The 57,671-nt window shown below is 35.9% G+C and carries 56 protein-coding genes, 2 pseudogenes and 1 riboswitch (1 of these 59 running past the window's edge); of the genes and pseudogenes, 17 read left to right on the forward strand and 41 right to left on the reverse strand.

What is annotated here, in order from left to right; translation table 11 throughout:
* Both G9F74_RS17805 and G9F74_RS17810 read right to left on the reverse strand, forming a co-directional pair.
* Positions 1 to 3,085 (reverse strand): MSCRAMM family protein (locus G9F74_RS17805; protein ID WP_165406235.1); only part of this gene is annotated, 3,085 nt, incomplete at its 3' end.
* Positions 3,086 to 3,442: 357 nt separating this feature from the next.
* Positions 3,443 to 4,315, reverse strand: a complete 873-nt coding sequence (locus G9F74_RS17810) for a Cof-type HAD-IIB family hydrolase (protein ID WP_000640432.1) — start codon at positions 4,313 to 4,315, stop codon at positions 3,443 to 3,445.
* 134 nt (positions 4,316 to 4,449) lie between these two features.
* Between G9F74_RS17810 and G9F74_RS17815 the strand changes: the two genes are divergently transcribed.
* Complete coding sequence (locus G9F74_RS17815; RefSeq protein WP_001148791.1) at positions 4,450 to 5,067, forward strand: DNA-3-methyladenine glycosylase; 618 nt, start codon at positions 4,450 to 4,452, stop codon at positions 5,065 to 5,067.
* A 138-nt stretch (positions 5,068 to 5,205) separates the two neighbouring features.
* Here the strand turns inward: G9F74_RS17815 and alsD are convergent, their stop codons facing one another.
* From alsD to G9F74_RS17835, 4 genes are all read right to left on the reverse strand, one after another.
* Positions 5,206 to 5,964, reverse strand: coding sequence for an alpha-acetolactate decarboxylase (alsD, locus tag G9F74_RS17820; protein ID WP_016107902.1), 759 nt, complete (start codon positions 5,962 to 5,964; stop codon positions 5,206 to 5,208).
* A 16-nt stretch (positions 5,965 to 5,980) separates the two neighbouring features.
* On the reverse strand, positions 5,981 to 7,669 hold the full coding sequence (gene alsS / locus G9F74_RS17825; protein ID WP_016107901.1) for an acetolactate synthase AlsS: 1,689 nt from the start codon (positions 7,667 to 7,669) through the stop codon (positions 5,981 to 5,983).
* A 251-nt stretch (positions 7,670 to 7,920) separates the two neighbouring features.
* Positions 7,921 to 8,274, reverse strand: a complete 354-nt coding sequence (locus G9F74_RS17830) for a YlbF/YmcA family competence regulator (RefSeq protein WP_000164615.1) — start codon at positions 8,272 to 8,274, stop codon at positions 7,921 to 7,923.
* Between the two features lie 143 nt (positions 8,275 to 8,417).
* Positions 8,418 to 9,554 (reverse strand): DUF445 domain-containing protein, encoded by a 1,137-nt coding sequence (locus G9F74_RS17835; RefSeq protein WP_023441161.1) that lies wholly within the window; start codon positions 9,552 to 9,554, stop codon positions 8,418 to 8,420.
* Between the two features lie 134 nt (positions 9,555 to 9,688).
* Between G9F74_RS17835 and G9F74_RS17840 the strand changes: the two genes are divergently transcribed.
* Both G9F74_RS17840 and G9F74_RS17845 read left to right on the forward strand, forming a co-directional pair.
* Entirely contained in the window at positions 9,689 to 10,741 is a 1,053-nt protein-coding gene (locus G9F74_RS17840) for a YheC/YheD family endospore coat-associated protein (protein ID WP_000242732.1), read from the forward strand.
* Between the two features lie 20 nt (positions 10,742 to 10,761).
* Positions 10,762 to 12,222, forward strand: a complete 1,461-nt coding sequence (locus tag G9F74_RS17845) for a YheC/YheD family endospore coat-associated protein (protein WP_016107900.1) — start codon at positions 10,762 to 10,764, stop codon at positions 12,220 to 12,222.
* A 16-nt stretch (positions 12,223 to 12,238) separates the two neighbouring features.
* Here the strand turns inward: G9F74_RS17845 and G9F74_RS17850 are convergent, their stop codons facing one another.
* Positions 12,239 to 12,484 (reverse strand): hypothetical protein, encoded by a 246-nt coding sequence (locus tag G9F74_RS17850; RefSeq protein ID WP_000510465.1) that lies wholly within the window; start codon positions 12,482 to 12,484, stop codon positions 12,239 to 12,241.
* A gap of 515 nt (positions 12,485 to 12,999) precedes the next feature.
* On the opposite strand from G9F74_RS17850, the gene sasP reads away from it, so the two are divergent.
* Complete coding sequence (gene sasP, locus G9F74_RS17855; RefSeq protein ID WP_000013339.1) at positions 13,000 to 13,203, forward strand: small acid-soluble spore protein, SasP family; 204 nt, start codon at positions 13,000 to 13,002, stop codon at positions 13,201 to 13,203.
* 50 nt (positions 13,204 to 13,253) lie between these two features.
* Here sasP and G9F74_RS17860 read toward each other — a convergent pair whose 3' ends face one another.
* From G9F74_RS17860 to G9F74_RS17880, 5 genes are all read right to left on the reverse strand, one after another.
* On the reverse strand, positions 13,254 to 13,988 hold the full coding sequence (locus G9F74_RS17860) for an amino acid ABC transporter ATP-binding protein (protein ID WP_016107899.1): 735 nt from the start codon (positions 13,986 to 13,988) through the stop codon (positions 13,254 to 13,256).
* 28 nt (positions 13,989 to 14,016) lie between these two features.
* A complete protein-coding gene (locus tag G9F74_RS17865; protein WP_000281495.1) occupies positions 14,017 to 14,715 on the reverse strand; it encodes an amino acid ABC transporter permease in 699 nt (232 codons plus the stop codon).
* On the reverse strand, positions 14,702 to 15,499 hold the full coding sequence (locus tag G9F74_RS17870; protein WP_000732848.1) for an amino acid ABC transporter substrate-binding protein: 798 nt from the start codon (positions 15,497 to 15,499) through the stop codon (positions 14,702 to 14,704). The genes G9F74_RS17865 and G9F74_RS17870 overlap by 14 nt, the downstream gene beginning before the upstream one ends.
* Before the next feature lie 279 nt (positions 15,500 to 15,778).
* Positions 15,779 to 17,779 carry an ABC transporter ATP-binding protein gene (locus G9F74_RS17875; RefSeq protein ID WP_016107898.1) on the reverse strand — a complete coding sequence of 667 codons (2,001 nt, stop codon included), beginning with the start codon at positions 17,777 to 17,779 and terminating at the stop codon, positions 15,779 to 15,781.
* Positions 17,776 to 19,536 carry an ABC transporter ATP-binding protein gene (locus tag G9F74_RS17880; RefSeq protein ID WP_000493208.1) on the reverse strand — a complete coding sequence of 587 codons (1,761 nt, stop codon included), beginning with the start codon at positions 19,534 to 19,536 and terminating at the stop codon, positions 17,776 to 17,778. Before G9F74_RS17880 ends, G9F74_RS17875 begins: the two co-directional genes overlap by 4 nt.
* A 645-nt stretch (positions 19,537 to 20,181) precedes the next feature.
* Here G9F74_RS17880 and gapN point away from each other — a divergent pair.
* A complete protein-coding gene (gene gapN / locus G9F74_RS17885) occupies positions 20,182 to 21,621 on the forward strand; it encodes an NADP-dependent glyceraldehyde-3-phosphate dehydrogenase (RefSeq protein ID WP_016107897.1) in 1,440 nt (479 codons plus the stop codon).
* A gap of 40 nt (positions 21,622 to 21,661) precedes the next feature.
* Here the strand turns inward: gapN and racE are convergent, their stop codons facing one another.
* Entirely contained in the window at positions 21,662 to 22,489 is an 828-nt protein-coding gene (gene racE, locus G9F74_RS17890; RefSeq protein WP_016107896.1) for a glutamate racemase, read from the reverse strand.
* 200 nt (positions 22,490 to 22,689) lie between these two features.
* A riboswitch (Lysine riboswitch) is annotated at positions 22,690 to 22,871 on the forward strand.
* Between the two features lie 146 nt (positions 22,872 to 23,017).
* Here racE and G9F74_RS17895 point away from each other — a divergent pair.
* The 4 genes and pseudogenes from G9F74_RS17895 (at position 23,018) to G9F74_RS17910 (ending at position 26,954) form a co-directional block, all read left to right on the forward strand.
* Positions 23,018 to 24,442 carry an amino acid permease gene (locus G9F74_RS17895; RefSeq protein WP_001186294.1) on the forward strand — a complete coding sequence of 475 codons (1,425 nt, stop codon included), beginning with the start codon at positions 23,018 to 23,020 and terminating at the stop codon, positions 24,440 to 24,442.
* Positions 24,443 to 24,502: 60 nt separating this feature from the next.
* The gene (locus G9F74_RS17900; protein WP_016107895.1) at positions 24,503 to 25,702 is read left to right on the forward strand and encodes an ABC transporter permease; all 1,200 of its coding nucleotides are present in this window, start codon (positions 24,503 to 24,505) and stop codon (positions 25,700 to 25,702) included.
* Between the two features lie 267 nt (positions 25,703 to 25,969).
* Positions 25,970 to 26,484: pseudogene (locus G9F74_RS17905) on the forward strand (type 1 glutamine amidotransferase domain-containing protein).
* Positions 26,485 to 26,750: 266 nt separating this feature from the next.
* Positions 26,751 to 26,954: a hypothetical protein gene (locus G9F74_RS17910; RefSeq protein ID WP_001066489.1), complete on the forward strand. Its 204-nt coding sequence runs from the start codon at positions 26,751 to 26,753 to the stop codon at positions 26,952 to 26,954.
* Positions 26,955 to 27,011: 57 nt separating this feature from the next.
* Here the strand turns inward: G9F74_RS17910 and G9F74_RS17915 are convergent, their stop codons facing one another.
* The gene (locus tag G9F74_RS17915) at positions 27,012 to 28,274 is read right to left on the reverse strand and encodes an MDR family MFS transporter (protein WP_016107893.1); all 1,263 of its coding nucleotides are present in this window, start codon (positions 28,272 to 28,274) and stop codon (positions 27,012 to 27,014) included.
* Between the two features lie 84 nt (positions 28,275 to 28,358).
* Between G9F74_RS17915 and G9F74_RS17920 the strand changes: the two genes are divergently transcribed.
* A complete protein-coding gene (locus G9F74_RS17920) occupies positions 28,359 to 30,119 on the forward strand; it encodes an SgrR family transcriptional regulator (protein WP_131202411.1) in 1,761 nt (586 codons plus the stop codon).
* Between the two features lie 30 nt (positions 30,120 to 30,149).
* Positions 30,150 to 30,668 (forward strand): hypothetical protein, encoded by a 519-nt coding sequence (locus G9F74_RS17925; RefSeq protein WP_000827931.1) that lies wholly within the window; start codon positions 30,150 to 30,152, stop codon positions 30,666 to 30,668.
* Between the two features lie 54 nt (positions 30,669 to 30,722).
* Here G9F74_RS17925 and G9F74_RS17930 read toward each other — a convergent pair whose 3' ends face one another.
* Together G9F74_RS17930 and G9F74_RS17935 are read right to left on the reverse strand one after the other, a co-directional pair.
* Entirely contained in the window at positions 30,723 to 31,271 is a 549-nt protein-coding gene (locus tag G9F74_RS17930; protein ID WP_016107891.1) for an NAD(P)H-dependent oxidoreductase, read from the reverse strand.
* A 23-nt stretch (positions 31,272 to 31,294) separates the two neighbouring features.
* Positions 31,295 to 31,834 (reverse strand): ester cyclase, encoded by a 540-nt coding sequence (locus G9F74_RS17935; RefSeq protein ID WP_016107890.1) that lies wholly within the window; start codon positions 31,832 to 31,834, stop codon positions 31,295 to 31,297.
* A gap of 169 nt (positions 31,835 to 32,003) precedes the next feature.
* Here G9F74_RS17935 and G9F74_RS17940 point away from each other — a divergent pair, with 169 nt between their 5' ends.
* Positions 32,004 to 32,342: a winged helix-turn-helix transcriptional regulator gene (locus G9F74_RS17940; protein ID WP_001059478.1), complete on the forward strand. Its 339-nt coding sequence runs from the start codon at positions 32,004 to 32,006 to the stop codon at positions 32,340 to 32,342.
* Positions 32,343 to 32,395: 53 nt separating this feature from the next.
* Here G9F74_RS17940 and G9F74_RS17945 read toward each other — a convergent pair whose 3' ends face one another.
* The 6 genes from G9F74_RS17945 to G9F74_RS17970 all read right to left on the reverse strand — a co-directional run bounded on the left by G9F74_RS17945 (position 32,396) and on the right by G9F74_RS17970 (position 37,666).
* Positions 32,396 to 33,598, reverse strand: coding sequence for an MFS transporter (locus tag G9F74_RS17945; protein WP_016107889.1), 1,203 nt, complete (start codon positions 33,596 to 33,598; stop codon positions 32,396 to 32,398).
* 278 nt (positions 33,599 to 33,876) lie between these two features.
* Positions 33,877 to 34,455 (reverse strand): TetR/AcrR family transcriptional regulator, encoded by a 579-nt coding sequence (locus G9F74_RS17950; protein ID WP_002038002.1) that lies wholly within the window; start codon positions 34,453 to 34,455, stop codon positions 33,877 to 33,879.
* A gap of 137 nt (positions 34,456 to 34,592) precedes the next feature.
* Entirely contained in the window at positions 34,593 to 34,907 is a 315-nt protein-coding gene (locus G9F74_RS17955) for a DMT family transporter (protein ID WP_016107888.1), read from the reverse strand.
* 2 nt (positions 34,908 to 34,909) lie between these two features.
* Complete coding sequence (locus G9F74_RS17960) at positions 34,910 to 35,266, reverse strand: DMT family transporter (RefSeq protein WP_000790623.1); 357 nt, start codon at positions 35,264 to 35,266, stop codon at positions 34,910 to 34,912.
* Positions 35,267 to 35,729: 463 nt separating this feature from the next.
* On the reverse strand, positions 35,730 to 36,788 hold the full coding sequence (locus G9F74_RS17965) for a glucan-binding protein (protein WP_000755815.1): 1,059 nt from the start codon (positions 36,786 to 36,788) through the stop codon (positions 35,730 to 35,732).
* Between the two features lie 518 nt (positions 36,789 to 37,306).
* Positions 37,307 to 37,666, reverse strand: coding sequence for a MerR family transcriptional regulator (locus tag G9F74_RS17970; protein ID WP_016107887.1), 360 nt, complete (start codon positions 37,664 to 37,666; stop codon positions 37,307 to 37,309).
* A gap of 137 nt (positions 37,667 to 37,803) precedes the next feature.
* Between G9F74_RS17970 and G9F74_RS17975 the strand changes: the two genes are divergently transcribed.
* The gene (locus G9F74_RS17975; protein WP_000878091.1) at positions 37,804 to 38,574 is read left to right on the forward strand and encodes an SDR family NAD(P)-dependent oxidoreductase; all 771 of its coding nucleotides are present in this window, start codon (positions 37,804 to 37,806) and stop codon (positions 38,572 to 38,574) included.
* A 77-nt stretch (positions 38,575 to 38,651) separates the two neighbouring features.
* Here G9F74_RS17975 and G9F74_RS17980 read toward each other — a convergent pair whose 3' ends face one another.
* Positions 38,652 to 39,107, reverse strand: a complete 456-nt coding sequence (locus G9F74_RS17980) for an N-acetyltransferase (protein WP_016107886.1) — start codon at positions 39,105 to 39,107, stop codon at positions 38,652 to 38,654.
* Between the two features lie 128 nt (positions 39,108 to 39,235).
* Complete coding sequence (locus G9F74_RS17985; RefSeq protein ID WP_000446110.1) at positions 39,236 to 39,730, reverse strand: Lrp/AsnC family transcriptional regulator; 495 nt, start codon at positions 39,728 to 39,730, stop codon at positions 39,236 to 39,238.
* A gap of 205 nt (positions 39,731 to 39,935) precedes the next feature.
* Between G9F74_RS17985 and G9F74_RS17990 the strand changes: the two genes are divergently transcribed.
* The gene (locus tag G9F74_RS17990) at positions 39,936 to 40,847 is read left to right on the forward strand and encodes a DMT family transporter (protein ID WP_001146262.1); all 912 of its coding nucleotides are present in this window, start codon (positions 39,936 to 39,938) and stop codon (positions 40,845 to 40,847) included.
* 34 nt (positions 40,848 to 40,881) lie between these two features.
* On the opposite strand, the gene G9F74_RS17995 is transcribed toward G9F74_RS17990, so the two are convergent.
* The 9 genes and pseudogenes from G9F74_RS17995 to G9F74_RS18035 form a co-directional block, all read right to left on the reverse strand.
* A complete protein-coding gene (locus G9F74_RS17995) occupies positions 40,882 to 41,364 on the reverse strand; it encodes a PRK06770 family protein (RefSeq protein WP_016107885.1) in 483 nt (160 codons plus the stop codon).
* Between the two features lie 87 nt (positions 41,365 to 41,451).
* Positions 41,452 to 41,853, reverse strand: a complete 402-nt coding sequence (locus tag G9F74_RS18000) for a nuclear transport factor 2 family protein (protein WP_016107884.1) — start codon at positions 41,851 to 41,853, stop codon at positions 41,452 to 41,454.
* Between the two features lie 158 nt (positions 41,854 to 42,011).
* Positions 42,012 to 42,416: a DoxX family protein gene (locus G9F74_RS18005; protein ID WP_016107883.1), complete on the reverse strand. Its 405-nt coding sequence runs from the start codon at positions 42,414 to 42,416 to the stop codon at positions 42,012 to 42,014.
* Between the two features lie 153 nt (positions 42,417 to 42,569).
* Positions 42,570 to 43,643 carry a DUF871 domain-containing protein gene (locus G9F74_RS18010; RefSeq protein ID WP_016107882.1) on the reverse strand — a complete coding sequence of 358 codons (1,074 nt, stop codon included), beginning with the start codon at positions 43,641 to 43,643 and terminating at the stop codon, positions 42,570 to 42,572.
* 48 nt (positions 43,644 to 43,691) lie between these two features.
* Entirely contained in the window at positions 43,692 to 45,056 is a 1,365-nt protein-coding gene (locus tag G9F74_RS18015) for a PTS transporter subunit EIIC (RefSeq protein WP_000711285.1), read from the reverse strand.
* 35 nt (positions 45,057 to 45,091) lie between these two features.
* Positions 45,092 to 45,976, reverse strand: a complete 885-nt coding sequence (gene murQ, locus G9F74_RS18020; RefSeq protein WP_000892376.1) for an N-acetylmuramic acid 6-phosphate etherase — start codon at positions 45,974 to 45,976, stop codon at positions 45,092 to 45,094.
* Positions 45,977 to 46,181: 205 nt separating this feature from the next.
* Positions 46,182 to 47,045 (reverse strand): MurR/RpiR family transcriptional regulator, encoded by an 864-nt coding sequence (locus G9F74_RS18025; protein ID WP_016107881.1) that lies wholly within the window; start codon positions 47,043 to 47,045, stop codon positions 46,182 to 46,184.
* Positions 47,046 to 47,062: 17 nt separating this feature from the next.
* Positions 47,063 to 47,391, reverse strand: a pseudogene (locus G9F74_RS18030) (outer surface protein).
* 125 nt (positions 47,392 to 47,516) lie between these two features.
* Positions 47,517 to 48,644 carry a cation:proton antiporter gene (locus G9F74_RS18035; protein WP_000899812.1) on the reverse strand — a complete coding sequence of 376 codons (1,128 nt, stop codon included), beginning with the start codon at positions 48,642 to 48,644 and terminating at the stop codon, positions 47,517 to 47,519.
* 376 nt (positions 48,645 to 49,020) lie between these two features.
* On the opposite strand from G9F74_RS18035, the gene bcaP reads away from it, so the two are divergent.
* Entirely contained in the window at positions 49,021 to 50,424 is a 1,404-nt protein-coding gene (bcaP, locus tag G9F74_RS18040; protein ID WP_000838706.1) for a branched-chain amino acid transporter BcaP, read from the forward strand.
* Positions 50,425 to 50,452: 28 nt separating this feature from the next.
* On the opposite strand, the gene G9F74_RS18045 is transcribed toward bcaP, so the two are convergent.
* The 3 genes from G9F74_RS18045 to G9F74_RS18055 form a co-directional block, all read right to left on the reverse strand.
* A complete protein-coding gene (locus tag G9F74_RS18045; protein ID WP_033668466.1) occupies positions 50,453 to 50,596 on the reverse strand; it encodes a hypothetical protein in 144 nt (47 codons plus the stop codon).
* 38 nt (positions 50,597 to 50,634) lie between these two features.
* The gene (locus G9F74_RS18050) at positions 50,635 to 50,838 is read right to left on the reverse strand and encodes a hypothetical protein (protein ID WP_000435799.1); all 204 of its coding nucleotides are present in this window, start codon (positions 50,836 to 50,838) and stop codon (positions 50,635 to 50,637) included.
* An 80-nt stretch (positions 50,839 to 50,918) separates the two neighbouring features.
* Positions 50,919 to 53,381, reverse strand: a complete 2,463-nt coding sequence (locus G9F74_RS18055) for a LamG-like jellyroll fold domain-containing protein (protein ID WP_016107880.1) — start codon at positions 53,379 to 53,381, stop codon at positions 50,919 to 50,921.
* Between the two features lie 353 nt (positions 53,382 to 53,734).
* Between G9F74_RS18055 and G9F74_RS18060 the strand changes: the two genes are divergently transcribed.
* Positions 53,735 to 54,160 (forward strand): S-Ena type endospore appendage, encoded by a 426-nt coding sequence (locus G9F74_RS18060; protein ID WP_016107879.1) that lies wholly within the window; start codon positions 53,735 to 53,737, stop codon positions 54,158 to 54,160.
* 57 nt (positions 54,161 to 54,217) lie between these two features.
* On the opposite strand, the gene G9F74_RS18065 is transcribed toward G9F74_RS18060, so the two are convergent.
* The 4 genes from G9F74_RS18065 to G9F74_RS18080 form a co-directional block, all read right to left on the reverse strand.
* A complete protein-coding gene (locus tag G9F74_RS18065; RefSeq protein ID WP_000525818.1) occupies positions 54,218 to 54,562 on the reverse strand; it encodes a DUF3992 domain-containing protein in 345 nt (114 codons plus the stop codon).
* A 20-nt stretch (positions 54,563 to 54,582) separates the two neighbouring features.
* A complete protein-coding gene (locus tag G9F74_RS18070; protein WP_016107878.1) occupies positions 54,583 to 54,951 on the reverse strand; it encodes a DUF3992 domain-containing protein in 369 nt (122 codons plus the stop codon).
* Positions 54,952 to 55,061: 110 nt separating this feature from the next.
* On the reverse strand, positions 55,062 to 55,667 hold the full coding sequence (locus G9F74_RS18075; protein WP_000435006.1) for a DedA family protein: 606 nt from the start codon (positions 55,665 to 55,667) through the stop codon (positions 55,062 to 55,064).
* A gap of 11 nt (positions 55,668 to 55,678) precedes the next feature.
* The gene (locus tag G9F74_RS18080; protein WP_016107877.1) at positions 55,679 to 55,960 is read right to left on the reverse strand and encodes a YkvA family protein; all 282 of its coding nucleotides are present in this window, start codon (positions 55,958 to 55,960) and stop codon (positions 55,679 to 55,681) included.
* Positions 55,961 to 56,312: 352 nt separating this feature from the next.
* Between G9F74_RS18080 and ku the strand changes: the two genes are divergently transcribed.
* Positions 56,313 to 57,125: a non-homologous end joining protein Ku gene (gene ku, locus G9F74_RS18085; protein WP_000557729.1), complete on the forward strand. Its 813-nt coding sequence runs from the start codon at positions 56,313 to 56,315 to the stop codon at positions 57,123 to 57,125.
* 17 nt (positions 57,126 to 57,142) lie between these two features.
* On the opposite strand, the gene G9F74_RS18090 is transcribed toward ku, so the two are convergent.
* A protein-coding gene (locus G9F74_RS18090; RefSeq protein ID WP_016107876.1) for a DUF2935 domain-containing protein crosses the window boundary here: on the reverse strand, positions 57,143 to 57,671 show its 3' portion. 251 nt of this gene lie beyond the right edge of the window; 529 of the gene's 780 nt are visible here — the last part of the coding sequence; its start codon lies off the right edge, out of view — the gene reads right to left on this strand; the stop codon is at positions 57,143 to 57,145.

Genomic DNA, 57,671 nt, shown 5'->3' on the forward strand with positions numbered 1-57,671 from the left:
TTTCTCCAACTACTTGACCACTTTCGTTTTTCAGTATAAATTCTGCGCCTGCTAGAACTTTTCCACTCTCTGCATCCTTTTTGATTACTTGTAAGCTTCCTAGTTCTTTCGCATTTTCTACTTGTACTTGTACTACTTTGTTTGCTTCTACAACGACTTCAATTTCTTCTTTTAACAACTTATATCCTTGTGGTGCTTTCGTCTCTTTTAATGTGTACTTCCCTGGTTCTAATTTCTGAGAGATTACTTTACCTGTTTTATCTGTTCGTAATGTCTCTACTTTTTTACCGTCTTTATACACTTCGAATTCTGCGTCTGATAATAGTTTCTCTTTATCATTTGCATCCACTTTTACAATTTCAAATTGACCAAGGCTCTTACTATTCGTTACTTTTACATCAATAACTTTTTCACCGTCAACTGTTACATGAATTACTTGTTTTGTTAACTCATAACCTTCTGGCGCTTTTGTTTCTTCTAACGTATATTCCCCCGGCACTAGTCCGTCTACTTTTACAATTCCAGACTCATCTGTTGTAATTCCTTCTTTTACAACATTTCCTTTCACATCTTTCAATGTAAATTGTGCGCCTGCTAAACGTTTCGTTTGATCTTTATCATCCATTTTAATAATTTGTAGAGAACCTAAGATTTTTTCGTTTTCTGCCTCTATTTTTACTACTTCTTTCTCGTTTTGAATTGTTACTTTCCATTCTTTATTAGAAAGTTTATAGCCCGTTGGTGCTTTCGTCTCTTTCACTGTGTATTCACCTAATGGTAATTTCGGTGACATCACTTTTCCACTCTCATCTGTTTTCAGTTCCGCTACCTTTTCACCATCTTTATACACTTCGAATTCTGCACCTGATAATACTTTCGTTTTATCATTCGCATCTACTTTCACAATTTCGAATTGACCTGTTACTTTTTCATTCGTAACTTCTTGTTTTACTACTTCATTTGCTACGATGTTGACTTCTACTGTCACTTCCAGCGCTTTATAACTTTCTGGCGCTTTCGTTTCTTCTAACGTGTATTTTCCTGGCACTACGTTTTCGAACTTCACTACGCCATCTTTATCTGTTGTTTTCGTTTCTCCAACTACTTGACCACTTTCGTTTTTCAGTATAAATTCTGCGCCTGCTAGAACTTTTCCACTCTCTGCATCCTTTTTGATTATTTGTAAGCTTCCCAGTTCTTTCGCGTTTTCCACTTGTACTTGTACTACTTTATTTGCTTCCACAACGACTTCAATTTCTTCTTTTAACAACTTATATCCTTGTGGTGCTTTCGTTTCTTTTAATGTGTACTTCCCTGGTTCTAATTTCTGAGAAATCACTTTACCTGTTTTATCTGTTCGTAACGTATCTACTTTCTTGCCATCTTTATACACTTCAAATTCTGCGCCTGATAATAGTTTCTCTTTATCATTTGCATCTACTTTCACGATTTCGAATTGACCTGTTACTTTTTCAGGGATTTTTTTATTCAACACATCTACAGTAATTACTTTATTAGCCTCTACATTTACAGGAACTGAACTAGATGATAGTTCATATCCTTTCGGGGCTTCTACCTCTTTTAATGTATATGTTCCAACTGGAAGTTGTTTTGATAAAGCTTCACCTTTACTGTCTGTAATAATTGTTTCGACAACTTTCCCATCTTTATCGATAACATCAAATTTTGCACCTGATAGAAGTTGACCAGATTCATTATCTTTTTTCAACAATTTAAATTGGCCATTTTCAACTTTTTTCGTATTCTTCATAACAAGTTCAATTACGTTTGTACTATCAATTGTTACTTTTACTGGTGTATCAACTTTTATATATCCTTCTGGTGCACTAATTTCTTTTACAAAATAATCACCAAGTGGTAAATCTTTTACTTCCGCAATACCCTTTTCGTTTGTTGTAACAGTAGCCACAACAGTATTATCTTTGTCTATAACATCAAATTTTGCGTCTTTTAAAACAATGTTTTCATCGTTTTCATCAACTTTTTTAATTTGTAAATTTCCTTTTTCAGCTGCTGGCTTATTCCACTTTGGCCAGTTAAATTTAAAGTTATGAACCTCAAATCCATCTCTTTGGTGTAATCCTCCAACATAGGCTTGTCCATTAATAGAACCACCTTTTGTCTCTACAACTGCATTAGGTGCAAACACACTACCTACTACACCATAACCTTTAGTTGTTATCTTTGTAGCATTAGGAAACACCCAAATTACCTTACTAGCTAACTCAGTAAAAGATGAATTAGGGTCGTATGCTTGAGATGTATTAATTAAGTCTGTTGCCATCCCAGTATTTCTTGTATCATACAAAATTGCACCGCCACCAAAACTCACTTCTTCTGCATCTGAATAAATAACAATGAAGTCTTTATTCTCTACATTTGGAAGATAAACGTCTTTTACATCAAATGTTTTCTTTCCCGTTTGGCCTGAAGAGACATAAATATTAGGGTTGTTTACATCTTCACCGATTCCAAAGCTCATATTAAGTGTTGGCTTATCAGTGTGTAATTGGCCCGCATCCCCGATTACACCATCAACGTCTTTTCTAAATTCTTTAAACTTAGCATCAATCTCCGCTTGCTCTTTATAAGAGATACGGTCATATGACGTTTTCATTGCGCCATCTGGGTCACCGTCTTTTGTCATGGCCACTGTTCCATCTTGAATAATTACTTGTCCTGCTCCCGCTTTCGTAAATTGACCGCCTAGTAATAATGATGGATATCCTTCATCTACCCAAGTTGCTCCAGCTAAGTTATTTGCTCCAGTTGCAGCCGCTACGACTGTATAACTTGATGCGTTCATATTTTTCTGAACAGCCATCGCACCTTCAATATCCGCACTCGTTGCACTATGATCTCCAAAAATGATGGCGTTGTAATAAGATACATCACCTAAACCTTTTAATTCTGTTGTAGCTGCCTCTGCTTTAAATGGTAAATGGATTAAAAAATTCATACATATTAGTAATACAACTATTAAACTACTACTTAACTTTTTAATTTTTTGATTAAATGATTTCCTCAAGAAATTCATTCCCCCTTTTAAACTTCCTAAAATCATAAAAAGAAACACATTTCATATGTGCCAGATCTTACTCACATTAACTTAAAATAATCCATTTAAATAAAACAAAGAAACGCTACAACTAATTAATAAAATTACTACAATTCATTTTTGAAATAATACGTGAACTACACTATCATGCGGAAATGTTTTACATACGGGAGCCCAATAAAATTTATCTGAAGAATATTTCATGTGGTGTAACTATTTTGGGAACATCATCCACTTTACATTAGTTTTCTAAAGGATTCAAGTGAATTGTATAGATTTCATACACAATTCACAACCTAAAACGCTTTCATTCCTTTTAGTAAGTTCAACAAAAAAACGTAGCCACAAAGCTACGTTTTTCTTTCATCGTTTCGGTGTATTTTTATGGTTTTTCAAAAACGGAAGTGGGAATTGCTTACGGAAATGCTCTTTAATCATATACTCTACACCGTTCTCACTATTTGAACGTGTAATCCAATCTGCCGCTTGCTTTAACTCTACAGGCGCATTCCCCATCGCTACCCCGAGTCCAACGTTTTCAATGACCTCTAAATCTTCCATGCTATCCCCAATCGCAACCATTTCATTTAGCGAAATATTTAAATGCTCTCCAAGCAACTGTAATCCGCGTAACTTTGATACATTTTGCGGCAAAATTTCTATTCGTTTTGCGTCACATTCAACATACTCTATATCTTGGAATGCTTTTCTTAGCGTAATTAGCCCTCTTTCCTTTTCACCTTTACTATGGAAAACAACATCAATTTTTGGTGCCGCTACCGGATGATCACGAAGCGCATCGCCTAACGAATCTACAAATTGAACTGGATAAAATAACGGATCTGCGCTTGATAATACAGTACGCGCAATTAAGTTTGGTGTATTTCTCTCCCGGTTTCCGATTGAAAACCGCTCATGAGAAATGCGTACATTACAATCAAAGTGCTCTAACACTTGCACAATGTTAAAAGTCTTCTCTTCAGATAATCTTCTTTGAACGTAAGGCTTATCTAACGTTGCTGAAACGAAAGCACCACCGTGTGTCACTAATATAGAATCTAATTTTAACGCCTTTGCTACTTTATGAGCGGATTGAAAATTACGGCTCGTAAATAATGTAACGTATACATCTTTTCTTTTCACAAATTCAATTGTTTCTCGTAATCCTTTTGCGATTTTTCCGTTATTGTATAGTAGTGTCCCATCTATATTAAGAGCTAGTAAGCGATAAATCATGTCGCACTCCCCCTCTTCGCTGTTGTACTCTATCCATAATTTATGAAATAAATGTAGCAAATAGAACGAGTTAGAATTACTACTGAAAATTTGGTTTACTATATACATATACACTCAGTAAAGGAGATAGTACAATGCAGGCACCACCTTCTTTTTACGAAGGCGACACGTTAGAAGTCGCAAAGAAATTACTCGGCCAAAAACTCGTTCATATTGTAGACGGAATAAAACGAAGCGGCATCATTGTAGAAGTAGAAGCATATAAAGGCCCAGATGATAAGGCCGCACATAGTTATGGCGGCAGACGAACGGATCGTACAGAAGTCATGTTTGGCGCACCGGGGCATGCTTACGTATATTTAATTTACGGTATGTATCATTGTTTTAACGTCATTACAGCGCCAGTTGGCACCCCGCAAGGCGTTCTCATTCGAGCGCTTGAGCCTGTAGATGGGATTGAGGAAATAAAACTAGCGCGCTACAACAAAACCGACATTACGAAAGCACAGTACAAAAATTTAACAAACGGTCCTGGCAAACTATGCCGTGCACTTGGAATCACTTTAGAAGAACGCGGCGTATCATTACAAAGTGATACGTTATATATTGAACTCGTTCCAGAAGAAGAACATATGTCATCACAATATAAAATAACAGCAGGACCTCGTATTAATATCGACTATGCAGAAGAAGCTGTGCATTATCCGTGGCGGTTTTATTATGAGGGGCATCGGTTTGTTTCAAAGAAATAAGCGATATCAACGATTTTTCAAATATATCTATCGTAACTTACAATATATCAACGGTTCGACAAGAAATATCGATTTATCGACAAATAATAACATTACGAATAAAAGAAGACTGTTCCAAAATGGAACAGTCTTTCCCTCTTACTCTGCACCTTCCGCAGTCGCAATATCATTTTCTAAGTTTTCTCTTGATAATTCAGCCGCCATAAAGTCAGCTGTTTCTGGAAGTGCTAAATGCATATGAGCTTTTTGACAAATTTGGATCGTACAGTTTTCAACAACATAGTCGAAAACATGTCCGCCCCCGCGAATTTCATCATCAATATAATGTAAGTGGAACCCAGCTACACCAATGCCTTGCGCGTAATCTGGTGTCCAAAATCCAGCTAGCGTACCTTCTGTATGTTTAAATGAAAAGATCGGCTGTGATTTCGTCACTTCAACGAGCGGTGTATACGGTTTTTCTTGTCTCGGAACGGTTCTCGTTCTTACTTCACGGAATGTACCGTCCATTCGAATAGCGTAGAATAAGTTTTTACTCGGCATTAATTCATGTAATAACGCTTCAACTTCTTCACGATTCATCGGACGCTCTACCGTATAACTCATTTCTTTTTCAAAAAACGTTACAGTCGCAAATGGCGTTGTTTCTTCTGGCTCTACTTTTTCTGCTGAACCGTCTGAACGTAAATGATAAAATCCATTATCAAATGCAATCATTTCACCATCTAATTGATCAAATGTGCCGATGCCAAAATCACCATGTTCTTTTAGTTCCTCAAAGCTAATCACACCATCATATATACCATCTAATAGCGCAAGCATTGTAGATGTTTGATATACTTCATTACTCGTTTTCGTTTTTTTTGCATCAATATCAATTAATTGCGCAACAGTCATCTCAACCATGCCTCCATTAGTTTAATTGGTTTGGTAATAGTTTTTCACTTAGTTTAATGTTGTCACGGTAGTCAATTGGAATATCAATAATGACAGGACCTTCTGCTTCTAATGCTTCTCTCAATACACCTTCTAATTCGTCTGGTGTATTGACACGAAGACCTATGGCTCCGAAACTTTCTGCATATTTCACAAGATCAACATCGCCAAACTCTGTAGCTGATGTTCTACCGTATTTCATCATTTGTTGGAACGCAACCATATCATATGTACCGTCTCTCCAAACGAGATGTACAACCGGTGCATTTAAACGTACCGCTGTTTCTAACTCCATCGAAGAGAATAAGAAACCACCATCACCTGACACGGAAACAACTTTTTTTCCCGGTTCAACTAAAGTAGCGGCAATTGCCCAAGGTAGTGCAACACCTAACGTTTGCATACCGTTACTAAATAATAGTCTACGTGGTTCATAAGAACGGAAACATCTCGCCATCCAAATAGAATGGGAACCGATGTCACACGTAACAGTTGTATCGTCACTAATTAAAGAACGAAGTGTGCGAATGACTTGAAGCGGATGCGTAACACCTTCAGAAGCGCGGTTTGGAACTTCTGCTTGCTCTGATAACTTCGCGCGTAATCGTTCTAACACTGCTTCTGATTCCGTGCTTAATACAAGTTTCGGTAATTTTTCTGCAATGCTATTTACAGTTAAAGCGATATCGCCAATTAATTCACGCTCTGGTTGGTAATCATGATCGATATCTGCTTGATGGTCATCAAGATGAATGATCGTTCTGTCCCCAAGTTTATTCCAAAATTTCGGATCGTACTCAATTGGATCATAACCGATAGAAATAACGAGATCCGCTTCTTCTAGTAAAATATCACCTGGTTGATTACGGAATAATCCAACGCGGCCGAAGAAATGATCTTCTAACTCACGTGAAATTGCACCAGCTGCTTGATACGTTTCAACGACAGGAAGTTCTGTATCAGCAATTAATTCACGAACAGCTTTCGTCACTTCATTTGTGCTCGCTCTCATACCGAGTAAAATAACTGGTAATTTCGCTGATTTTATTTTTTCTACTACATATGTAATATCATGTGTGGGAGCGATTCCAAGCTGTGGCTTAGAAAGCGCACCGATAGACTCTACAATCGTTTCCGCAGTCATAACATCTTGCGGAAGACTTACTAAAGTTGCTCCCGGATTTGTGGAGGTAGCACTTCGAAATGCATTTGATAGTGCTTCTGGTACGTTATCCGGATGCTCTACTTCTACGCTATATTTTGTGATTGGTTCGAATAGTGCAGCATTATCCATAGATTGATGGGTACGTTTTAATCGATCCGTACGTGGAACTGCACCAGCTAAAGCAACAACGGGATCACTCTCCGCATTCGCAGTAACAAGACCTGTCGCTAAATTTGATGTCCCTGGTCCTGAAGTCACAAGACACACACCCGGTTTCCCTGTTAATCTACCAATAGCAGCTGCCATAAATGCTGCGTTTTGTTCATGACGACAAACGATTAACTCTGGTCCTCTTTCTTGCAATACATCAAATACAGAGTCAATCTTCGCTCCTGGAATACCGAAAACATGTGTAACACCTTGTTTAATTAAACAATCAACAACAAGATCTGCTCCTTTTGTTTTTGTCTTCACGTCGTTTGCTTTTACACCTGTACTCATCAAACTAATCATCCCTTTATTTCATAATGTGTGTAATAAATATTTTAATTTCACCTAGTTAATTAACGTGGTGAAGTATCATGTATCATTATATTACAAATGCATTATTTTTCCAACAATATGAATTTGACAGTATTTTGACAACCCTTAAAGAATACGCTTACAATTAATTTGTTTTTTAAAATAACATTTACTTTTAAACTTAATTCCCTAAACAAAAAAGACGCCCCATAAAGGAGCGTCTTCCACTATTACGCTTGTTGCGCGCTATATAATTCTTCAAGTGGCTTCATGATAATTTTGTTAACGTCACCGATTACAACGTTTAGGCGTTGCTCAGTTTCCATTAATTTTGTAATTTTAGCATCTTGTTGAATGCGAGCTACAACTTCTTGTGCTTGTTGGTTGTCTTCTTCAGTGATTTCTTGGCCTTGCATCATTTTTTGTTGTAGGCTAAGTTGCATCGTACGGAACTCTTCAAATAAGTTCTTTGAAGCTGCATCTCCTTGTACTGCCGCATAGCTCTCTTTTAAAGTTTTGAAGTCTTCGTTTTCAGCGATTGCTTTTTGTAATTCATATGCTACATCATGAATGTTTTTTGTCATTTTATTTTTCCTCCTTTAGAAGGCTAGCGCTTTTCGCTCACACTGCCTTTTAAGTGCATTTACATACGCACCTCTTCTTACCATATCAAACTATGCAAGAGATGTGAAGAAATTTCACTCTTATTTCTATGTACTTATCTTTACTACCTAAGGAACAACAGTAACAACCCTTGCACGAGTCCAATCATTCCGCCTAATAAGGCACCTAAATACGTAATCATTTTCAGCTCATTTTTTGTAATGGACAGAACTAAATCTTCTAGTCTCTCTGTTGAAAACGTAGACACTTCTTGCTGGACAATTTCCGCAAGATGTAGATTATTTAGTATGGTCTCTACATTTTCTGTCCCCCACTTCAAGCCTTTCGTTACTGCACTTGGAACCACTTTTTCAATGATTGTTTCTCGAACTGGCGCACACACTTGCTGTACAGATTGGTTTAAAAACTTACTCACTGTTTCCTCAACTTTAACTGCAGACAATATGGAGCTTACAATCATTTCTTTTTCTACAAACGTTTCTAATTCTTTTACATCTCTTCCCTTTAACTTTTCCCACTCTTTTTGCAGTACATTAGTTAAAAGCTTTTCCGTACCATCTTGACCTAAAAATTTAATTACTTCTGGCTGCACACGATCCACTACACTTACATTCCCTAGAAACATCCCGACTAAGTTAAGTAATGTTCCACGAGAAGCAAAGAAATCATCAATCATTTTTGAAAGGCGCGCTTTCCCTTCTTCACTTTCAAAAAATTCAATTCCTCGCTCTAAAATAAAAGCCGAGACATTTGGAATGGCATTCTCTATTTTTTCATGTACAGAATGAGGTAAAGCTTGTTCCCATGTATATGTATAGTACTCCGCTAAAAATTCCTGAACTTTTTTTGTAATCACATGCTCGATTTTCCCGGTCGCCTCTTCTTCTACATGTGCTACATTCCATTTTTCTAACATATGTCGCAGTGATTGTTCATTCGTAATGACTTTATCCACTTCCACTTGCACCCAGTGAATTAAACTTTTTTGAAACTCTTCATTTGTTAGCTTTTTTCCGATTCCTTCTGGCGTTAACAAATGCTCGACTACCATTTTCCCTAATTGAACAGCAAGCTCATCACGTCGCTTCGGAATTAATCCAGGTGTAAATGGCAATTGAAACTTTCCAATATAAATAGGACGATGGGGACGAAATAACATTTTTATCGCTAAGTGGTTCGTATATCCTCCAATAATCGCTCCGAGCCCTGTCGTCGTTAACATATTCAACCATATATTCATTACAATCAACCTTTCGCTTCTCCAAAACTATAGCATATCATCATACGGACAAAAGTATAATGGTATAAAAAAGTATTTGCAATATATAGCTTCGCCTATTATGCCAACACTTTGTTAGTAAAGGAGTGATTTCGTTGGTTCTCGGTATTTTAACTTCCCGGCCTCATTATGAGCAAACTTATTACACCGAAATCGCCAAACGCGCTCGGCTTTATCATAATGTCGTTGCCCAGTTTACACCATTTTGTATTGATCCTAAAACAGACCTTGTTTCTGGTCTTATTTATGATACAGATACAGGAAAATGGAAAGAGCAAACATTCCCTATTCCTTCTTATATATACGATCGTTCTTCTTTTAACGAGGATACAGACTTTGAAAAAGCTAAATCAATTATTCATTCATTACACAACCGTCCTTCCACTACCTTTTTAAATAACACACTTATTGACTTAAGCGAACTACATGATTTATTTCTTACTAATAAAAAATTATCTCCTTATATACCAAAATTTGAAATAGCAACGATACAAAACATTTTCAAACTTTTATTAAAAACAAAAGATATTATTATACGTCCTACTCATACACATTCCAATGAAAGTCTGTACCGGATCGCTTATAAAAATAAAACGTTTCATATCGATACAATACATGACGCATATCATAATTCTACTCCAATCAAACGGACAGATGAGTTTATATCTTGGTACACATCTAACATACAATCAACACGTTATATCACCCATACGATGCTACAACCACCGAATCAACTAACGTATCCACTCCACATTCGAACCATTTTGCAAAAAAATAAAGAACAAAAATGGAACGTTATCGGTCAATTTATACAAAAAAGCTCATTTCCGAACCAATTTTTACTTTCCGTAACGGATGATTCCTCGCTGCATTCATTATCAAAAATTAAATATGTACTATCTAATACCGGTGTGCAACTATTACAAGACGCTTTACACGACATTATAAATGAAGTGTTTCAAACATTAGATCAATCTTATTCTTCTTTATTCGAACTAGAACTTTCCACAATTATGGATCAAAAAGGGGCGATTTGGCTTATGTATGTCAACACGATTCCCCCTTACGAACGTTACATTCATCATAATGATTCGTTAGCTGAAAAGATCTTTCACGGACCACTAAAATTTAGCCGCTTTACACCATAACGAAAGGAGGGAATCCCATTTTGAAAGAGCACATATATACATTAAACATTTCAGATGAGCATCCAAATAGTATTACTTTACCTTACATTTTTTCTATTACACCACCTATTACATCCCTTTCCTTCGGCAGACGCCATGTTGCAAGTGAAGAGGTAAAAATTCATTATTCCTTTACTCGTGAAATTATGATTGGAAAACGAATTGCAGAAAAACTTTTACTCCCTCATTCCACTACCATTCATGCCTTTACACAAAATGAAACAATTATTTTCGGACCATTAGTCGGTATTTTCACAACTGGTTTTAACGATGACTCACCTATTCCTTTAGGAAACCGTTCCACATCTCTCAGTGAGTTACTAACACCACCATTTACATTACGACCGTTCGTATTCGTTTTTGGCGTTCAACATATAAACTGGGAAGAAGAAACGATTGATGGGTATTTCTTTCAAGAAGGAAAATGGCTAAAGAAAAAAGTTCCTTTGCCAAATGTCATTTACGATCGACTACCAAATCGTAAAGCAGAAAATTATAAACCAATCGTTAGAGCAAAAAGGAAATTAGAACATGACTATAACATTCCATGGTTTAACCCAGGATTTTTTAATAAATGGGACGTTCATCAACTTCTCATGAAGGACGATTCAATTGTGCCTTTATTACCAAACACAGAGACATTTCAGCACTTCGAACAAGTAGAACGGTTTCTTGGCACATATAAATCAATTTACATGAAACCGATACACGGTAGCTTCGGAAGAAATATTCATCAACTATTTTATTCTCAAACAGAGAATTGCTACTACTGTCGTTATCGCGAAAATGAAGAGAATAAACTAAGAAAGTATCAATCATTAGAAACACTTCTGAACCACGTATTAAAAGGACATGATTTAAAGAAGTTTATCGTACAGCAAGGTATTTCTTTACTTCGCTTCGACGGGCAACCTGTTGATTTTCGCATTCATACAAATAAAAACCATTTCGGTAATTGGGTCGTCAGTGCCATCGTCGCCAAAATTGCTGGCAAAGGTAGCTTAACTACACATGTAAATAGCGGTGGTGATACAAAATTACTACAAGAACTTTTTCCAGATTCAACGAAACAAGTTCAAATTGAAAATAAATTAAAACAAACAGCCTTGCAAATAAGTTACGCGCTCGATGGGCAAGTAACTGGGAACATTGGAGAAATCGGTTTTGATATTGGTTTAGACATGCAGGAAAATCCGTGGCTATTTGAAGCAAACTCAAAACCTGGGCGAACTGTATTCCAAGATGAAAAGTTAAAAGAACAAAGTGAACTGACGCGCCAATTATTTTACGAATATGCTATCTACTTAACTGAACATTCTTTGCGCGATGCAAAAGAAAAAATGTCCCAAATGAAATTAGGGACTTCATCAAACACCGAAAATATCCCTTCTCCCATGATTCACTCACAAATACGAAAACAAAAACTTCCACCTCATTCATAAGGTGGAAGTTTTCTATTTACACAAGTTTTACTACAACCTCCGTTTCCACGTTACATACTCCGCAATAAAAAATATGATTGCAATATTCTTGTGAATGATTATGTGTTAATCCATCTACCTCACTTAATAATTCCTGATCCATATACGCACTATAATCGTCTATGTAATCAACAGTTTTCCCATAATCTTGGAGTATACCTTGGCAATTTTGACAAGAATATGTTTGTGATTCTAATGCGTTACAAAGCGGGCAAATCCCCATCATGATTCCTCCATACATTATCGTTTAACATCATTTAAAGACTTTCTTTTTAGGTTGAAGAAAGCATCTAGCCATGAGTAGATACGGTCAGTTCCTTCCCTTTCCATGCCCCATCCTTAGTTAAACTAGAAATGAGAAGTTAATGCCTTTTTAGTTTTTATATTACTAAGCTGCAATTGTAATGTATCTCACTTTCATAAACGATTAATAAAAAGCTAATTATTAGCCCTAACATAGCCGGATTCAAAGAGAACACCATATTTAATATCGTTCTTAGTTTAGCCTTCTTTCTTAAAAATACAACGATTACTCTTATTTCATAATTTACGAAATCACTACATTTTTTTGACAAAATTTACAAATTATTATTTTGTATATCTTTCTAGGTAACATCCATACTATGAGTACAAACTTAATTACCGATGGATTAGCGCCAAACGGGGCGATAATATCTGGTTCAAATCCAGCTAGTCCAACCAAAAAAATTTTTATAACTCTAAGGAGGATATATTCCTATGGCAAACCAAAATTCTTCAAATCAATTAGTAGTACCAGGAGCAACAGCTGCAATCGATCAAATGAAGTACGAAATCGCTCAAGAATTTGGTGTACAATTAGGAGCAGATTCTACGGCTCGTGCTAACGGTTCTGTTGGTGGAGAAATCACAAAACGCCTAGTTGCAATGGCTGAGCAAAGCCTTGGCGGATTCCAAAAATAAATATATATGGCAAAAAGGTCTCAAGGCATATGCCTTGAGACCTTTCTTAATTATTGAAGCATTTGTAAAAACTTCTTCGTGCGTTCTTCTTTTGGATTTGTAAATACATCTTCTGGTGTACCTTGTTCGACAACGACACCGCCATCCATAAAAATAACGCGATTCGCAATTTGATGAGCAAAACGCATCTCATGCGTTACAATAACCATCGTCATGCCTTCTTTAGCAAGTTCTTTCATTACCTTTAGAACTTCTTGAACGAGTTCAGGATCAAGTGCTGACGTCGGTTCATCAAATAGTAACACTTCCGGCTCCATCGCAAGCGCGCGAGCAATTCCAACGCGCTGTTGTTGTCCGCCTGATAATTGGAACGGATATAAATCCACTTTATCTGCTAAACCAACTTTTTCAAGGAAGTAGTTTGCTTTTTTCTTCGCTTCTTCTTTCCCCATCTTTTTCACTGTAACGAGCCCTTCCATTACATTTTGAATGGCTGTTAAATGCGGGAATAAGTTATGATGTTGGAACACCATTCCTGTTTGTGTACGAAGATTTACAATATCTTTCTTCGATACTTTTCGAGCGAAATCAAGCTCTTTATTGCCGATACGAATGCTACCAGCGTTCGGTGTTTCTAGAACGTTTAGGCAACGTAGAAACGTCGTTTTACCAGATCCAGAAGGTCCGATAATAACAACAACTTCACCCTTCTCAACTGATAGATCTATATGCTTTAGTACGGTATTATCTCCGAAACTTTTTTGTAAGTGCTGAATTGAAATCATAAAAACAAAAACTCCTTTTGTAAAAGGATTATTTTAATGTGTAGCGTTCTGAACGCTTTTCTAACATCTGTTGTACGATTGATAATAAGAAACAAATAACCCAATAAATAAGACCTGCTTCAAAATAAACAATTAAAAACTCATAGTTCATTGCCGCAATTTCCTGCGCTTTTCGGAACATTTCTGTTACTAAAATTAACGATGCTAATGAAGTATCCTTCACTAAGCTAATAAATGTATTCGAAAGCGGCGGAATTGATACGCGCGTTGCTTGCGGTAAAATAACACGTTTTAATGCTTGTGGATATGTCATCCCAATTGTATAAGCTGCTTCCCACTGTCCTTTCGGAATTGAAAGGATAGAAGCACGAATAATTTCAGATGCATACGCACCAACATTTAATGAAAATCCAATAACTGCTGCTGTATATGGCTCAACTTCAATATTAAGAGTTGGAAGACCATAGAAAATAATAAATAACTGTACAAGAAGTGGCGTTCCGCGAATGATAGATACATAGATACGAGCAATCCATTGTAAAATACGACTACCTGAAATACGCGCGAGCGCTGTTAACGTCGCCAGTATAATTCCGATAATGAATGTAATAAGCGTTAATGGAATTGTCGTAAAGACAGCTTCCTTCAGCATAGGCATGAAGGAAGACTGCATAATATCTATCCAAGTAGACAATCGATCTGAAACCAATGCACTACTTAGATACATTTTCACCGAACCATTTTTTCGCTATTTTGTCGTACGTACCATCTTTTTTCATATCTTCTAACGCTTTATCAACTTCTTGTACAAGCTTATCGCTACCTTTACGGAATAAGAATCCACTTTGTGAAGCTTCTTTTTCTGTATCTACAATTTTAATTTTTGCATCTTTTTTCGTTTCTAAGTAGTTTAATACTGATAACTTATCATTAATTGTGAAATCAACACGGCCAGTGTTTAACAATTCTGCCGCTTGGCTAAAGCCTTCTACGTTAGTAATTTCCGCACCATTTTTCTTAGCAATATCTGCATAGTTACTTGTTAAAGATTGCGCTGCTTTTAACCCTTTTACATCAGCAAATGTAGCAGGTTTATCTTTATCTTTTGCAATAACTAATACTGCTGAAGATGAAACGTATGGTTTAGAGAAATCATATTTCTTTTGACGATCTTCACGAATACCAACTTCGTTCGCAACCATATCGAAACGCTTCGCATCTAAACCAGCAAGTAAGCTATCCCATTGTGTTTCTTTAAATACAGGTTTTACACCTAAACGTTTTGCAACTTCTTCTGCTAATTCAACGTCAAATCCAGTTAATTTATTGCTTGAATCGTGGAACGTAAATGGTGGGTATGTACCTTCTGTACCAATTACAAGTTCACCGCTTTGTTTAATCTTTTGTAATGCGTCTTGACTAGCTGTATCTTTTTTCTCTTCTTTACCGCAGCCGGCTACAATCCCGATCGCTAATGTAGTTACTGCAAGCACTGAAAATAATTTTTTCATGATGGTAATCCTCCAAGTATTCTGATAGGAATTTAAAAACTATATTGATTGTATGCAATCTTGAACAATTTTTCAATGAAAATGTTCTTATTTAGTTTATCCTTTTTCTTCATAATCAAACAAAATGGAAAAATAACGCTACATACAAAAAATAAGTAACATTTTTTAATATAGCATTAATTGTAGGAAAGGTAAAATAATACTTCTTATTATGTACCTTTATCGCCGACATTTTGCCAACAAAAAAGAACTTGCGACAATCGCAAGTTCTTCCCCGCATTAAGCGCTCTGGTTTCCTTCCATTTGCGTTTTGTACATATCGTAATAACGCCCACGCTTTTTCATCAATTCATCATGAGAGCCTTTTTCTAAGATTGTTCCTCTATCGAGTACAATAATTTGATCCGCACTTTTAATTGTTGAAAGACGGTGAGCAATAATAAACGTCGTTCTCCCTTTTTTCACAACTTCTAGCGCTTGTTGAATCATTGCCTCTGTCTCTGTATCAATACTAGATGTTGCTTCATCTAAAATTAAAATGGCTGGATCAAAAGCGAGTGCCCTAGCAAACGATATAAGCTGGCGTTCTCCGGTTGAAAGTGTACTTCCTTTCTCCGTAATTTCTTCGTTTATATTGTTCGCAAACCTTTCCGCACCCACATCACGTAATGCTTTTACGATGCGATCTTTTGAAATTTTTTCGTTCTCTAAGCTTACATTGGAAGCGACCGTCCCGCTAAATAAAAACGGATCTTGTAATACGATTCCCATATGCTCACGAGTTGCTTGTTTCGGCATTTCTTTTACATCGTGACCGTCAATCGTAAGCTTCCCTTTTTCAAACTCATAAAATTGAAAGAGTACATTCATAATGGAACTTTTTCCTGATCCAGTATGACCGACAAGTGCTACTGTCTCGCCTTGTTTCGCTTCAAAAGAAATATTTTTTAGCACTTCATCTTTTCCATTATAAGAAAACGAAACATTATCAAACTTCACATTTCCTTGTAAGCGAGGCATGCGCTCTTCTTCCACTGCCTCTCCCTTTTCCTCTAGCAATTCGAAGACACGCTCTGATGCAACGCGCGATTGTTCTAAGTTAGCAAGCTGATTTACCATATTTGTAATTGGTGAGAACAATCTCGTTAAATAATCGACGAACGCATACAGTATCCCTAGAGAAATGATGCCTGAAGCACTTAATGAAGCTCCCCCGAAATACCAAATCACACCTGTGAAAGCGATATTTCGTAATACAGACACTAAGTTATGCGAAGTTGCTGCATTTAAATTTAAAATTTTATTTTGATACTTAAAATAATCGCCATTTAATTCTTCAAACTCTTTTTTCGTTTCACGCTCTTGACGGAACGTTTGAATAATTGGCATCCCTTGAATCGATTCATTCACTGTACCGTTAATATCGGATAAACGTGAACGCATTTTATGATTGTATACAGATGCATACTTTCTATATAAAATCGCCCAAACAATTAAAATCGGGATAATTAATAAACAGAACGACGCAAGTTTCACATCGAGTAAAAATAGCGCTGCAAATATCCCGATAATATAAATGAAACTAGAGACGAATGTCGCAAGCACTGTTACGTATAAATCTCGAATCGCCTCTGTATCATTCGTTACACGCGAAACGATTTTCCCTGCTGGTAAATGATCAAAATATCTAATCGGTAACGTTTGAATATGAGAGAAGACGTCTTCCCTCATAATTTGAATAATTTTGTTTGCTGCCTTCTGTAAGAAAAACTGCTTTCCATATGCAAATAATGACACAATTACTAATAGAGCAAAATAGCCTCCACCAAGTAACAGTAGGGGGTTTATTTCTGGCTTATAAAACGCAAACACTTCTTCCTTCGTTAATGCTTTCGCTTTATACACTTGCACCGCCTTACCATTTTGAATGGTAATCATATCCCCTTTCACAGAACGTGTTCCTTCAATATTCACTTTATTTGGTACAAAGTAATATTGAAAACCGACTTGCATCACGCGTACTTCTTTTCCTTTTTTCTCACCTTGTTCAAAGCGATCACTTCGCTTATAATAGGCGCCATTATATGCAACAGCATCTTCACTCTTTTCTATCTCATACCAAGATTTTTCTATCGCGACGATATGATCGTCAATCATCGTTTTAGCGACGAACGGACCGGCAAGCTCAGCGATAACAAAAATAAATAACATCGCCATCGCTGCAAAAATCGTCCCTTTTACTTTCATCGCATATTGAAACAATCGTTTTGAAACACTCATATTTTCACCCCACTATCCGCACTCTCATTTTCACCTTGTTGTCTTTCAAACTGCTCAGCATACCAGCCTCCGTTTCGAAGTAACTGGTCATGCGTGCCTTCTTCCATTACTTCGCCGTCATCCATAACGAGAATCCAATCTGCATGTTGTACGGCAGATAAACGGTGCGTCGTAATAATCGTCGTCTTTCCGCTTCTTTCCGTTCTTATATTTTCAATGATCGCCGCTTCCGTACGAGCATCGACAGCTGATAACGAATCGTCCAAAATTAATATTTCTGGATTTTGAATAACCGCTCTCGCAATCGAAATCCTTTGCTTTTGCCCTCCTGATAACGAAACACCTTTCTCTCCAACGAGCGTTTCTAATCCTTCTGGTAAAAACTCTAAGTCTTTTGTAAACGCAGCAATTTCAATGGCTTTCTCGAGCTCTTCTTCAGTCGCTTCCCTGTTTCCGAATAAAATATTTTCCCTCGCTGTTTTTGAGAATAAAATGTGCTCCTGAGGTACATATCCAATCCACCCGAGTACATTATCACTCGTCATTTTATCTAATGTCACATCAGAAACTGCAATATCCCCTTCTCCAAGCGGATATTGACGAAGAAGCTGACGTACAAGCGTCGTTTTTCCGCTTCCTGTTTTTCCGACAACCCCTAGCGTTTCTCCTTGTTTTAATGTAAAAGAAACCTTTTTTAAATTTTCTTCAGATGATGAAGGATAGGAAAAAGAAACTTCATCAAACTGAATATAATCAGGCTCGTGTACAAGCTTTGGATTTTTCGGATTCTTTACATCTGGTTCATATGCTAACGTTTCATTCACACGATCTAACGAAGCATTTCCTCTTTGCATAACATTAATTAATTCGCCAATTGCAAACATCGGCCAAATCATCATCCCTAAATACACGTTAAAGGAAACGAGTTCGCCAAGTGTCACCTTTGATTGAAATACAAGGTATGCACCGTACACTAAACCAATTAAATAACTAAGACCGACAAGCATTTTCACAGTTGGTTGGAATAACGCATCGATTCTTGCTACCTTCATATTCTTTTCGTAGACGTCATCTCCTAAATGATGAAATCTTTCCTGATCTGCGTTCTCTTGTACGTATGCACGAATCACGCGCACGCCAGCAATTGATTCAAGTACTTTATCATTCATATCACCGAACGCATCTTGCGCAACTGTAAACCTTTCATGCAATTTCTTTCCATATATATTCATCGCATATGCCATAATTGGCAGCGGTATAAGGGCCGCTAATGTAAGCTCCCAACTTATTGTAAATCCCATCATAAAAACGATTGTAAGCATATATAAACTAGAATCTACAAGCGTTAATATACCAAAACCAGCTGTCATAGCGATTGCTTTTAAATCGTTTGTTGCTCTCGCCATTAAATCGCCAGTACGATTTTTTTGATAAAACGTCGGTGTCATCTTGAGTAAATGCCCCATAAATTTCGAGCGCATCGTCTTCTCAAGTACGAACGCACCTCCAAACAATTGATGCTGCCAAACAAAAGTAAGGCCATATCCAACTATCGTAACTCCTATTAAAATAAGAATAGACTCCATAATTGCTGCATTCGTTAACGTTCCTGTTTTTATATTATCAATCGTAACCCCTAGTACTTTTGGGGGAATGACTTCAACTATATTTACAATTAAAAGCGCACCAATTGCGATACTATATCTCTTCCAATGCTCTTTAAAAAACCATCTTAACTTTAGTAATACTGAAAACAATGTAACCTCTCCCTTCTCGTTTTCGTTCCACTCTCATTTCTTTATCCGCTATCCAAACCAATCACATTTACATTTCGTAACCCATACAATCTCATCACATTTTTCCACCTTCCAAATTTCAGTTTTATAGTAACCATACAAAGTATGGAAACAAGCAAATTGGACAAAAAAAAGCATACCGTCGCTTGACGATATGCACAAAAATGCATAAAAGCGTACGTTACGATATACGCAACGTACGCTTTTTATAAGACAAAAATGCCCTATATATCCGTACGGGTTGCGTAATGATATGAATGTTTTCCGTTATTTAACAGAGCTAAGCCCATTACATTTACGATTACAATCATTACGCACACCCCTTTCATTTATTTTCCATTTATAATCTTATAACTTCTTTGAGTATTCTGTCAATTATTTTTTTTGCAAATTGAAGAAAATAGATACCAATCACGATAAAATGAAGAGGATTTATGACGAGATAAAACAGTTTGAAATAAGGGAATCTTCTGTAAGAAAGGGCATACAAAATAAAAAAAGAATAAGAAATCGTTTTCACAAACATTTCATTTGAAAAATATTATCAAACCCCCTACAATCACCTTATACTCACTCTTACAAGTTGCTATTTTAGGAGGACTAATCATGACAACTAGCAATACGTACAAATTTTATTTAAACGGAGAATGGAGAGAAAGCTCTTCAGGACAAACAATCGACATTCCATCTCCATACTTACACGAAGTAATTGGTCAAGTACAAGCAATTACTCGCGGAGAAGTAGATGAAGCAATTGCATCTGCAAAAGAAGCTCAAAAATCATGGGCTGAAGCTTCTCTACAAGATCGCGCAAAATATTTATATAAATGGGCTGATGAGCTCGTAAATATGCAAGATGAAATTGCCGATATTATTATGAAAGAAGTCGGTAAAGGATATAAAGATGCGAAGAAAGAAGTTGTTCGTACAGCTGATTTCATTCGTTACACAATTGAAGAAGCTCTACATATGCACGGAGAAAGCATGATGGGCGATAGCTTCCCTGGCGGAACAAAATCAAAACTTGCGATTATCCAACGTGCACCACTTGGTGTTGTATTAGCAATCGCACCGTTTAACTACCCAGTAAACTTATCTGCTGCAAAACTTGCACCAGCATTAATTATGGGTAACGCTGTTATTTTCAAACCAGCAACTCAAGGTGCAATTAGTGGTATTAAAATGGTTGAAGCACTTCATAAAGCTGGCCTTCCAAAAGGTCTTGTAAACGTAGCGACAGGACGCGGTTCTGTAATTGGTGACTACTTAGTAGAACACGAAGGCATCAATATGGTATCGTTCACAGGTGGTACAAACACAGGTAAACATTTAGCGAAAAAAGCTGCAATGATTCCACTTGTATTAGAACTTGGTGGTAAAGACCCTGGTATCGTTCGTGAAGATGCTGACTTACAAGATGCTGCAAACCATATCGTAAGCGGTGCATTCTCTTACTCTGGTCAACGTTGTACAGCTATTAAACGTGTACTTGTACACGAAAACGTAGCGGACGAGCTTGTTGGCTTATTAAAAGCGCAAGTAGCTGAGCTATCAGTTGGATCTCCAGAACAAGACAGCACAATCGTTCCATTAATTGACGATAAATCTGCTGACTTCGTTCAAGGCTTAGTTGACGACGCTGTAGAAAAAGGTGCTACGATCGTTATCGGTAACAAACGTGAGCGTAACTTAATTTACCCAACATTAATCGACCACGTAACTGAAGAAATGAAAGTTGCTTGGGAAGAGCCATTCGGCCCAATCCTTCCAATCATCCGCGTTTCTTCAGATGAGCAAGCAATTGAAATTGCTAACAAATCAGAGTTCGGCTTACAAGCAAGTGTCTTCACAAAAGACATTAACAAAGCATTTGCAATTGCTAACAAAATCGAAACTGGTTCTGTTCAAATTAACGGACGCACAGAGCGCGGCCCTGACCACTTCCCATTCATCGGTGTAAAAGGTTCAGGTATGGGCGCACAAGGTATTCGTAAGAGCCTTGAGTCTATGACACGTGAAAAAGTAACTGTATTGAACTTAGTTTAATCTTATATAGAAGCTGATCTAGTTTTAGATCAGCTTCTTTTTATTTCACGAGTTGTTTTTCCATAGGTAAATTCACACATTCTACAGAAATTTCATATCCTAGCCAACGCTCAGCAATATGTTCAAATGATAAAATAGAGCCTGTTGTAAAAAATCGATGCTTCGGATTCAAATTGTCAGACAGGATTCCTTTGTGCTGTAAAATTGTACTTAATTCTATCGCTGTTTCTTCTGCAGAACTAATAATCGTTACATCTTCTCCTAGTTCCTTTTTTATATAGGACTCTAAAAGTGGATAATGCGTACACCCAAGAATTAACGTATCTATATCTTCTTTCGTTAATGGCAGTAAAGCTTGTTTCACTTGCTGCGTTACATATGCTGTATCTTCTAATTGATTTTCTACAACTGTAGCTAAAGTCGGGCACGCGTGACTATGCACTTCCAAATATGTATCAAGCTCGTGTAATGCTTTTTCGTACATATTAGACTGTATCGTACCTACAGTTCCAATTACTCCGATTACCCCTTTCTTTGTCACTTTAATTGCCGCTCTTGCCCCCGGATGTATAACGCCAATAACCGGAATAGACAGTGCTTCTTGCAGCGCAGTCAATGCAGCAGCTGCAGCAGTATTACATGCTACCACTAGCGCTTTTAACGGAAACTGTTTGAGGAACTCAACCATTTCAAATACGAAAGATTGTACCTCTTCTACACTTCTTGGCCCATACGGACAACGCTCATTATCACCAATATAATAAATGCTCTCTTTAGGCAATTGTCTTATAATTTCACTCGCAACTGTTAATCCCCCAACTCCCGAATCTAGCACACCTATTACTGAATGTTTATGACATACAGACATATACTTCATCCCCTTCTCAATCTTCTAGCGTCAATAACATTTATTATATTATGAAAATTCAATATTACATAATAATCCCTCTCTCTTTTAATCACAAACTCTTCTCTATAATCTGATTATTACTATATCCATTGACGTATAAAAATACATTTGTTACTCTTAAATACGTTAATTTAATATTTAAATCCTCATTCGTATCTCGGTGAGGTAGAGGTTGCAGTCATTAAGAGTATCATTTCAGGAGATGTAGTGGCATTGATGAAGAAATGGGAAAGGAATGATTGCCGAAGTAAGTCGTGTCCACCATGCACACTTGCTGGGTCTGCATTTAATAAGTGCAGAACTGTCACAAACGTTTCGTTTGTGGAGAGCTATCGAGAGGTATGTCGTGGGTTTCTTATAAGATAGAAAGCATGTAGCGGCAGATTACGTGCTTTTTTTGTTTTGTTTGGGACTTCTCTTCTCTAATCGGAAGACATACATATCTCCTCGCTTGACTTGGTTATACTAACTTTGGAGGTATTTTCTATGCAACAAAAAAAATGGGGCTTTTGGGTACTAACAGCTTTCGTTGTCGGTAATATGGTTGGCGCTGGGATTTTCATGGTGCCAAGTACATTGGCACAAACAGCAAGCCCACTCGGTGTCACTTTAGCTTGGTTAACAACAGGGTTTGGTGTTTTAATGCTAGCTCTTGTTTTCGGTAATTTAGCAATTCGTCGTCCTGATTTAACGACAGGACCACAAAGTCATGCATATGCTTTATTCTCAACACCAAAAAAGAAAAAAATGGCTGGTTTCAGTATGGTATGGGGATATTGGGTTGCAAACTGGGCAAGTAACGTTGCTATTATTACATCTTTCGCGGGATATTTATCACTCTTCTTCCCAATTATGAAAGATACACGACTACTATTTTCAATCGGTTCGTTTAACATAGAAGTCGGAAAACTAATTACATTTACGATTTGTTCCATCTTACTTTGGGGAACTCATATTATATTAACTAATGGTGTAAGCGGAGCTGGAAAGCTAAACTTCTTAGCAACAACAACGAAAGTGACTGGATTCCTTTTATTTATCGTCGTTACGTTATTTGCATTCGAAGCTTCTAAGTTTGGACAATGGTACACACCGATGATCGATAAATCAGGTGTATCACACGGTCTTCTTTCACAAGTAAATTTAGCCGCTCTTACAACGCTTTGGGCGTTTATCGGAATTGAATCAGCCGTTCTTTTATCAAACCGGGCTGTTTCTCCAAAAACGGTAAAACGGGCAACAGTTGCGGGATTACTTATTACAGTTGCAATTTACTTAGGAATTACAATTTTAACAATGGGTGTCCTTCACGTTGATACATTACAAGCTTCTGAACGTCCGTTAGCAGATGCACTAAATGCTGCAATGGGTCATGGCGGCGGGAAACTGATGGCATTACTTGCTCTTACTTCCCTATTCGGTTCTATCTTAGGCTGGATTTTATTAAGCTCAGAAGTACCGTATCAAGCAGCAAAAGAAGGTTTCTTCCCTTCCTTCTTCACAAAAACAAATAAAAAAGGAAGTCCAATTTACTCATTACGATTAACAAACATTATGTCGCAAGTATTCTTATTCTCAACATTATCAGGAACTATTGCGGAAGCTTATACATTCGTTATTACCGTATCAACACTGGCCTACCTCATTCCATATCTCGTTTCACCGATCTTCCAGTTAAAACTAGTCGCAACTGGTGAAACGTATAAAAATGAAATGCGGGCAAGAATTACGGATGGTATAGTCGCAGTTATTGCACTTTGCTACGCACTATGGGTTATTAAAACGGGCGCATCCGATATAAAAACGTTCCTTCTCGGAATTGGTTTATTCGTAATCGGCTTTGCCTTCTATCCATTAATGAATCGTGATCAGAAAAAAAATAACGAAAAGGAAAACGAGCAAGTTGCATAACGCAATTTGCTCGTTTTTTCTTTTGTAAAACATATATAATAGAACAAAGAGGTGAAAAACATGTCAATTGAATCACTATGGAGCAGTCGCTTCCAACAACATATGCAAAACATCATTACATACTTTGCACGTATGATTAACGGTTTACTATATAGCTTTATCTTTATTTCATGCGTTGGTGCATACTACTATGCTCAGTTTCTAAAAGCATCTCCTTCTAAAGGAATATCTTTACTACTCATCACGATTGTACTTACATTCATTATAACGAGATGCCCGATCCGTACATTTATTCAAAAACCTGATGCTGTCTATTTGCTTGCATTAGAAGAGAAACTAACATCTTATTTTAAAAAATCTCTTCTATATAATTACATCATTCAACTTTTCCCATTATTATTTACGTTCCTTATTCTCGTACCGCTTGCTATGCAATCATTACAATTAACTGTACCGTTCTTATGTACAATCTTTATCGTTTTAATGATTACGAAAGCTTGGAACATGTACATATATTGGATGTGGCGTGATAGCCATGAAAAAAACATATGGTTCATTATTCGTATTGCTTGTAACGCCCTAATCATTTACATGCTATTTTACTCGGCACATGTTCTCATATTAGGCGGATTGCTCTTACTACTTGCTTTCCTACTTCTATATACGAAAAAACAGCCTACAAAACGAATACCGTGGGATTACATAATCGAGCAAGAAGAAAAAATGAACGTTCGTTTTTATCAATTTGCTAGCATCTTTACTGATGTTCCGCAACTTAATAAGCAAGTAAATAAAAGAAAATGGCTTACAAATTGGATTGAACGTTTATTACATAAAAAACGAGAAACTTTCTTCTATTTACATACACTAGCATTTTTACGCGGGAATGATTATTTCGGTATATATATTCGCTTAGGGCTGATTGGTGCCTTCGCCTTATATTTTATACCAAACACATACGTAAAAGGCGCTATCGCATATATCGTCCTATATATGATTTCTATGCAGCTTCGTTCCCTTTGGAAATATTTTTCGGGAAATATTATTGTAGCATTGTATCCGATTGATACTGAAAAACGAATGAATCAATTTCTTCGCTTAATCTTTATATTACTAAGCATTCAACTCATTGTATTTTCGAGTGTTATACTCATTGCTACAGGTCAATTACTACATACCTTGATTATTATGATAATCGAGGTAATTTGGATTAAATTTATTATTGTACCAAAAACGAAGCAACGTGTTTCTTCGTTTTAACGAAAAGAATTATCTTAAAAGCCAAGGAGAAAATAAATTATCTCCTTGGCTTTTTTATTTTTCTTCCTCAAACAACCGATATTTTATGATTTTTACATACAAAAACGATAATACATGTTTACGTCCTAATAAAAAGGGTATTTATTAAATTAACAGGGCAAAGGAACTGGAGGGAATGAAAAAACATGAATTAAAGTTTCACTTTATAAAAGGCATTGCTCAAGGATGATTCTGGAACCGATACTATAATATAAGGAGCTGACTGCAATGAGTAAAAAAATTGCTATTTTAATAACGGATTATTTCGAGGATACAGAATATACAGAGCCAGTAGAAGCTTTTAAGCAAAAGGGATATGAATTAACAACTATTGAAATGGAAAAAGGTAAACGGTACACGGTAAGCAAAGAAAAAGTGAAGTCGTAATTGATAAAAGTATTGATGATGTTTCTCCAGAGAACTTTGATGCCCTCTTCATACCGGGCGGATTTTCCCCAGATATACTTCGTGCAGATGAACGTTTTGTTCACTTTAGCAAAACATTTATGGATGCGGAAAAACCCGTTTTCGCTATTTGTCACGGACCTCAGCTACTCATCACTGCACAAACACTTGAAGGACGCGATGTGACTGGATATAAATCCATTGGGGTCGATTTGAAAAATGCTGGCGGAAACTTTCATGATAAAGAAGTAGTCGTATGCCAAAATCAGCTAGTCACAAGTAGACAACCGGAAGATATCCCCGCTTTTATTGAAGAATCGTTGCGTATATTAGGATAGCTACTTTGGTTAACCTCTTTTATTTGTATGAAAAACAAAATGTAATCAGTGGGGGATTTTTTTCATCCCCCACTGATTATTAGTTCACACTAATCGCGTGTTTATGGGCAACCCGACTCCCACAAATACACCTCTTATCTCACTCTAAAATTCCCAATCACTATTCATAGGCAGTTCTCATATAGTGAAAATGACTATATAATTCCTATCCATAAGTTAAATCATGATTTTACACATATATAAATACAAAAGATGGGAGCCTAACTATGAACAATACTCCACCTTCAACGCCCCCAAATCCAACGGAAACGAATAATAATGAAGTGAGCTTACAAACGTTACGCGTCATTGGGCTTATTGTACTGATTAGTGGCTACATATTAGTAGCACTTTCTGAAGTAGGAACGTTAAAAAATCTTTTACTACAGCCGAATACCACTCCAAATTTAGCTGAAGTTGATCCGTTTTAAAAATGGTATAAAAAGCGCTCCTCATTATAACTGGTTCGCTTTTTATATCGTTTCACTTTATCCGATCTGAGAAACCTTCCCTTCATCTTGATATTTCTCTTTCCCTATCGCCTTCATAAATAATAAAATACTGCTCATACCAACAATAAAGTACAGAGCACTCATGCCCCAAGATGCAATAAATGAACCTAACATAACACCTAATGCCCCGTTCATTTTCGCCATTTGAAAGACCATCCCGTTAATCGCCATATAAGAACCTCTTGCCTCATCTGGCACCATATCTGCCATAATAGATTGACGCACTGGCACATACATCATCTCGCCTACCGTTTGGAAAAGCCCTGCAATTAATAAAATCCATAAACTATTGCTCGTTCCGAGTATTGTAAATCCAATTGTATAAATGAATAAACCTACATATAAGATTTTCAAATCGTTGAAGCTTTTCAGCATTTTAATAAGGAGTGCCGAACATAACACAACTAAAATTGTATTCTCTGCTGAAATCCAGCTCATCATTCGAATACCTGTTAAATCAAACGTCACACCATTCCTAAAGAAAAAGTGCACCGTTTCAAATTCCTGCTGCAAACGTACTCCTAAATAATTATTAACCTGAAACTCTAAAGATAATGTACATATACTTGCTGCACAAAAAATTAAAAACGCTCTATCTTTTATTACGACTTTATAACTATCCGCCATATCTTTTAATACATTTTTCTTCTCCACCGTTTTTCGTGCTACATACACTTCTTCCATATATAGAGCCATCACATATAAAGTAATAACTGCAATAACTGTTAATCCAATAAACAATTGTAATCTATAGTTTTCAAACAATAGTCCTCCAAATATCGCTCCAATTGCAATGGATAAATTAATCGCCCAGTAGTTAATGCTGTACATCACTTTTCGATTTTCCGGTGTACTCACATCAATTAACATCGCCTCTGTCGCAGGATTCATAAGACCAGACCCTAAACTATTCACTAACATAAAGATAAATGTTAGCCACGGTGAATCTACATAATCTGAATTTGCAATCCCCATACAAGCGATTGAAATGACTTGTATACTTTGACCGATAATCATTACTTTTTTACGACCAAGTCGATCCCCAACATATCCACCGTATAAACCAATTACTAATGAAGCAATTACATTAATAAGTAGCAACGCACCAGCAATTGCACTACCTAATTTTATTGAAAAATAAATCGCCATAAATGGAAAAATCATCGTGGATACAGTACGTGTTAAAAACGAAGTTATAATTCTAATTTTTATATTTCGATGCATACTCCAAAATCCCATCGTTTCCCCCTCCTTATGCTTACTTATTTTACTTTGAAAAAAAGGAAGAAAAAGGTTAGAACATTCTAAAGAGTTTCCCCTTTTATGATAGAAGGAAGTGTATATATGAAAATTATGGACTATTACATTAGACTAAGACTACATGCACAAGATCAACAACATATGCGAAATAGCTTACAAGAATTAGCGGATGTTTTATATTGCAGTACGAAAAACGTAAAGATTTTATTAAAGAAAATGAGCGAGGAGCAATTAATTAACTGGACTCCAGGGCGAGGCCGCGGGAATAAAACGGAAATTCTATTTATACATAATTTCGTAGAAGCGATTGAGTCCTATACAGATGAACTGTTAGCGCAAGAAAAATTAAAAGATATCTTTCTTCTTTTAAAAGAACCCCTACCCCTTGCACTTCAAAAAAAGATAGAAAATAAACTACATCATCATTTTGGATACGAACCTTCAAATGATATGTACGACATATTAAAGATTCCTATATCGAGAAAGATATTTCCATTAGATCCGGCTTTTGTGGCTGTAACTACAGAGAGCCATCTTACGAGTCAAATTTTTGATACGTTAGTCGTTTATAACGATGTTACTGAAAAAATGGAACCACACATTGCGCATACGTGGGAATTAAGTGAAGACGGGCTTACGTGGACTTTTTATTTACGAAAGGATGTATATTTTCATAACGAAACAGTTTTAACTTCTAAAGATGTACGATTTTCATTTGAAAGACTAAAAGAAATTCACTCTCCTTTCGAATGGTTAACAGAAGAAATTGTTCAAATTGAAACACCATCACCATTGCAAATTCGATTCCATTTGGCAAAACCAAATCTATTTTTCTTACACTATGTAAGTTCCATACAACTAGCAATTTTGCCACATGATGCTAGTATTGAAAATCATCATTATATAGGTACTGGACCTTTCAAACTTGCTCATTACTCTGAAGATAATATCGTGTTCGAAGCGTTCACTCATTATTTTAAAGAGCGCGCGTTATTAGACCGTATTGAATTTTGGGGTATTCCTGATCATGTACAAATCGATGCTGATTATGAACTACCAAATGAAGAAGAAAATGAAAGGCATAATATACAAATAGAAGAAATAGGTTGTATTTATGCTAGCTTCAACTTAAAAAAAACCGGTCCTCATCATGACATGTACTTTCGAAAGGCTTGGAGAGAACTATATGATGTTGAAACGATACTTCGTAGCATAGAAGGTAGACGAACAATTGCTGCATCAAGTTTTTTCCCTGAAAGAAGCCGTCAAGCTTCTAAAAGATCCTACTCTTTAGAAAAAGCGAAAGAGTATTTAAAAAAGAGCACCTATAATGGAGAAACGATACACATTTATTTCTTCGCATTTAAAGATAGTGCAAATGATGCACATTTCCTAAAAGCACGATGTGAAAGTTTAGGTATACAAGTAGAGCTTCACCCATTTCTCGTTTCAGATTATATGAATCGTTCTATTGATCAACATGCTGATATTATTTTTATGGGAGAAGTATTTGCTGCCGATCATGAACTTGCATTCTTAAATGTATTTAAAAATAAAAGTTGCTTCGTAAACCGGTTCATGGACCCGCACTATGAAAAACAAATTAACTGTTTGCTAGATACATTTTTATTAGAAGGAAATAAGGAGAAGCGCTACGAGCTCATGTATGAAATCGAAGAATTTTTACAAACAGAACACATCATTTTATTTAACTATCACGTTTTAAAAAGAAAAACATACCCTTCTTCTTTAAAAAATGTAACGATTGATTCATTCGGTTGGGCAAATTTTGCAAATTTATGGATACAGCCATCCATGTCTTAAAATGTGAGTCATTATAAAAGGAGAGGAACTATGAAACGCAACCTAGAAAAAAGACTTTCCTATCTATACACAGGTGAGTTATTTTCAGTCATTACTTTTATCTTCACAAGTTACTTACTTAATTATGCTTATCCTACATTACATTTATATTCCCTATATTCTTTTTGGGTCTCATTTCTTCTTTTAGAGTTTATCTTATTACAAGGAGTAATTTACTGGTACGTAAAGTGGAAACGACTACAAAAAGAGAAGACATCTGTTACGCCCATTAGGATGATTCAATATTTAAAAATACTTAAAAAGATAAATATAGCATTCATTATCACGGGATTTATTACGTTTACTATTGATTTTGTAATTTGGTATCCCCACTTACCTTTAGGTGGGCTATCATTCACCCTATTTATTTATATTTTTGCATTACTTGAGTACATTAACTATTATCATACTCAGCTTTCATACGATAACATCTCTGATATGAAACATTTAATCAAATCAAAAAAACTAAAGCAGTCCTGTATAAGTAAAGATTTTCAACGTATTTCATAAAAGAGAAGGTACTACATCCTTAGTAGTACCTTCTTCACATACAAATATAAACTATTATTTAATTACTTCATCTAAGTGATCTTTCAAGTTTAATAAAAACTGCTCAATATCCGGATTCTTCACCACATCATAACAAGCAAAACTCTTTAACGGACTCATACCGAGAAATTTCTGCACACGGTGTAAATGACTAAGCGTAGATTCTAAACTTTCTCCTTCAAAAAACTTCGTCTTATCTCCAAATGCTTTTTCAGGTGCATTCCAAGTTGTAGAAAACATATATTGCTTCTCTTTTAGTAAACCACCTGTTCCATATTCATCAGCACCTTTAAAGAACAAACCGTATTCATACACTTCATCCATATATGTTTTAAATAGTCCCGGTACACTAAACCAATAAATTGGTGTTTGATAAATCACAACATCCGCCCATAAAAACTTCTCTTGCTCTTCTTTAATACTATAGCCATCTTGAATCGTTGTTGTTTTCACATGATGATTCTCGCTTAATACCGTTACCATATAATCAACTAACGTTCTATTTAATCGTCCTTCTTTCGTACCGTATTTCTCATGTCCATTTATTATAAAAATATTTTTCATCGCTTTTCTCTCCCCTATATGATCTACTCTTCAGCTATTAAGCCCAGTTGCTGCTTTAGCGTAAGATTATCTTCTAAATGCCAATCTTCCGTTATCATTCCGTCTTTCACATGCAAAATATCAATTGCAAAAAAATTGATTTTTTTATCATTATGCGTTCCTGTAAAAGAAAGACGAGCTGTTACTTTATCCCCAACAACTAATAAATCTTCAATCTCGCAGTGTATATTAGGAACGACTTTACGAAAATTTTGCGCCGCAAATTTTAGTCCTTCAGTGCCTTGTGGTCGCCCTTTCGGTAATGTATTATCAAAGAAATTTTCCGTAACAGTCTGCGGAATAAGATTCTCTTTACCTGTATCCCAAAATGCGTAAAAACGCTGCGCTGCATGAACCATTTCTGTCGCTTCCTTTTTACTTAATGAAGAATCAATTGTCATTGCTTTTGGCTTTGGCATTTCTTTTAATAACTGAATTTCAGTTTTTTCTTCCACGCCGCATGCTACAAGTACAATACAAACAACAAACAAACTAAGGAACATAAACAATTTTTTCATACTCATGGAAATCACCTCCTCTTCATCTAAACCCTTTTTATTTCATATTGCTATTGTATATGCACTAACTTCCTTTATGGAAGTAGTGATATTTTTTTCATATAGTTACCAAAAGTATAGTTTTGTGATACTATAAAGCAAATTCATTCAAAAATTTTTTATGGAGGCTAGTTCCATGAACAATATAGATTCAGTTGTATTAACGAAAGGTTTACCTGGCATACCTTGTCCTATCGCTAAAACGCTTGACGTAATCAGTACAAAATGGACGTTTTTAATCATTCGTGACCTTCTTATTGAAGGAACTTTACGTTTTAGTGATTTACAAAAATCAATGGACGGCATTAGCCCAAAAACATTATCGCTTCGCCTAAAAGAATTGGAAGCACAAGGGATTATAACGCGAAAAGTATATCCAGAAGTTCCGCCCCGCGTAGAGTACACTTTAACGGATAAAGGAAAGCAATTAGAGGGGATTTTTATTGAATTAAAGCGGTTTGGATTAAGTTTATAAACGAAAAGCCTCTTACCATACAAATAGTAAGAGGCTTTTCATTATTCACTACATTACTTCGCAAAACTTTCAGCTAGCTGTTTCTCTCTCCACATAAATGTAATGCCGAGACCAACGATTAAAACAACTCCTGAAAATGCATATGGATAATGAATATTCATATCAAATAATATTCCGCCCATAGCAGGTCCTGCGATATTTCCTAAACTCGTATACGTTGAGTTCATACCAGCAACAAATCCTTGCTCTTTTCCAGCTGCTTTTGATAAAAACGTCGTTAAAGCTGGACGAAGTAAATCAAATGCTAAGAAAATGAAGCAAGTAACGAGAAGTACAATCCAATAATTAAAGACTACAGTGGATACAAACGCTAACACTGCCCCCACAATTAAACATATTTGGATTAACACTTTTTCACCAAACATGTCAACTAATTTTCCAAACATAAATACTTGCACAACTACCCCAAAGATTGAACTAATTGTAATAATTGCAGCAATATCTTTCGGCGTGAAACCAAATTTATGATCAGAAAACAGACTAAACACAGTTTCATATGCCGATAAACCGAATGCAAGTACAAATACGATAATAAATGCGATTGCATACATTGGGTTTAATGATTTCTTTAAATCTCCAATAAAGCTTGATTCTTTCGTACTAGAAGAAATTTCTGCAAGCTCTTCTTTCGTTAACGGTTCTTTTAAAATAAAGATAGAGATTACACATGCTACAAAAGCAATCACTGCTGCCACAAAGAACGGCACACGTATTCCGTATTCTGCAATAAACCCGCCGATTCCAGGCCCTATAATAAATCCAGTGCTAATAGCTGCTGAAAGATAACCCATCGCCTTTGGTCGTTCCTGAATCGATGTAATATCCGCAACATATGCTGTAACTCCTGGCATAATAAACGCAGCACTAATTCCGCCTAACACCCTCGCTACATAAAGCATCCACACATCTTTTCCTAATCCAAAAAGAAGCTCTGAAACACCAAAAATAAATAATCCAATGATTATCATTTTCTTCCTACCGTAAAGATCGACCCAACGACCTGTAATTGGTGAAGTTATGAGCTGAGCCATTGCAAACACTGCAACGAGATAGCCCATCGTCTTTCCTGTTAAATTCATATCATTCATAAAGGACGGCATAACCGGAATGATTAACCCAATCCCTAAAAAAGCGATAAATATATTGCTTAAAAGAATGACCAATACCATCTTTTGTTCTTTTATCGGTTTCTTCACTTTTTAACACCTCTTCCCGCAAGTTCCTCTCAAAAAATAATGCCCAAGAAGCTTTTTCTTTATCCTACTATTTTTGGGCTAATAATGAGTGGAGATACCCCACTCATTAAAGTTTCACTTTATCTTTCCACACATACATAAATACAGGGTGAATGACTATCATTCAGTTTTTCGTAGAAATGAACCTACCTTCTTAAGATAGGTTCACCTAACTGTTTTGTCCCCATTAATGCGGGCTAATAATCAGCAGAGAATGCCCTACCAACTAAAGTTTCCCTTTATTTCTTTATATGTAGTGCATGTATTAAAAAATCTAGTACTTCTGCCTTTTGAAGCTCCACTTGCTCATCATCTTTATGATCGTATAAATAAACTTGTTCCGCTGCTGATTCAACAAGAGCGATAAATAACTTGGCTGTTCGCTCTGCGTGAACCGAGTCACGAATTTCACCAGCTTCTTTTGCCTCGCTTAAAAATTCGCTTAGCCACATATAAAGAGGCTCATACACAGCTTCCCATTCTTTTATATGTTCAGTAGATGCAAGGCCCGCATACATTAATGCTTGTATTTCACGATATTCAGCTATAAAGTTAAATACTGCATCTATTACTTGCTCAACTTTACTTGAAAAAGATGCATCGTTCTGTACTTTTTCTTTCACTGCAAGTATCATCTTCTCAACCATCACTTCTGCTATTGCAGGCATAACAGATAGCTTAGAAGGAAAATATAAATAGAAAGTTCCTTGTGCAATGCCAGCCAATTTCACGATATCAGAAATCTTCGTTTTTTCAACGCCCTTTTCCTGAAACACTTCAATAGCTGCATAGACAATTTTTTCTTTTTTATTCATCATCTAAACCCTTTCACACTCATATTGAATGACTGTCACTCATTTTATAAAATAACTAGCTGTACTGTCAATCATCATGTACTTTCATAATAAAAATCTCCCAACAGATCGTTAGGAGATTTAGCTTTAATATCCTTTTCTTATGAAAGGGCCTTTAATCCCGTAACTCCACATACGATAAGAGCTACGCTAATCAAACGTGCCTTACTTTTTGATTCACCAAACAGAAACATATTTAATAAAACTGCGCCTGCTGTTCCAATACCAATCCAAACCGCATAAGCCACACTTACTTGTAAGAACAAGAAAGAAGTGTATAAGAATGCGAAGGACGTTGCAAATCCACCTATATAAATCGCTCCAGTTGCTAACGTCTTATCTTTACTATACATTTTAAGTCCTATCACACCGACTATTTCACTAATTGCGGCACAAAATACGAAAAACCAACCCATTTTTAAGCAGCTCCTTTCACAATTTCTTCCGCGGTTTCTTCTTTATTATCAGCCAGTTTTAAACCGATAACACCCGCTACGACCATCACGATAAAGAATAGTTTCCCTACACTGAAACTGCCGCCGAAAAGGAATACATCCATTAGGAAAGTACCTACCGTACCAGCTCCGGCAAACACAGCATATACAGTCCCTGTTGCAAGATGTTCGCACGCTTTAGAAAGAAAATGAAAATCAACAGCAATAACTCCTACAATAACAACCCAATGCCACCAAGTATGGGCTGTATTAAAACCGAACACCCAAAATATTTCAAAGATACATGTTAATATCACATATAACCAAGCTTTATTTTTCATATCTCTCACCTTCTATTATTATATGACTGACCGTCAGTCATTTTTAATTTAAAAAATATAATCTCACGCAAACTACTATTTTAAAAAAACAATATCAGCCTCATTTATCCTTATATTTGTTCAGTTATTAAAAATTACTTATCTACACCCTTTCATAATAAATGACTGAATGTCATTCATAAATTATTTTACACGAATAATTTATAAAATGTCAATACCAACATTCCATAAACAATTTAACTACTTGTAATACTTTACATTTTTAGAAACCGTAAATTGCTTAACTTGATGGCAACAATGTCTCTTCCTCCATCAATCAACTTAATAAAAATCGGTACTCATTATTGTTAAAAATGTTATTCTTTCTTTATTAATAGGGGGCTAGCGTGAAAAAGACACCCTCACAGGTGTCCTTTTCATTATGGAAATCTCTTAAAATACATTTCTATTTAAAAACCTTTTGTTACATCATAATACCGTTATGTTTGAACGTATACCATTTTCCATTAATTAAATGTTTTCCAACTGCCATGTCACCGCTAGACTGTAAATAATACCAATTTTTATTTTCTTGTAACCAACCTGTTTTCATTGGGCCATCTTCAAAGTAATACCATTTCCCTTTATTGCTAAACCAACCTTGTTCACTTGCACCAGATTGATCATTAAAGTAATACCATCCTTCTTCTAGCTGTTTCCATCCTGTTAGCATTGAGCCATCTTCATTAAAGTACCAAACCGTACCGCCTTCAGCTAGTTTCCCTTTTCGCATAGCACCAGTGTCATCAAAAACATAACGCTTTCCGTTTTCTTCTAACCAGCCTTCGTTCCAGTTATTTTCTGTGCTTTTCATTGATCCATCTGTATTTAAGTAATACCATACGTTATTATTTTTTAACCAGCCTGTTTGCATGACACCAGATGCATCAAAATAATACCATTTCCCTTTCACTTGTGCCCAACCTGTTGCCATAGCGCCATCTGCATTATAGTAAAACCATTTCCCTGTATAAGGCCCACTTTTAATCTCTTGCCAACCTGTAACCATAGTTCCATCTGCATTAAAAGTGTATGTTTTTCCTCCTATAGTCCTACGGCCATCAGACATGTAACCATCTTTGTCAAAGTGATACCATGAACCATTGATTTTTTTCCAATCTTTAGCCATAGAGCCATCTTCGTTAAAATAATGCCAAACTCGAACTTTCTTCCATCCTATTTGCATTGAACCATCTTCATTAAAATAATATGTTTTTCCTTGAATATTTTTCATATATGTAGCCATCATGCCTGTTTCATCAAAGTGATACCATTTTCCATTAATATTTTTCCAACCTATAGCCAAAGAACCATCTTCATTATAGTACAACCAGTATCCCGTCCCTTGAAACCAACCACGTTTTTCTTGAACTTGCTCAATTGTATCCGCTTTCTTTTGAGAAACTACATTTTCTTCTGCATGAGACACTGCTGGTATGATAAACATTGAAGACATTAAAATCGGCAAAATAACTTTCTTCATTTTCCAAATCCCCCAATTAATGAATATTTTTAGTTTTTATTTCCACAAACAGAATTGTATTACGTTAGTTAAATATAGTCAACAGTTTTTGTAATGCAATTGTAATATTTTTTATATATTAGAAACATATGAGTTTTTAATGTAATTATAATTACATAATCGTTATAATTAATCATCCATTTTTTCAAGTAATTCATTCGTTCCAAATATCAAAAAGATAAAAAGTATGGATTTCATAGTAGTCAAAACTTTGAGCGTATACATGAACTTTTTAATACTGTTATAATTTTAGTTAACACAATAGTCTTTCAAATTTTTAATCTAGTTTAATAAAATCAATATTCCATCAATAATATTGATAATACGATACTTTCTCCACTCCCCCTTGGAGAGATCCCTTGAATGGAGCAGTTAGCTTTTGCTAGCTGCGCATTTTTATTTATCGACACACTATGGTGAAATACTCATAGATCAAATCCATTTTTCATCACATAACAGGAAACAGCGTATTTTTTAATCTATTTATTTTTCACCGAGTCTTTGTATGCAATGATTTTATTTTCAAGCATCTTCTCTGTAACTTCTAAGTTTTCTCTTTGAATCTGAATAGATTTCCTATGATCTTCTAGGAGCTGTAAACGAGCTTCAGTTGTATGCTCCCCTTCTAAATATAATCTAGCGTATTCTCTTATTTTCGCTATTGGCATTTGCGTTTGTTTTAACTTCATTACAAACTGCAACCACTTTATATGTGATTCTTCATACAGTCGATTTCCATTTGTATCGCGATTTGCAATTAGTATGTTCTCTTTTTCATAATAACGTAATGTATGTGTGCTCACTCCTAATAATGTAGCTACCTCGCTAATTGTGTACATACTCATACTCCCTCCGCATGCCATTTGCCCTCATATATTTTGCGTTCTTATCAAATTTATAAAAAACATTTGACTTAGAGTATACTCTAACAAATACAATCTAACCATAAATGAATTTGAACTTAGGGGGATTTTATATGAAATATACTGTTATTACTGGTGCTAGTTCTGGAATCGGCTATGAATCGGCTTTAGCCTTTGCATCTCGTGGAAAAAATATAATACTTGTAGCTCGAAGAAAAGAAGAATTAGATGGATTAAAATTGAAAATTAACGAAATGTATCCGGAGTTAGATGTTGTCATTCGAAGAACTGATTTATCCGTCACGGAAAATGTTTATAAACTTTATGAAAGTCTCCAAAGTTTTCAGATTGAAACGTGGATTAACAACGCAGGTTTTGGTAATTTTGCCTCAATCGCTGAACAAAATTTAAATAAAATAGAAACGATGTTGCATGTAAATATAGAAGCACTAACAATACTCTCTTCCCTTTTCGTTCGAGATTATTCAATGATTGATGGAACACAGCTTATTAACGTTTCATCAGGCGGTGGATATACGATTGTCGCTAATGCTGTTACGTATTGCGCTACGAAATTCTATGTAAGTGCATTTACAGAAGGATTATCTCACGAACTGAAAGAACAAGGTGCAAAATTACAAGCAAAAGTTTTAGCTCCTGGTGCAACTGAAACAGAGTTCGCGAAACGATCATTTGATATTGATGAATTCCAATACGATAATGTTGTACCAAAATTCCACACTGCAAAACAAATGGCACAATTTATGCTCGACCTTTATGATAGCGATAAAGTTATAGGGCTTGTCGATGGTTCTACTTATAACTATGAACTTAAAAATCCCATTTTTAATTTTGCAGTAAGAAAAACAAATTCAAATTCTTAACAACATCTCATTTCTGCCTAAAATATAGATACCCACTATTTCTTAAATAATAGTGGGCTTTTTTCTCTCTAAACATTTCACCCAACATACCTAATCATCGCCACTTCATCACAATAATCAACTTTTGGACAATGCCTGCAATCAATCCACACTTTCTCTGGCAACACTTTCTTATTCACAAAATCAAACCCACACTTTTGAAAAAATTCCGTTTCATATGTTAAAGAAATTACCCTGTTCACTTTTATCTTTGCCGCCTCATTCATAACATGATTCACTAACATACGCCCTATCCCTTTCCCTGCATATGTATGCGAAACTACTAAAGATCGTACTTCTGCAAGATCCTCTCCTAATACATGTAAGCCAGCAACTCCAACGACTTCCTCTCCTTCTTTCATAACATATAAACATTGCAAATATTGATAGAGAGACAAAAGAGAACGCGGTAAAACAACCCCCTCTTTTGCATAAACTTCAATGAGACTATAAATTTCTTTCACATCACTCGTAACCGCATTACAGATTTTCATATTATATCCCCTTGCCCCCAATATTAATATTTATAACTTTAAATGAAATTTAATACATAATTTCATATAATAATACATCTCTCTTTTCTCCTCGTCAATCACTTTATACAAACAAAAAACCAAGCAATCTAATCGATGCTCGGTTCCTCATTTCGTATCGGCAATACCGTCGAATATTTAATTTCACGCAGTGCTAAACTTGTCTGTATCCGTGTAATACCAAGCTTGTTCAACTTTCTAATAAACTGCTCCAGTTCTTTACGATCACGATTTGCAACTTTTAATAAATAATCATATTCCCCTGTTAAACAATGACATTCTAACACTTCAGGCATCGATTCTAATTCTCGTTCTAGCACTTCAAGCTTTTCATACTGATGAATATTCGTACTCATAAAAATGAAGCATAGTAAATCAAAACCGAGCTTTTCTTGATTTAAAATTGCTACTTGCTTATCAATAAAACCTTCTCCATCTAACCTTTTTATTCTTGCATGCATCGCAGCTGGAGATAAATTAACACGGCGTGCAAGCTCTGCATTACTTACTTGTGATTCTTTCTGCAATATATCTAAAATTTGTACATCCAAATCATCTAACACTTTAATAACAGATGACTCCATTATAATTCCCCCTTTTTTCTTACCGATGATTATTCGAAAAAACATCCCTTAATTCAAACGAAACTGAATATTATTCTTTAAGATACAAACAAAACGAAATGTTTTATTGATTTTTAACCATTATACAAAAGAATATATTACACAATAAAGAAAAATGCTAAAATTATTTACAATTCGTATTGATTATAACAAAGGGGATTTTAATATGCCTTATTTTTATGTCTTTTTACTATTATTAACGAGCTTATTATGGGGAGGGAATTTTGTCGTTGGGAAATCTCTCGTCGATCATGCCTCGCCGATGACACTGACGAGTTTAAGATGGATCATTGCGATCGTTTGTTTATTACCTATGGTATGGCTTAAAGAAAAGAAAATCCTGCCACCGCGCGCTGCGATACTACCTTTAATACTGATGGGGATTTCAGGAGTCGCTCTCTTTAACATCTTTCAATTTTTAGCATTAGAAAAAACATCCGCAACGAATGTGGGTCTCATCTCTACATTGAATGCAATTTCAATTGCACTATTTTCGGTATTATTTCTAAAAGAAAAAGTAAATACACTTCAAATATTATCCATGACCCTTTCATTCTTCGGGGTTATCCTCGTTCTATTAAAAGGTGATTTCTCACTTTTATTTTCACTACATTTTAATAGCGGAGATTTATGGATGATTGCGGCAGTTTGTATTTGGGGGATATATTCTGTGTGCAGTAAATGGGCAACAAAAACAACTACACCACTAATGGCGACGTTATATTCTGGTATTTTCGGCATTATTTTATTACTGCCATTTAACATCGGTAACTTCACTGTTTCAAATATAAATACATCATTCATTACATCGCTTTTATATACAGGAATCATTTCAACAGTACTTTGTATGGTATTTTGGAACATTGGTGTACAAAAATTAGGAGCTACAACATCGGGAATTTTTCTAAACTTCAATCCGATTTTCACAGCTATTTTAGCATTCCTTTTCCTAGGAGAAGAATTAACATGGATACAAATTTTAGGTACAATTGTCGTCGTGACAGGATGTTATTTATTTTCTCATTTCAAAACAGTTGCTGTTCAGCCAACTAGAGCTTTACTGCGCAAACATTCTTAATCAAAAAAACATCGCCACCAAAGTGGCGATGTTTTTATTTACCTTTCATTTCTTTCACATACTTCTTTTCTTCTTCTGGCGATAAACGTTCTGTTGCCTTTCCAGTATCACCACCTTGAATTTCCCACAAAAAGTTATGCTCCTCAACCGTTTGTGAAAAATCCCCTTTCTCCCAGCGCTCCAAAGTAGCAAGTAACTTTGATTTATTTTTAAAATTTGTACTGCTTTCTACCGCTTCCTTCGCACTACGAATTTCCTTATTTGTCATTTCAATAAATCCCCATTTTTCAGAGGATTTCACTTTTTGATGTACCATCCTATGCATGGTAGAAATAATTTCATCTTCACTAGCTTGTTGCTTTTCTTCCTTTGCTTTCTTCCCTTGTTGCCCCGTTACATTTTGTACTTTCAGACTCTTCTCCTCTTCTTCTATATAATTAAGAAGTTTCGTAACACCGAATACAGCTCCTATTGCAATTACAATCATTGTAATTGTCCCTATAATCCATTTTTTCATATTATGTATTCCCCATTCCCCTAATAATCACATAAACAAATGGAATCGCCTGCGCACAGCCGATTCCATTTGTTTCCTTATTATATTTTAAACCTTCATCGCTTCTCGTACAATAAAACTATCCACATATTGCTTAAATTTTATAATTTTCCCATTTTCAAGCTGCCATATATGAACAAATTCTGCTTCAAACAATTTTCCCGTTTCTTTATAAACTCCTGAATAAACACCTTCAGCAATAATTACATCTTTTCCGTTTACTTCATGATACGTATTTACACTCGCTTTATAATCATCCCATTCTGATCCTAAACGTCTAAATACATTTTCCATTATAGCCTCTGTACCTATATACGTTCCGCCATACGGGAAACCTTTTGCCTCTGTCCATTCTATTTTTTCAGAGAGGGCTTCTGCTAAATGTTTTGCATTCGAAGAAGCTGATCCTTCATACGTACTTTGAATAATTTCTAAATTTGATTTAAGCATAGTAATTCCTCCCTCGTTTATTTATTCTTTACACAAGTCGTAACCACAACAGTTACAACTTGTGTAAAAAAATATGCTAATTCATTTCATTCTTAACTTAGTTATTGTAACTATTATAGTTACAATAACTCTTTAAGTCAACAATTTATAAATAAAATTTACTTCGTTTTCATTACTTTCTCTTTTAAGAAACGATCTACATATCCTTCTGCCTTTACAACGAATAAATACGCACCCATTGATAATAATGCAAGATCTAATTCATATCCTGGATTCTTGCCATCTCCTAATAATCCTGCTGCTCCATTTACCTTTACGATAGCTCCAGCTAAAATAAGAGCGAATAACACTCCTACATATCGAACACCTAAACCGATAATTAATAATATACCACCAACTAATTCAACTGTCGCTACGCCATACGCAAGACCACCTGGTAAACCGATACTTGTAAACCATCCTGCTACGTTATCTATACCTGATTGAAACTTTGCTAAACCGTGTGCAAAGAACGTAACCCCTAACACGATACGAATAATTAAATTCCCAATATATTGATTCATTTTAAACTCTCCTTTTTTGTTTTGTTATGGTGAACATTTATTCACAAGACAAAACAATACGGTATTTCGTTTCATTCGTCAAATGCTTTTTTTAAAGAAAACAAAAAACATTATCCGTTTTACGAATAATGTCTTTTACAAAATAGCGCTAATTCAAGCTTTTACTCTATCGCACAGAAAAAATTGAAACTTTTTTCCAGCACTAATATAAGGTAATAACGGCACGTCCTCTTCCACAACCATTCCGACAACATTCACCTTCTCATCTGTAGGCAAATCATTTATAACAACTTGCATCTCCCCAGCATATCTACCGTACAATTCATTATCAATTGTAATACTTCCTTTCTTTCTTGCGATTGCATGCATCGGCTGTAACACAACTTTATTTCCTTCCCTTGATTCTACTGAGCGAATGACATCACGCGCTGGATCTAGTCTATTCGTATGCACTTGCTCTACTACTTTTAATACTTCACTTTCATTTATAAATGACTCATATCGCAGCGGAATAATCCCTCTACTCGCGCTCGCAATTTCTTGTACACTTTCTAAACTAGCACTTATATCTCCAATCAACACTTTATCGACATCACAATCTTGAACAAGCTCTAAAAACGCTTCAAGCGGGCGCATATTGCGGTGCTTTTCTAACGTTGGTAACCCTTCATATAATGGACCACGTTTTTCCTCATCTCCCGGAATAAATGCCATTGTTGTTATTCCACACTCATGTAAATATTGATTTTGCTTTTGTAAGAAGGACTTTGCTAGTCCTGTTTCTGGACGCGGATAAAAATTATGCCACGCTTCTACATTCTCTACCCGTATATTTTCCGCAAGTAACTCTTCCCAGAAAGATTCTGTAATCGTACTCGCATTTAAAGCTACTTTCATCTTATGAGATACACACGCAATTTCCTTCGGCGCAATGCCATAATCCATTCGTAAACCAGTAATGCCAAAGCCCAATAACACTTCCACATTTTCATACGTTATTCCTAAATGGTTTAACGACTTTGGAGAGATATCCACCATTAATTCCATTTCATTTTCGAGAGCCTGTTTCCCTAATGTTTGAATTAACTCTTTATACGTATCTGGATCATCTTCCGGAATATGAAGTGATGTAAAAATAGACGAAAACCCGTTTTCCTTCGCTATTTTTAGCCACTCTTTTTGTTTTTCCACTTGCCCTTTTGAAAGATAAATTGAAACTCCTATCATATGAATCTTCCTTTCTATGAATAGAAAAAGAGAAAGGAATCCCTTTCTCTATATATTTTCTGCCATTTCTTCTTTAAATCCGAAGAAGTACGTGAAGATAAATCCGAAAGTATATGCAATGACTAAACCTAAGAAATATAGTAAATATTTATTATCAGCAATTAACGGGATTAAAGATAATCCTGATACGCCAATTCCGAGTGAAGCCGTTTTCATAACTGCTTGGAATGCACCACCGACAGCCGCTCCTAAACAAGCAGTAATAAAAGGTTTCCCAAGTGGTAATGTAACCCCGTATAATAACGGCTCACCAATCCCTAAAAACCCAACTGGCAATCCACCTTTAATTACGTTACGAAGTCGTTTATTTTTTGTTTTTACATAAATTGCAATCGCTGCGCCCACTTGACCAGCACCAGCCATTGCGAGTACTGGTAATAAAGGTGTTACGTGCGTTTGATTAATAAATTCCATATGAATCGGTGTTAAACCGTGGTGTAATCCGACCATAACGAGTGGTAAAAACGTTCCGGCTAGCACTGCTCCAGCAAATGCCCCACCAACATTTAAAATTGCGTTAATACCGCTCGTAATACCATCAGATAAAAATCCCGCTGCTGGCTGAATCGCTAACATCGTTACTATACTTACAGCTAATACAGTAATAAGCGGTGTTACAATAATATCTACTGCATTCGGCACTGCTTTTCGTACTCTTCTCTCAACTACTACCATAAGCCATGCTGCAAAAATAACTGCAAACAATCCGCCCCGCCCAGGTACCATTGCCTCACCAAATAATTTCACATTTGCCATCGCCGGATTGAAAATTAAAATACCCGCAATCGCCCCAAGAACTGGTGTCCCGCCAAATTCTTTCGCTGTATTCCAACCGACTAAAATCCCTAAAAATGTAAAGATACCGCCACCAATAAGTAGTAACATTTGTAGCCATGTAGCATTTGGATCAGCACCGGCGTTTTTCGCAAAGTTAGCAACTCCATTTATAATTCCTGATGCAACAAGACCAGGTATTAACGGAATAAAAATGTTACCTATTTTTCGTAAAAAGTTCTTCACTGGTGTATTATTTTTCTTCTTCATCTCTGATTTAATCTCTTGACCAATATCTTCAAGATGATGATCTGCAACCTCACCAATTCGTAATCCTGTTAAAACTTCCATTTCAGCTGCTACTTTATTTACAGTTCCTGGACCAACAACAACTTGAAGTGTTTCATCTTCAATGACGCCCATAACGCCTTCAACCTTTTTCAAAAGATCCATATTCACTTTACTTTCATCATGAAGCGTTAACCTCAGTCTCGTCATACAATGAGCAATGCCACGAATATTTTTTATTCCCCCAAGTTGCTCTGAAATTTCTTTGGCCATTCTCTCTTCTTTCTTCATAATAGAATCCCCCTCCCTATTCTTATCGTTTCACTTTATAATGCTTTCTTCACAAAGCCTTTCGCTTCTTTTAGTTTTTCTAGTGCTTCCCCATACTCACACTGTAGTAATACCATAACGATAGCAACTTTCACATTACGATTTGCTTTTTCGTAATACTCTGCCGCTACTTCATAACTAACTCCTGTTGCTTCCACAATAATTCGTTTTGATCGTTCTACTAACTTTTCATTCGTAGATTGAACATCTACCATTAAGTTTTTATATACTTTTCCTACACCAATCATTGACGCTGTTGAAATCATATTAAGCACTAATTTTTGCGCTGTACCAGCCTTCAAACGTGTTGAGCCTGTTAATATTTCTGCACCTGTCTCCACTTCTACATTGAGTTTTGCATACTTACTTATTTCAGCATTTTTATTACAAGAAATACTCGCCGTACTTGCTCCCACACTATGTGCGTATTTCAATCCGCCAATTACGTAAGGGGTTCTACCACTTGCGGCAATACCAATCACTGTATCTTTCTCGTTTAATCCAATACTTTTCAAATCTTCTTCTGCTAACTCTTCGCGATCTTCGGCACCTTCCACCGCCTTAGTAAACGCTTTCAATCCACCTGCTATAAATCCTTGCACCATTTTATCATCTGTTCCAAATGTTGGTGGGCATTCAACCGCATCTAAAATACCTAAACGACCACTCGTACCAGCCCCAATATAAATTAATCGGCCCTCTTCTTCAAAAGATTTAATAACAGTCTGTACGACCTTTTCAATGTGTTCTATCTCTTTTTCAACTGCTAACGCAACAGTTCGATCTTCTTCATTCATACTTTGTAACACTTCTTTTATACTCATCTCATCTAGATTCGTCGTTTTCTCATTACGGTGTTCTGTCGATAAATTTTCTAACATATTGTCACCCTCTTTGAAATTATATTTCACACTTTTATTATAACTTTAAGAAACTAAAAATCAATAACTCTTTCTTATTTTATGAAATAAAATTTCACAACATGACATATTTTTGTCGAAGATAATAAAGTGAAACTTTAATCGGTGGGGGTCTTACTGCCCGTTAATGCGGGATAAAAAAAGATGAGTCCCCTCATCTTTTCTTCTACTTTAGCTTCCGTAACCGCAAAGCTTCTTCTCGCGTCTCCATAAATTGATCCAGCACTTTATTGCCAATTCGATTAAAAGTAATCACATATAAAGCATCAATCATATTCAGTTGCGTCATTCTCGAAGCAATACTCGCAATACGATGATCTTGCTCTACATCCGGCATACAAAGGCGAATGTCCGCTTCTTTATATAAAGGTGATGATTGGTCAAGTTTCGTAACTCCGATAACAGTTGCACCTTGTCTCTTTGCATATTGCGCCATTTCAAGCACATCTTTCGTTCGCCCAGATGTTGAAATCGCCACAAATATATCGCCTTCTTTTAAATTCGTCACAAGCGGCAACATCATATGAAAATCAGATAGCATCATCGCTGTAAATCCGAGCCGTGTAAATTTATACGCCCCATCCATCGCCGGTGTCGCTGACCCACCTACGCCGTAAAATAAGATCTTATCCGCATTTACAATACGATCTGCAGCTTTCTCAAGTTCCTTCTTATCTATCGCCGTAACACTTGCCTCAATTGCAGCTTTATTCACATACGTAACTTTATTAAACAAATCGTACGGTCCATCTTCCTTATTCATTACTGAAAAATCGTTAATATTATAATCAGCAATCGTTAATTCACGAACAAGCGCTATCTTAAATGCTTTAAAGCTTCCAATACCGATTGTTTTACAAAAACGTACAACACTCGCCTCACTCGATCCCGCATTTGTAGACACTTCTTTTGTCGTTAAATTTGGAACAATCTCTGCGTTCTCCATTATGTACATGGCAACCTTCTTTTCAGCTGGTGAAAATTGATCCATATTATTTTCAATTTTAAATAGTAATGTTGAAGCTTTCACTATTTAACCTCCACTTCTTACGGTTGCGTATATTCTCTAATATCATTTGTATCATATAGATAAAAACCATGATTACCAGGTGGATGATGAACAATTACAGTTCGATCCCCTTTTTTATATGACGTTATTTCACCTTCAGATCTCTGTTTTTCCCATCCATATATCCAAACTGCAAAGTCAGGTACAAAAGCAGTGTACTTATAGTCTTTCGGTTTTCATCTTCTACATAGGAAGAAAAAATAGAAACTGGAAAATATTTCACTTTTGATTCTTTCCATGCGGTAAATGGTATACATAGTGCAATAAGTATGATTACGCCTATAACCTTCCCCTTCGTAATCTTCACACATCCCTCTCCTCGTCCACATCATATACATAGATTTTACCATAATTACAAACCTTCTATGCTACAGGACCATTGCTTTTTAGAATAAAAAAAGAGCTTATCTACGTCAGATAAGCTCTTCTCCTCTATACAAAATACTTCTTTAAAAGTGGCGGCGTAATAATCGTTGTCAATATAACAACAATAACAATCGCTGTGAAATTTTCTTTCGCTAATAAATTCGCCGTCAGTCCATTTGCTGCGATAATCAGCGCTACTTCTCCGCGTGACACCATCCCTGCACCAATACTAATAGAAGATTGGAGGTTGAATCCTGTCAGTCTTGCTCCTAAACCTGATCCGATTAACTTTGTGAAAATCGCAACGAGCGTCATAATGATAATGAACCAAAGCTGACTCCCGATTCCTTGAAATGTAATTTCCATTCCGATACTTACGAAGAACACTGGTACAAATATCGCATAAGCAATCGGTTCAATTTTATGTTCCACTTCATGCTTATACTCCGTTTGAGAAATGGCAATTCCTGCTGCAAATGCTCCAATAATACCTGCAATTCCCATCATTTCACTGTAATACGAAAAAGAGAAACAAATAATAAGAGCCGCGCTAATTAAAGCTTCTGTTACGCGAAGCGGCACAAGCATTTTCATAATCCAAGGAACGACTTTCCATGCGATAAAAACAATACTTACAAAGAAAACAATTTTCTTTACAATGACAAGTGTTATATTCACATCTTGCGTTCCTAAAAAGCTCATAACAAACGCTAATAAAATAACGACAATTACATCATCAAATACGGCAGCACCTAAAATCGTTGTACTTTCTCTCGTATTCATCTTCCCTAAATCTCTTAGCGTTTGCACTGTAATACTAACCGATGTTGCACAAAGTAATAATCCTAAAAAAATGGCATGAGATTGCATTAATCCAAACAACAGTCCTGTCACATATCCACCGATGAAAGGAAAAATAATTCCACCAGCCGCTACTGCAAACGACGATTTCAAATTCCGATTTAACTCTTCTAAATCTGTTTCAAGTCCCGCCATAAACATAAGTAGCAAAACACCAATTTCACTAAGCTCATCAATAAGTTCTGAACTATTAATAATACCTAGCACCGCAGGACCGATAATAATACCAACAAGTAATTTACCAAGTACAGAAGGCTGACCGAGTCTAACGCTAATATCACCAGCTAATTTCGTACAAAGTAAAATGACGACAAGTTCAAAATAAAATAACATAGCATCTTCTCCTACTATATAAAGTGAAACTTTAATCAGCCCTCACCAATCGGGCGTTTACGGGCAGCCCGACCCCCATCTAACTTCTTTGCTCCAGCCGAATTTTGAGGTGGGGGTTTTACTGCCCGTTAATGCGGGATAAAATAAATCTATTTGTTAACCCGTATCCATTTCCGCACATAGTTTCCCCTATTCATCCGCATTTTATTTGTTAAAGTTTTATTTGACAAAATATTCTGAATTATAATAAAGTTAATCCAGAAACTTTAAAAAACTACATACCATAACTGTACCTCCATTTACTTACGTACTCTTTTCTAATGGGCTCATACTATATTCGCAGTTATGGAAATGAAAAACGGGGGGAGAGTCCAAAATGAAGTCATTATTACGAAAAAAAGCGCTCAGTACTGAATCACCAAAGCAACTAGATAGAACATTAACTGCACTCGATTTAACGTTTTTAGGAATCGGCGCCGTAATTGGGACAGGGATCTTTGTATTAACGGGTATTGTTGCAGCAAAACATTCTGGTCCTGGTATTATGCTATCATTTCTTATCGCTGCATTTACTTGTGCTTGTGTAGCCTTTTGTTATGCTGAATTTGCTTCTTCTATACCTGTCTCAGGAAGTGTGTATACTTACGCATATATGACAGTCGGAGAAGTCGTCGCCTTCATCGTCGGATGGTGTTTAATGCTTGAATATTTACTTGCCGTTGCAGCTGTAGCTGTTGGGTGGTCTGGTTATTTACAATCTTTACTACAAGGATTTAACATACACCTTCCCGCCATAATCGCCTCGGCACCCGGTGTTGGAAAAGGTGGTATCATCGATTTACCAGCTGTCTGTATTTTACTTCTTATTACTGGCCTTTTAAGTTTTGGTATACGTGAAAGTGCACGCATTAATAATATTATGGTTCTTATTAAACTAGCTGTTATCATTGCCTTTATCGTTGCAGGCGCAAAATATGTAAAGCCTGAAAATTGGACACCGTTCATTCCATTCGGATACGACGGTATTATTACTGGAGCTGCCACTGTATTCTTCGCCTTTTTAGGGTTTGATGCAATCGCAACCGCTGCAGAAGAAACGAAAAAACCACAGCGTGATTTACCAATTGGCATTATCGGTTCCCTTCTTATTTGTACTGTTTTATACATGATTGTATCTTTCGTTTTAACAGGCATGGTTCCTTATACACAATTAGATGTTTCTGATCCAGTTGCATTTGCATTGCATTTCGTTGGTGAAGATACAATTGCAGGATTACTCGCTGTTGGTGCGATGACTGGAATGACAACCGTTCTCTTAGTCGTTATGTATGGACAAGTTCGTGTTTCATATGCGATGAGCCGCGACGGTTTACTTCCAAAAGCGTTAGCACGCGTAAATAAAAAAGTGAAAATCCCTTTATTAAATACGTGGATTACTGGCGTTGTTGCTGCTTTATTAGCAGGACTTTTAGACCTACATTTACTCGCGAATTTAGTAAACATCGGTACGTTAACAGCCTTCACATTCGTTTGCTGTGCTGTACTTATTTTACGAAAAACACATCCTGACTTAAAACGCGGATTCCGTACTCCTTTCGTACCTGTACTACCAGTTGTCGCAATTCTTTGCTGTTTATATTTAATGATCAATTTGTCTAAAACGACATGGATTAGCTTTGCAGTTTGGCTTATAGTCGGCTTATGCTTCTATTTCTTCTACTCTAGAAAGCATAGTCATTTAGCTACTGAAAAAACAAATGATGAGACGAAAGAAGCATAATAAAATAGCTCGCCGATGAAACGGCGAGCTATTTTCCTGTTTTATTATGTTTTCTCGTTAACGATTGTAAAATGATGAATATGCCGATGCAAGCTGTAAGCGATGCCCAATTCCCTATTGGTGCAGCGTATTTAAAAACTCCAATACTTACAAGCAATAAGAAAATAATCACCTAATATATAAGCTTCCACTTTTGCATAGATTCCCCCTTTACTTCGTCTCCTTCTTTTTCTTCTTCCACGCATTTACACTATCAAAGAAGAAATTAATAAATAACGTGCCTAAACCCGCTAATAAGAAAGTCATTAAAAATAGAATCCATATACTTTTATCTTTTAATAAATAATATCCTACAAGGAGCACAACCGCGATCCATACATATTCAAGAATTCTTTTTAGCTTTTTCTGTTCCAAATTATTCGCTCCCTCTTTCTATACTACTTTTAGTATAACAAAAAAGAAGCCTATCATGATAAGCTTCTTTTTCTTCCCTTTTATTTGTTCATGCTTTTTTCAACAAGTGAAATCGCGTACTCTATCGTACGATTCATCGTTTCTACCTGTTCGTCTTTCACTTTCGCATCTTTTAATACAGCTTCTGCAACTGTAATTTTTTGCTGTAATGATTTCACTGAACCGTCCGTTACATTCGCAGCTTGCGCTTTCTTTACGACAGCTTTAGCCTTTTCAATGTTGATTTGTAATTTTTCTTTCGGTGTTTTTGGTTGCTCTTCTGCTACTTTAGATTGTACAAAGGTTACATTAGCTTTTTTTAATTCGTTATACGTTTGAATAATTTGTTCCCCAGTACTTCCGATATTTTCAAACGCTTGCTTTGCAGTGTTATAGCTTTTCTCTAGTTCTTGAAATGCTTCCTTTGAGTACTGACCTGGCTTATCACCAAATTCATACGTACCAGCTAACACTTCTTTTACTTTTCCTAACTCTTCATATAACGCGTTTACTTGCTCTAACTTCGTACGATTAAAAAACTCATTGTACGCTGCTAATACTTCTGAAGAACTTAATGCTTTACTATATAATTTTGCTAGCGCAATTTGACCATTTAACGGAATGCCACCATTTCCATTGCTATCTGGATCAGCTCCAAATGCAAACGGTACGTTTGGATGATACACTTTCCCTTGAGCTGGTTGGCTATTTACTTTTTTACCATCTACATAAATGGCTACTTCACTTCCATTATACGTTCCTGTTAAATGATATGTTTTGTTCGCTTCTAACTGAACGCCAACACGTTTATAACTACCACCAATATGAGCCCACAATTCAACATTTCCACTTCCTGTAGACTCAAAACCAATTCCACCACTCTCTGTATTTTGCAAAATACCTTGTCCACGAATTTCATTCATTGAAAATACAGTTTCTAACGTAAATGAATTTGCAACTTTTTCTTTTTGTGCTGCTGAAAACGGAAGATACCCAAATGTATTTGCTTTTCCGTTTAACTTCATAACACTCTTTTTCAATGTTTTATCATATTCAATAGTCACATTGCCCTTCACATCACCTTTTGTACCAAATGGTGAATTGTCTTTAAATGTACCATCTGCGAAGTTTACATCGAAGATATCAGCTTTTGGTACCTTTACATTCGGATCAATATTATCTTTTTTCGTAGTAATTTCAGCCGTTAACGGCTGCACACTTTCATTACCAAACGAATCAATCGCAACTACTTCAAGTGTATATGTTTTCTCGCCATCTAATCCAGCAAGCGTAAACGTAAGGTCTTTCGGCACTGGGTCACGGTAAAACTCTGAGAATGCTAATAACTTATTTTTAATCTCACCTGTTTGTTTATCCTTCGCTTGTACACGATAAGAATGAACAAGAAGGTTGTCCAATGCTTGCGGGAATGTTACTGTTGCTGCATTTTCTGTTACATTTGATACAGCAAGCTTTGCATCCTTAGCAAAGTATGGCTTTTCTTTATCACGGTCTTCTACATGTGTAAATGTTTCTTTCTTTGCTGGCAATTTAATTTTCCAAGGCTCACCCGTCCAAGCATTCGTATGGAAATCACGACGGTTAATCGTTACTTCTTCATCATCTACTTCTACTAATAAACCTTGGCTTAACGTACTAGCTCCTGGCGGGATATTTCCTTGTACTTTACCGCCTTCAACTTCCATATAACTTACAGAAGATGTACCAACAGACGTAAAGTCTTTTTGATGAATTGATCTTGGATCATCTAACGGATAATGAGAATGACCTGAAAACGTAATGACTTGTGGGTATTCTTTTAATACTGCATTAATTTTCGCACTATCTTTCGTTCCCCACTCTTGGCTACCGTATACTGTATCTTTAATATGTTGATGTAAAAATACGAAAATCGGCTTTTCTGGATCATCCTTTTGCGCTTTTGCCATTTCTTCTTTTAACCAGTTAATTTGCTTGTCTGAATAATATCCATGAGTTGTCCCATCTTCCGGAGACATAACAAGGAAGTGATACCCTTTCACCACTTTATGATAATAAATCGATTCCATTCCTGTTTTTTCTAAGAAACGCTTCTGCGCTCCATCTACAGATAAGCCGTTCCAATAATCATGATTACCGAGAGAATTCATTCGTACCGCATCTTTATTTGCATTTTCATTATACACTTGCATGAAGCGATCATATTGTTGTACCGATCCTGAATCAGTAAAATCTCCTACAATTACAAATGCATCTTGTTTTGGAGCAAGTGTATTAAACTGTTCAATCGCTCTTTTCCAGCGAAACGTATCATCCGTTCCACTGTTTTTAATATGTACATCACTTACAACTGGAAAAACTAACTTCTTCTCACTCTGCATCTTTTCTTGTTTCTTCTCTTCCGCTTTGACTGATGTACTCCACGGAAATGATACAAACGCCAATACAAAAATCATTAATAATCCAATAAGACCTTTTACTTTTCTTAAAGCAATTCTGTCCACGTGAATCCTCCTCATAATAATTGATTCATTACAAGGGCTATTTTATCTAAAGCATATTAATGTCGTTTAAATCACAAATGAATTTTATTAGATTTTTGTAAATATACAGTTAATTATAAATTAAGTCCCACATTCCTCGTACTATTGTATACAACCACCTTTTGTCTAAAAGAGTCTGATCATTCTTTTCCCATGTCTATTCACATATACTCTTTTCTATAACATGAATGATACGTTAAGATGTAAGCCTATTAGACAATCTTAATTTTTAACATTTTCTTCTTTTCTTAACACATCGGCCATGCTTCTACATTTAATAGTAGTAAAAGACAACTTAAAAAGGAGGGGTTGTATTGAAGAATAAAAAAAATATTGGCTGTTTCGCTCCTTTATCTATCATTTGTCCAGACCCTTGTCCACCGCCCCCTCCTCCAAATCCAAGTTGCGAGCTAGTAACAAATGAATTTGCAGGGAATTTCCTCATAACTAATAGCACCATTCCCTCTGCCAAAGATGCATTACAATCAATGATACTATGGCAAAGTGATGGGATACTCCTTATATCAGGTACTGTCTCGGTTTACAATAGTACTAGCAGCACTGAAGCAATTACAATTCAAATCGTTGGAGCAGTAACTAATATTTTCACTGTGTTTCCTGGCAATACAATATCTTACACAGGTAAAGGTTTAATATCCTTTAGTATTATTAATATACAAAGTAATTCTTCACTATATTTAGAAGGCAAGTACTGTTGCCAATTTACATGTTGCTTATAGAATACCAATTTCATTGCTTCCTCAATAAAAAAAGCATACCCTTTATGGTATGCTTTTTTATGAAATCGGATAACGTACTGTAATACAAAACTCTCCTTGATTAACAGTTGTTCCTGTCGTAGTAATTCGAATCGTAGTAAAATATCGTACAGTGAAAGTACCGCTACTTTGCGGTTGAACAGTAATCGTATCAACTACTGTAGCACCTACTAAAAAATCAACTGTAATTGGATTTGCGCCCACATCATATTTCACATAACCTGAACCATACACTTCTTGCGTAATATTATTCGTATATACAATTTGAGTACCAGCACCTGTAATAGACCAGTCTGTACATACTTGATCTTGTACAAGCGTTTTATTAGAACAACAAGACAAACTGGAACTTCTCATTCCCATTTTGATCCTCTCCTATTCTGCTATGAAAGTGGATAACGTGTTGTAATACAAAACTCTCCCTGATACGTTCCAGCAGGTGTTGCCGGTAACACAACTTGTATACTATCAAAGCGGCGATACGTAAAAGCAATACTCGTTCCTGGGTTTAATGTTTGTGTATCAATTGTAGCCCCAGCAGAATCAAGTGCTTCTACATTAATTGGGCCTGGTCCAACATCATATTTCACAAAGCCAGTACCAATTACATTTTGATTAATATTATTTGTATAGAGAACATTATCAATTGCTGTTGCAACTACAGTAGCAGACCACGGACTACACACTTTATCTTGCACATAATTTTTATCTGGACAGCAAGTTAACGCTGACTCTGAGCACTCACAAGACATAGTTGTTTCCCCTCTCTCTTTTATATTCCCTATATGTGTATGTCCTTTAGAGTCTTTTGCCTGTACTATTCATCTATTTTCAAAAATTAATCGAAACTCAGTGCTAATAACTAGATAGATTCCGTTTTGTTTCGTTTTTTCATAAATTTATAGATAAAGATACTAGCCACGATAAGAAGAACGCCTCCTAATATCGGTAGCATATATTGTCCAACAACATCCGCTGCTTTTTCCCAATGCGGACCTAATTTCATTCCTACATATATATACAAAGCCGTTAACGGGAACATCGCTACAAATGTATATATGCTAAATTTCCATATGTTCATTTTCGCCATACCACATGGAACCGAAATAAGTGTTCGAACTCCTGGAACGAAGCGTCCAACAAATGCTACAACCGGTCCGTATTTCTCAAAGAAATCATCTGCCTTTTGAATTTGTTCTTCTTTAATGAAGAAGTATTTTCCGTATTTTATTAATAGAGGACGACCACCGTAATAACCGAGTGCATATAACGTTAATGGTCCTGTCGTTCCACCAAGCGTTCCAGCTAATACAGCTAGCCAAAAATTCATATCTCCCTCGTACACCCAATATCCAACCATGGGTAAAACTACTTCTGCTGGAATAAATTCAAACGTTAATGCTAACACAACTCCAAAATAAGAAAACTGCTTTAAAAACTCGATTATATCTAAAATAATTTGCTCCATTCTTTTAACTCCTATCCAATATTTACATTATGCTTTTCTTGTAATTGCACTGGTGCCATTTTTACAATTCGATTCAAAATGAATAACACAATTCCAATATCATCTAAAATACCGATAAACAGCAGGAAGTCTGGAATTAAATCAAGCGGCATCGCCACATAACCAACTAAAAAAGCAACAGATAAAATTTTCTTCTTTATTGAAACCTCTTTTGAAGTGAAAAAGTCAAATAGGAATGGAACAAACTTGCGGACATGAAATACAACTCTTAATCTACTAATAAGTTTTTTCATTTTTTATCTCCTCTCTTTGTATACAAAAAGGCCCCTACCAAATATGGTAAGGGTCCTAAAAAAGACAATAAGGGGCCTGTACCATTGCTGGTAAAGGTCTCACTAACAACGAAACGTTGCCAATAAAGCCGAGGGTTTCTCCCTGTAATGACGACTTTACTGTAATAAGTTACTCCCCTTTATATACACAATTTTATACAATCACATTAAAATATTTTAGAGGGCTTGTCAATACATTTTATGACTCGAACTATCTAGCTTACCCTTGACTAAAAATAAAAAACGTATATGAAATTTCTTACTATCTCATAATAAACATACTTATTTTTTTAAATGAAAGGAGAAATTTCATATGCATACCGTATGGAAAGGTGCACTTTCACTTGGGTTATTAAATATAGGAATCAAACTATATAGTGCCGTAGAAGAAAACGATATAAAATTTTTAAGTCTCCATAAAGAATGCCTAACACCTATTAAATATAAAAAGTTTGCTCCTGATTGTACGGATGAGGAAATCGATGATAAAGATATTGTAAAAGCCTATGAATATGCACCTCATAAATACATCATTATTGATGAAAAAGAATTAGCTGAGCTGCAAAAAGTTCATGAGCCACGGTCCATTCGTATTATATCTTTTGTCCAAAATAGCGAAATTGATTCTGTTCTCTATGACCGTTCTTATTTTATAGGCCCTACGCCGGGACACGAAAAGTCATATTTATTATTAAAAGAAGCTCTTGAACGTACGAATAAACTTGGTCTTATTCATATTTCTATCAGAAAAAAACAACACTTAGCTATTATCCGTAGCTTTGAAGATGGGCTTATGTTACAAACCATTCATTACCCTAATGAAATTCGCAATATAACAACTACACCTAATTTACCAAGTAACGAAGATCATCCTATTCAAAAACAAGAACTCACCGCGGCAATCAATTTAATTCATCATCTTACAAATCCTTTCGAACAAGAGCTATTTACAGACGAGTATAAAGAAGCTCTTACCGAATTAATCGAAAACAAAATTGAACAACAAGAAAAAACTGAAACAATCTCCCCAGCTCCAAACATCATCAATATTATGGAGACATTACAGGCAAGTATTGAGCAAGCAAAAATAAAAAGAGATAATAAAAAAGAACAAGAGGCCAACTGAAATCGACCTCTTGTTCTTTAAAGTGGATTACATTTTGGCATCTCAAGTCCAGATGATTGTGCTAACTTTAATAAATAATAACATTCCTCTCTTGCCATATGATCTGCCATTCTCGCTGATAATGCACTTAATATTTCATTCGATAATTCTAACTCTTCTACTTCATGTAGAAAATGCGAAAATAGTTTGAGTTCAAGTGAAACATCTTTTGTAAACTTCTTTAACGCCGGAAAATGATGAAGTTCTGTCCGTAAATATCCGGTCATTTCAACCGCTTTTAAATAAAATTGTTCAAAGTGCTTCGTGAATTCTTCACTTTTCTCTTTTAATTTTTTTTCAACAAGATCTAACCCACCAGAAATAGAGCCCGCATGACCAGCCGCATCCGTTAACCAAACGAGATGGTAATGCAGTTCATGAAAAACAGGCGGAACTTCTCCTTTCTTTAAAAACTCTAACACCGTTATATACTCTTCTACTTCATTTACCATATGATTAATAAAAGTTGGCGTAAAATGAATAGTAATTTTCCCCTCCAACTGTTTC

Origin of the sequence: Bacillus sp. EKM202B (genome assembly GCF_011066025.1) — a bacterium.
Taxonomy (GTDB): Bacteria; Bacillota; Bacilli; order Bacillales; family Bacillaceae_G; genus Bacillus_A; species Bacillus_A toyonensis.

Bases quoted from the DNA above. Each gene is read 5' to 3' on its own strand.
- bcaP (WP_000838706.1), top strand. From the start codon at position 49,021: ATGAAGTCATTATTACGAAAAAAAGCGCTCAGTACTGAATCACCAAAG.
- G9F74_RS17930 (WP_016107891.1), bottom strand. From the start codon at position 31,271: ATGAAAAATATTTTTATAATAAATGGACATGAGAAATACGGTACGAAA.
- G9F74_RS17830 (WP_000164615.1), bottom strand. From the start codon at position 8,274: ATGACAAAAAACATTCATGATGTAGCATATGAATTACAAAAAGCAATC.
- sasP (WP_000013339.1), top strand. From the start codon at position 13,000: ATGGCAAACCAAAATTCTTCAAATCAATTAGTAGTACCAGGAGCAACA.
- G9F74_RS18005 (WP_016107883.1), bottom strand. From the start codon at position 42,416: ATGAATCAATATATTGGGAATTTAATTATTCGTATCGTGTTAGGGGTT.
- G9F74_RS17915 (WP_016107893.1), bottom strand. From the start codon at position 28,274: ATGGGATTTTGGAGTATGCATCGAAATATAAAAATTAGAATTATAACT.
- G9F74_RS17910 (WP_001066489.1), top strand. From the start codon at position 26,751: ATGAACAATACTCCACCTTCAACGCCCCCAAATCCAACGGAAACGAAT.
- G9F74_RS17870 (WP_000732848.1), bottom strand. From the start codon at position 15,499: ATGAAAAAATTATTTTCAGTGCTTGCAGTAACTACATTAGCGATCGGG.
- G9F74_RS18070 (WP_016107878.1), bottom strand. From the start codon at position 54,951: ATGTCTTGTGAGTGCTCAGAGTCAGCGTTAACTTGCTGTCCAGATAAA.
- G9F74_RS17975 (WP_000878091.1), top strand. From the start codon at position 37,804: ATGAAATATACTGTTATTACTGGTGCTAGTTCTGGAATCGGCTATGAA.
- G9F74_RS17875 (WP_016107898.1), bottom strand. From the start codon at position 17,779: ATGAGTGTTTCAAAACGATTGTTTCAATATGCGATGAAAGTAAAAGGG.
- G9F74_RS18080 (WP_016107877.1), bottom strand. From the start codon at position 55,960: ATGAAAAAACTTATTAGTAGATTAAGAGTTGTATTTCATGTCCGCAAG.
- G9F74_RS17835 (WP_023441161.1), bottom strand. From the start codon at position 9,554: ATGAATATATGGTTGAATATGTTAACGACGACAGGGCTCGGAGCGATT.
- G9F74_RS17955 (WP_016107888.1), bottom strand. From the start codon at position 34,907: ATGGGTTGGTTTTTCGTATTTTGTGCCGCAATTAGTGAAATAGTCGGT.
- G9F74_RS17865 (WP_000281495.1), bottom strand. From the start codon at position 14,715: ATGTATCTAAGTAGTGCATTGGTTTCAGATCGATTGTCTACTTGGATA.
- G9F74_RS17995 (WP_016107885.1), bottom strand. From the start codon at position 41,364: ATGAAAAAATGGATTATAGGGACAATTACAATGATTGTAATTGCAATA.
- G9F74_RS17810 (WP_000640432.1), bottom strand. From the start codon at position 4,315: ATGATTTATCGCTTACTAGCTCTTAATATAGATGGGACACTACTATAC.
- G9F74_RS18075 (WP_000435006.1), bottom strand. From the start codon at position 55,667: ATGGAGCAAATTATTTTAGATATAATCGAGTTTTTAAAGCAGTTTTCT.
- G9F74_RS18035 (WP_000899812.1), bottom strand. From the start codon at position 48,644: ATGTTATTTTATTTTGAACTTGTCGTCATTTTACTTTGTACGAAATTA.
- murQ (WP_000892376.1), bottom strand. From the start codon at position 45,976: ATGTTAGAAAATTTATCGACAGAACACCGTAATGAGAAAACGACGAAT.
- G9F74_RS17970 (WP_016107887.1), bottom strand. From the start codon at position 37,666: ATGTACACAATTAGCGAGGTAGCTACATTATTAGGAGTGAGCACACAT.
- G9F74_RS17935 (WP_016107890.1), bottom strand. From the start codon at position 31,834: ATGAGTATGAAAAAATTGTTTATGTTCCTTAGTTTGTTTGTTGTTTGT.
- ku (WP_000557729.1), top strand. From the start codon at position 56,313: ATGCATACCGTATGGAAAGGTGCACTTTCACTTGGGTTATTAAATATA.
- G9F74_RS18015 (WP_000711285.1), bottom strand. From the start codon at position 45,056: ATGAAGAAAGAAGAGAGAATGGCCAAAGAAATTTCAGAGCAACTTGGG.
- G9F74_RS17980 (WP_016107886.1), bottom strand. From the start codon at position 39,107: ATGAAAATCTGTAATGCGGTTACGAGTGATGTGAAAGAAATTTATAGT.
- G9F74_RS17895 (WP_001186294.1), top strand. From the start codon at position 23,018: ATGCAACAAAAAAAATGGGGCTTTTGGGTACTAACAGCTTTCGTTGTC.
- G9F74_RS17940 (WP_001059478.1), top strand. From the start codon at position 32,004: ATGAACAATATAGATTCAGTTGTATTAACGAAAGGTTTACCTGGCATA.
- alsD (WP_016107902.1), bottom strand. From the start codon at position 5,964: ATGACTGTTGCGCAATTAATTGATATTGATGCAAAAAAAACGAAAACG.
- G9F74_RS17920 (WP_131202411.1), top strand. From the start codon at position 28,359: ATGATAGAAGGAAGTGTATATATGAAAATTATGGACTATTACATTAGA.
- G9F74_RS18010 (WP_016107882.1), bottom strand. From the start codon at position 43,643: ATGATAGGAGTTTCAATTTATCTTTCAAAAGGGCAAGTGGAAAAACAA.
- G9F74_RS17950 (WP_002038002.1), bottom strand. From the start codon at position 34,455: ATGATGAATAAAAAAGAAAAAATTGTCTATGCAGCTATTGAAGTGTTT.
- alsS (WP_016107901.1), bottom strand. From the start codon at position 7,669: ATGAGTACAGGTGTAAAAGCAAACGACGTGAAGACAAAAACAAAAGGA.
- G9F74_RS17815 (WP_001148791.1), top strand. From the start codon at position 4,450: ATGCAGGCACCACCTTCTTTTTACGAAGGCGACACGTTAGAAGTCGCA.
- G9F74_RS17960 (WP_000790623.1), bottom strand. From the start codon at position 35,266: ATGAAAAATAAAGCTTGGTTATATGTGATATTAACATGTATCTTTGAA.
- G9F74_RS17985 (WP_000446110.1), bottom strand. From the start codon at position 39,730: ATGGAGTCATCTGTTATTAAAGTGTTAGATGATTTGGATGTACAAATT.
- gapN (WP_016107897.1), top strand. From the start codon at position 20,182: ATGACAACTAGCAATACGTACAAATTTTATTTAAACGGAGAATGGAGA.
- G9F74_RS17965 (WP_000755815.1), bottom strand. From the start codon at position 36,788: ATGAAGAAAGTTATTTTGCCGATTTTAATGTCTTCAATGTTTATCATA.
- G9F74_RS18065 (WP_000525818.1), bottom strand. From the start codon at position 54,562: ATGGGAATGAGAAGTTCCAGTTTGTCTTGTTGTTCTAATAAAACGCTT.
- G9F74_RS17860 (WP_016107899.1), bottom strand. From the start codon at position 13,988: ATGATTTCAATTCAGCACTTACAAAAAAGTTTCGGAGATAATACCGTA.
- G9F74_RS17990 (WP_001146262.1), top strand. From the start codon at position 39,936: ATGCCTTATTTTTATGTCTTTTTACTATTATTAACGAGCTTATTATGG.
- G9F74_RS17850 (WP_000510465.1), bottom strand. From the start codon at position 12,484: ATGGGGATTTGCCCGCTTTGTAACGCATTAGAATCACAAACATATTCT.
- G9F74_RS17900 (WP_016107895.1), top strand. From the start codon at position 24,503: ATGTCAATTGAATCACTATGGAGCAGTCGCTTCCAACAACATATGCAA.
- G9F74_RS17925 (WP_000827931.1), top strand. From the start codon at position 30,150: ATGAAACGCAACCTAGAAAAAAGACTTTCCTATCTATACACAGGTGAG.
- G9F74_RS18000 (WP_016107884.1), bottom strand. From the start codon at position 41,853: ATGCTTAAATCAAATTTAGAAATTATTCAAAGTACGTATGAAGGATCA.
- racE (WP_016107896.1), bottom strand. From the start codon at position 22,489: ATGTCTGTATGTCATAAACATTCAGTAATAGGTGTGCTAGATTCGGGA.